56 protein-coding genes and 5 tRNA genes are annotated in these 55,379 nt (G+C 63.6%); 37 read left to right on the forward strand and 24 right to left on the reverse strand.

Annotated elements, in window-relative coordinates:
• Positions 1-211: 211 nt before the first annotated feature.
• From BUE39_RS27015 to fdxA, 5 genes are all read right to left on the reverse strand, one after another.
• The gene (locus BUE39_RS27015; protein WP_073431772.1) at positions 212-1,042 is read right to left on the reverse strand and encodes a helix-turn-helix transcriptional regulator; all 831 of its coding nucleotides are present in this window, start codon (positions 1,040-1,042) and stop codon (positions 212-214) included.
• A 100-nt stretch (positions 1,043-1,142) separates the two neighbouring features.
• Positions 1,143-1,622: a CreA family protein gene (locus tag BUE39_RS27020; RefSeq protein ID WP_073431773.1), complete on the reverse strand. Its 480-nt coding sequence runs from the start codon at positions 1,620-1,622 to the stop codon at positions 1,143-1,145.
• Positions 1,623-1,807: 185 nt separating this feature from the next.
• A tRNA-Asn gene (locus BUE39_RS27025) sits at positions 1,808-1,883 on the reverse strand.
• Positions 1,884-1,945: 62 nt separating this feature from the next.
• A tRNA-Asn gene (locus tag BUE39_RS27030) sits at positions 1,946-2,021 on the reverse strand.
• An 82-nt stretch (positions 2,022-2,103) separates the two neighbouring features.
• Entirely contained in the window at positions 2,104-2,427 is a 324-nt protein-coding gene (gene fdxA, locus BUE39_RS27035; protein ID WP_006052862.1) for a ferredoxin FdxA, read from the reverse strand.
• A gap of 281 nt (positions 2,428-2,708) precedes the next feature.
• On the opposite strand from fdxA, the gene pncB reads away from it, so the two are divergent.
• The 5 genes from pncB to BUE39_RS27060 all read left to right on the forward strand — a co-directional run bounded on the left by pncB (position 2,709) and on the right by BUE39_RS27060 (position 8,667).
• Positions 2,709-3,905, forward strand: coding sequence for a nicotinate phosphoribosyltransferase (pncB, locus tag BUE39_RS27040; protein ID WP_073431812.1), 1,197 nt, complete (start codon positions 2,709-2,711; stop codon positions 3,903-3,905).
• 117 nt (positions 3,906-4,022) lie between these two features.
• A complete protein-coding gene (locus BUE39_RS27045; RefSeq protein ID WP_073431774.1) occupies positions 4,023-4,685 on the forward strand; it encodes a LutC/YkgG family protein in 663 nt (220 codons plus the stop codon).
• Between the two features lie 63 nt (positions 4,686-4,748).
• On the forward strand, positions 4,749-6,179 hold the full coding sequence (locus tag BUE39_RS27050) for a sodium:proton antiporter (RefSeq protein WP_073431813.1): 1,431 nt from the start codon (positions 4,749-4,751) through the stop codon (positions 6,177-6,179).
• A gap of 53 nt (positions 6,180-6,232) precedes the next feature.
• Complete coding sequence (locus tag BUE39_RS27055; RefSeq protein ID WP_073431775.1) at positions 6,233-7,222, forward strand: 2-hydroxyacid dehydrogenase; 990 nt, start codon at positions 6,233-6,235, stop codon at positions 7,220-7,222.
• The gene (locus tag BUE39_RS27060) at positions 7,219-8,667 is read left to right on the forward strand and encodes a DNA recombination protein RmuC (RefSeq protein WP_073431776.1); all 1,449 of its coding nucleotides are present in this window, start codon (positions 7,219-7,221) and stop codon (positions 8,665-8,667) included. The genes BUE39_RS27055 and BUE39_RS27060 overlap by 4 nt, the downstream gene beginning before the upstream one ends.
• Before the next feature lie 41 nt (positions 8,668-8,708).
• Here BUE39_RS27060 and BUE39_RS27065 read toward each other — a convergent pair whose 3' ends face one another.
• The 6 genes from BUE39_RS27065 to BUE39_RS27090 all read right to left on the reverse strand — a co-directional run bounded on the left by BUE39_RS27065 (position 8,709) and on the right by BUE39_RS27090 (position 16,158).
• Positions 8,709-9,197 carry a GNAT family N-acetyltransferase gene (locus BUE39_RS27065; protein WP_073431777.1) on the reverse strand — a complete coding sequence of 163 codons (489 nt, stop codon included), beginning with the start codon at positions 9,195-9,197 and terminating at the stop codon, positions 8,709-8,711.
• Positions 9,197-9,472, reverse strand: a complete 276-nt coding sequence (locus BUE39_RS27070) for a hypothetical protein (protein ID WP_073431778.1) — start codon at positions 9,470-9,472, stop codon at positions 9,197-9,199. The genes BUE39_RS27065 and BUE39_RS27070 overlap by 1 nt, the downstream gene beginning before the upstream one ends.
• An 82-nt stretch (positions 9,473-9,554) precedes the next feature.
• The gene (moeA, locus tag BUE39_RS27075) at positions 9,555-10,859 is read right to left on the reverse strand and encodes a molybdopterin molybdotransferase MoeA (protein WP_073431814.1); all 1,305 of its coding nucleotides are present in this window, start codon (positions 10,857-10,859) and stop codon (positions 9,555-9,557) included.
• Positions 10,860-10,933: 74 nt separating this feature from the next.
• A complete protein-coding gene (gene mobA, locus BUE39_RS27080; RefSeq protein WP_073431779.1) occupies positions 10,934-11,548 on the reverse strand; it encodes a molybdenum cofactor guanylyltransferase MobA in 615 nt (204 codons plus the stop codon).
• Between the two features lie 10 nt (positions 11,549-11,558).
• Positions 11,559-12,668: a GTP 3',8-cyclase MoaA gene (gene moaA / locus BUE39_RS27085; protein WP_073431780.1), complete on the reverse strand. Its 1,110-nt coding sequence runs from the start codon at positions 12,666-12,668 to the stop codon at positions 11,559-11,561.
• 193 nt (positions 12,669-12,861) lie between these two features.
• Positions 12,862-16,158, reverse strand: coding sequence for an Rne/Rng family ribonuclease (locus BUE39_RS27090; protein ID WP_073431781.1), 3,297 nt, complete (start codon positions 16,156-16,158; stop codon positions 12,862-12,864).
• Between the two features lie 732 nt (positions 16,159-16,890).
• Here BUE39_RS27090 and BUE39_RS27095 point away from each other — a divergent pair.
• Genes BUE39_RS27095 through BUE39_RS27110 form a run of 4 tightly spaced genes read left to right on the forward strand, consistent with a single transcriptional unit; the run spans position 16,891 to position 19,996 of the window.
• A complete protein-coding gene (locus BUE39_RS27095; RefSeq protein WP_073431782.1) occupies positions 16,891-17,916 on the forward strand; it encodes an RluA family pseudouridine synthase in 1,026 nt (341 codons plus the stop codon).
• The gene (locus tag BUE39_RS27100; protein ID WP_073431783.1) at positions 17,909-18,568 is read left to right on the forward strand and encodes an HAD-IA family hydrolase; all 660 of its coding nucleotides are present in this window, start codon (positions 17,909-17,911) and stop codon (positions 18,566-18,568) included. The genes BUE39_RS27095 and BUE39_RS27100 overlap by 8 nt, the downstream gene beginning before the upstream one ends.
• On the forward strand, positions 18,565-18,966 hold the full coding sequence (locus BUE39_RS27105; protein WP_073431784.1) for a Rieske (2Fe-2S) protein: 402 nt from the start codon (positions 18,565-18,567) through the stop codon (positions 18,964-18,966). Before BUE39_RS27100 ends, BUE39_RS27105 begins: the two co-directional genes overlap by 4 nt.
• Before the next feature lie 25 nt (positions 18,967-18,991).
• Positions 18,992-19,996: a S49 family peptidase gene (locus BUE39_RS27110; RefSeq protein WP_073431785.1), complete on the forward strand. Its 1,005-nt coding sequence runs from the start codon at positions 18,992-18,994 to the stop codon at positions 19,994-19,996.
• 56 nt (positions 19,997-20,052) lie between these two features.
• Here the strand turns inward: BUE39_RS27110 and BUE39_RS27115 are convergent, their stop codons facing one another.
• Both BUE39_RS27115 and BUE39_RS27120 read right to left on the reverse strand, forming a co-directional pair.
• Positions 20,053-20,772 (reverse strand): SAM-dependent methyltransferase, encoded by a 720-nt coding sequence (locus tag BUE39_RS27115; RefSeq protein WP_073431786.1) that lies wholly within the window; start codon positions 20,770-20,772, stop codon positions 20,053-20,055.
• Positions 20,769-21,386, reverse strand: a complete 618-nt coding sequence (locus tag BUE39_RS27120) for a Maf-like protein (protein ID WP_073431787.1) — start codon at positions 21,384-21,386, stop codon at positions 20,769-20,771. Before BUE39_RS27120 ends, BUE39_RS27115 begins: the two co-directional genes overlap by 4 nt.
• A gap of 212 nt (positions 21,387-21,598) precedes the next feature.
• Here BUE39_RS27120 and BUE39_RS27125 point away from each other — a divergent pair, with 212 nt between their 5' ends.
• The 22 genes from BUE39_RS27125 (at position 21,599) to nagZ (ending at position 41,797) form a co-directional block, all read left to right on the forward strand.
• Positions 21,599-22,243, forward strand: coding sequence for a DUF177 domain-containing protein (locus BUE39_RS27125; RefSeq protein WP_073431788.1), 645 nt, complete (start codon positions 21,599-21,601; stop codon positions 22,241-22,243).
• A gap of 101 nt (positions 22,244-22,344) precedes the next feature.
• On the forward strand, positions 22,345-22,524 hold the full coding sequence (gene rpmF / locus BUE39_RS27130) for a 50S ribosomal protein L32 (RefSeq protein WP_006051932.1): 180 nt from the start codon (positions 22,345-22,347) through the stop codon (positions 22,522-22,524).
• A 172-nt stretch (positions 22,525-22,696) separates the two neighbouring features.
• Entirely contained in the window at positions 22,697-23,803 is a 1,107-nt protein-coding gene (gene plsX / locus BUE39_RS27140) for a phosphate acyltransferase PlsX (protein ID WP_073431789.1), read from the forward strand.
• On the forward strand, positions 23,803-24,792 hold the full coding sequence (locus BUE39_RS27145) for a beta-ketoacyl-ACP synthase III (RefSeq protein WP_073431790.1): 990 nt from the start codon (positions 23,803-23,805) through the stop codon (positions 24,790-24,792). Before plsX ends, BUE39_RS27145 begins: the two co-directional genes overlap by 1 nt.
• Positions 24,793-24,871: 79 nt before the next feature.
• The gene (gene fabD, locus BUE39_RS27150) at positions 24,872-25,807 is read left to right on the forward strand and encodes an ACP S-malonyltransferase (protein ID WP_073431791.1); all 936 of its coding nucleotides are present in this window, start codon (positions 24,872-24,874) and stop codon (positions 25,805-25,807) included.
• Positions 25,808-25,880: 73 nt separating this feature from the next.
• A complete protein-coding gene (gene fabG / locus BUE39_RS27155; protein ID WP_073431792.1) occupies positions 25,881-26,630 on the forward strand; it encodes a 3-oxoacyl-ACP reductase FabG in 750 nt (249 codons plus the stop codon).
• A gap of 151 nt (positions 26,631-26,781) precedes the next feature.
• Complete coding sequence (gene acpP / locus BUE39_RS27160) at positions 26,782-27,021, forward strand: acyl carrier protein (protein WP_004197638.1); 240 nt, start codon at positions 26,782-26,784, stop codon at positions 27,019-27,021.
• Positions 27,022-27,239: 218 nt separating this feature from the next.
• Positions 27,240-28,478 carry a beta-ketoacyl-ACP synthase II gene (fabF, locus tag BUE39_RS27165; protein ID WP_073431793.1) on the forward strand — a complete coding sequence of 413 codons (1,239 nt, stop codon included), beginning with the start codon at positions 27,240-27,242 and terminating at the stop codon, positions 28,476-28,478.
• A gap of 144 nt (positions 28,479-28,622) precedes the next feature.
• Positions 28,623-28,982 (forward strand): hypothetical protein, encoded by a 360-nt coding sequence (locus BUE39_RS27170; RefSeq protein WP_235004979.1) that lies wholly within the window; start codon positions 28,623-28,625, stop codon positions 28,980-28,982.
• A gap of 100 nt (positions 28,983-29,082) precedes the next feature.
• The gene (rpoE, locus tag BUE39_RS27175) at positions 29,083-29,682 is read left to right on the forward strand and encodes an RNA polymerase sigma factor RpoE (RefSeq protein ID WP_073431795.1); all 600 of its coding nucleotides are present in this window, start codon (positions 29,083-29,085) and stop codon (positions 29,680-29,682) included.
• Between the two features lie 82 nt (positions 29,683-29,764).
• Positions 29,765-30,391: a sigma-E factor negative regulatory protein gene (locus BUE39_RS27180; RefSeq protein WP_073431816.1), complete on the forward strand. Its 627-nt coding sequence runs from the start codon at positions 29,765-29,767 to the stop codon at positions 30,389-30,391.
• Positions 30,392-30,395: 4 nt separating this feature from the next.
• On the forward strand, positions 30,396-31,439 hold the full coding sequence (locus tag BUE39_RS27185; protein ID WP_073431817.1) for a MucB/RseB C-terminal domain-containing protein: 1,044 nt from the start codon (positions 30,396-30,398) through the stop codon (positions 31,437-31,439).
• Between the two features lie 34 nt (positions 31,440-31,473).
• Positions 31,474-33,000, forward strand: coding sequence for a DegQ family serine endoprotease (locus BUE39_RS27190; protein ID WP_073431796.1), 1,527 nt, complete (start codon positions 31,474-31,476; stop codon positions 32,998-33,000).
• A gap of 2 nt (positions 33,001-33,002) precedes the next feature.
• Positions 33,003-33,245, forward strand: coding sequence for a glutaredoxin family protein (locus BUE39_RS27195; protein WP_073431797.1), 243 nt, complete (start codon positions 33,003-33,005; stop codon positions 33,243-33,245).
• Between the two features lie 229 nt (positions 33,246-33,474).
• Positions 33,475-35,268, forward strand: coding sequence for a translation elongation factor 4 (gene lepA / locus BUE39_RS27200; protein WP_073431798.1), 1,794 nt, complete (start codon positions 33,475-33,477; stop codon positions 35,266-35,268).
• Positions 35,269-35,286: 18 nt separating this feature from the next.
• Positions 35,287-36,180: a signal peptidase I gene (gene lepB / locus BUE39_RS27205; RefSeq protein ID WP_073431799.1), complete on the forward strand. Its 894-nt coding sequence runs from the start codon at positions 35,287-35,289 to the stop codon at positions 36,178-36,180.
• 173 nt (positions 36,181-36,353) lie between these two features.
• Positions 36,354-37,625 (forward strand): ribonuclease III, encoded by a 1,272-nt coding sequence (rnc, locus tag BUE39_RS27210; RefSeq protein WP_073431800.1) that lies wholly within the window; start codon positions 36,354-36,356, stop codon positions 37,623-37,625.
• A 54-nt stretch (positions 37,626-37,679) separates the two neighbouring features.
• Positions 37,680-38,579 (forward strand): GTPase Era, encoded by a 900-nt coding sequence (gene era / locus BUE39_RS27215; protein WP_073431801.1) that lies wholly within the window; start codon positions 37,680-37,682, stop codon positions 38,577-38,579.
• A complete protein-coding gene (gene recO, locus BUE39_RS27220; RefSeq protein WP_073431802.1) occupies positions 38,566-39,477 on the forward strand; it encodes a DNA repair protein RecO in 912 nt (303 codons plus the stop codon). Before era ends, recO begins: the two co-directional genes overlap by 14 nt.
• Positions 39,474-40,238 (forward strand): pyridoxine 5'-phosphate synthase, encoded by a 765-nt coding sequence (gene pdxJ / locus BUE39_RS27225; RefSeq protein ID WP_073431803.1) that lies wholly within the window; start codon positions 39,474-39,476, stop codon positions 40,236-40,238. The genes recO and pdxJ overlap by 4 nt, the downstream gene beginning before the upstream one ends.
• A 23-nt stretch (positions 40,239-40,261) precedes the next feature.
• Positions 40,262-40,705 (forward strand): holo-ACP synthase, encoded by a 444-nt coding sequence (gene acpS, locus BUE39_RS27230; RefSeq protein ID WP_073431818.1) that lies wholly within the window; start codon positions 40,262-40,264, stop codon positions 40,703-40,705.
• Positions 40,706-40,768: 63 nt separating this feature from the next.
• The gene (nagZ, locus tag BUE39_RS27235) at positions 40,769-41,797 is read left to right on the forward strand and encodes a beta-N-acetylhexosaminidase (protein ID WP_073431804.1); all 1,029 of its coding nucleotides are present in this window, start codon (positions 40,769-40,771) and stop codon (positions 41,795-41,797) included.
• A 123-nt stretch (positions 41,798-41,920) separates the two neighbouring features.
• Here nagZ and BUE39_RS27240 read toward each other — a convergent pair whose 3' ends face one another.
• The 4 genes from BUE39_RS27240 to earP form a co-directional block, all read right to left on the reverse strand.
• Positions 41,921-43,303, reverse strand: a complete 1,383-nt coding sequence (locus BUE39_RS27240; protein WP_073431805.1) for a sigma-54-dependent transcriptional regulator — start codon at positions 43,301-43,303, stop codon at positions 41,921-41,923.
• 314 nt (positions 43,304-43,617) lie between these two features.
• The gene (locus tag BUE39_RS27245; RefSeq protein ID WP_073431806.1) at positions 43,618-43,824 is read right to left on the reverse strand and encodes a CsbD family protein; all 207 of its coding nucleotides are present in this window, start codon (positions 43,822-43,824) and stop codon (positions 43,618-43,620) included.
• Between the two features lie 275 nt (positions 43,825-44,099).
• The gene (efp, locus tag BUE39_RS27250; protein WP_012433870.1) at positions 44,100-44,657 is read right to left on the reverse strand and encodes an elongation factor P; all 558 of its coding nucleotides are present in this window, start codon (positions 44,655-44,657) and stop codon (positions 44,100-44,102) included.
• 413 nt (positions 44,658-45,070) lie between these two features.
• Positions 45,071-46,264, reverse strand: coding sequence for an elongation factor P maturation arginine rhamnosyltransferase EarP (gene earP / locus BUE39_RS27255; protein ID WP_073431819.1), 1,194 nt, complete (start codon positions 46,262-46,264; stop codon positions 45,071-45,073).
• A 158-nt stretch (positions 46,265-46,422) separates the two neighbouring features.
• Here earP and uvrC point away from each other — a divergent pair, with 158 nt between their 5' ends.
• From uvrC to BUE39_RS27285, 6 genes are all read left to right on the forward strand, one after another.
• The gene (uvrC, locus tag BUE39_RS27260; RefSeq protein ID WP_073431807.1) at positions 46,423-48,630 is read left to right on the forward strand and encodes an excinuclease ABC subunit UvrC; all 2,208 of its coding nucleotides are present in this window, start codon (positions 46,423-46,425) and stop codon (positions 48,628-48,630) included.
• 187 nt (positions 48,631-48,817) lie between these two features.
• Positions 48,818-49,411 (forward strand): CDP-diacylglycerol--glycerol-3-phosphate 3-phosphatidyltransferase, encoded by a 594-nt coding sequence (gene pgsA / locus BUE39_RS27265; RefSeq protein WP_073431808.1) that lies wholly within the window; start codon positions 48,818-48,820, stop codon positions 49,409-49,411.
• 267 nt (positions 49,412-49,678) lie between these two features.
• Positions 49,679-49,754, forward strand: a tRNA-Gly gene (locus BUE39_RS27270).
• Positions 49,755-49,816: 62 nt separating this feature from the next.
• Positions 49,817-49,892 (forward strand) — tRNA-Gly (locus tag BUE39_RS27275).
• A gap of 103 nt (positions 49,893-49,995) precedes the next feature.
• Positions 49,996-50,069, forward strand: a tRNA-Cys gene (locus tag BUE39_RS27280).
• 165 nt (positions 50,070-50,234) lie between these two features.
• Entirely contained in the window at positions 50,235-51,395 is a 1,161-nt protein-coding gene (locus BUE39_RS27285) for a site-specific integrase (protein ID WP_073431809.1), read from the forward strand.
• Between the two features lie 29 nt (positions 51,396-51,424).
• On the opposite strand, the gene BUE39_RS27290 is transcribed toward BUE39_RS27285, so the two are convergent.
• From BUE39_RS27290 to BUE39_RS27320, 7 genes are all read right to left on the reverse strand, one after another.
• Entirely contained in the window at positions 51,425-52,348 is a 924-nt protein-coding gene (locus tag BUE39_RS27290) for a phosphoribosyltransferase (protein ID WP_235004980.1), read from the reverse strand.
• A gap of 49 nt (positions 52,349-52,397) precedes the next feature.
• Complete coding sequence (locus BUE39_RS27295) at positions 52,398-52,721, reverse strand: helix-turn-helix domain-containing protein (protein ID WP_073431810.1); 324 nt, start codon at positions 52,719-52,721, stop codon at positions 52,398-52,400.
• An 8-nt stretch (positions 52,722-52,729) separates the two neighbouring features.
• Positions 52,730-53,185: a hypothetical protein gene (locus tag BUE39_RS27300; protein ID WP_084561498.1), complete on the reverse strand. Its 456-nt coding sequence runs from the start codon at positions 53,183-53,185 to the stop codon at positions 52,730-52,732.
• Positions 53,182-54,465 carry a ParB/RepB/Spo0J family partition protein gene (locus BUE39_RS27305; RefSeq protein ID WP_073431811.1) on the reverse strand — a complete coding sequence of 428 codons (1,284 nt, stop codon included), beginning with the start codon at positions 54,463-54,465 and terminating at the stop codon, positions 53,182-53,184. The genes BUE39_RS27300 and BUE39_RS27305 overlap by 4 nt, the downstream gene beginning before the upstream one ends.
• Positions 54,458-54,772, reverse strand: a complete 315-nt coding sequence (locus BUE39_RS27310) for a hypothetical protein (protein WP_073430026.1) — start codon at positions 54,770-54,772, stop codon at positions 54,458-54,460. Before BUE39_RS27310 ends, BUE39_RS27305 begins: the two co-directional genes overlap by 8 nt.
• Positions 54,762-55,007 (reverse strand): hypothetical protein, encoded by a 246-nt coding sequence (locus BUE39_RS27315; protein ID WP_073430025.1) that lies wholly within the window; start codon positions 55,005-55,007, stop codon positions 54,762-54,764. Before BUE39_RS27315 ends, BUE39_RS27310 begins: the two co-directional genes overlap by 11 nt.
• On the reverse strand, positions 55,004-55,379 hold a 376-nt coding region (locus BUE39_RS27320; RefSeq protein WP_073430024.1), incomplete at its 5' end, for a hypothetical protein. The genes BUE39_RS27320 and BUE39_RS27315, both read right to left, overlap by 4 nt.

Here is a 55,379-nt window from a genome sequence, read left to right on the forward strand (position 1 = left end):
GAGGGCGAGGGCGAGGGGCGGAGAGCGAAGGGCGGAGGGCGGAGGGCGGAGGGCGGAGGGCGGAGGGCGGAGGGCGGAGGGCGGAGGGCGAAGAGGACGGCAGAGCGCAACGGGCAACGGGCAGAAGGCGGGGGCAGCAAGCAGTGGGCGAAGAGCGGCTGCGTTGTTGCCCCGAAGGGGGTCAACGCCCACGCCGCTCGCCCGCGCCGCTTCAGCGCCCTTGCCAGCGCCCAGGCGGCACCCCGAACATGCGCCGGAAATGCCGCGTGAAATGGCTTTGATCGGTGAAGCCGCTGACGGCGGCGACCTCCGTCACCGAAACGCCGGCGCGCAGCGGCGCAAGCGCGCGTTGCAGACGCACCTGATTGCGCCACGCGTGGGGCGGCAGGCCGGTGGCCCGCGTGAAAAGGCGCGCCGCGTGAAACGGCGAGAGGCCCGCCGCACGCGCGACATCCGTCAGCGTGACGGGCGCGACGAGGTCGCCCGCGAGACGCTCTTTCATGATCGCCACGCGGACGTCGTCGGTAGCGAGGCGCGCAGGCTCCGGCTGCGTTTGCGCGTAGCGGACCAATAGCGTGGACAACGCGTCGAACATGGCGGCCTCGGCGGCGAGCGCGTCGTCGCCCGCCTCCAGCAGACGATGCGCTCGCGCCAACCGTCGTGCGAGATCGGCGTCGCGGATCACGCCGGGTGCGAACCACGGCAGCGCCTCTCGCTTGCCGGCGACTTCATCGGCGAGCGCGTGAATGAAATGCACCGGCGCATACATCACCCGATAGCGCCAGCCGGCCTCGACGGCTCTCGAGCCCGTGTGCAATTCGCCCGGATTGATGATCGGGACGCTGCCGGCCTCGGCAACATAATCCGTTCCGCGATAGCGATAGCCCTCGGCGCCCGCCACGATCACGGGAATCGTGTATGCGTCGTGCCAATGCGGCGTGAACTCGTGGTCGTGGTATTCGGCCGTGAGCAGGTCCGCGCCGGGCAGAAGCGGCGTGCGCCAGTAACGGGCGGAGTCCTGAAAGCGATGGGCGGCGGTCATGGTGAAGGTCCGGCAAGACTGCCCAGTGTAGCGCGCCGTGACCTGCCGGCGCGTGGGCCGATACGCGTATCTTGCGTGCGGTTTGCCGTAGGTGCGGCGCTTACCTGACCGGGATCGTCGTGCCGGCCGGCATCGGCACCGCGCTCACGCTGTTCTTCGCGCTGCCGCTGACGACCCGGTCGCTGTAGGTCAGATACACCAGCGCGTTGCGCTTCGCGTCGACCACCCGCACCACGTGCAGCGACTTGAAGATCAGCGACATGCTCACGGAGAACACGTCGGCTTGCTGCTTGAGCGGGCCGGTGAAATGGATGGCGCCGACTTGCCGGCAGGCGATGGACGCCTCCGTCGGATCTTCCGCGATGCCGAGCGTGCCTTTGACGCCGCCGGTGCGCGCTCGCGACACGTAGCAGGTCACGCCTTGAACCGCGGGATCGTCGTAAGCCTCGACGACCACGCGGTCCGAACCGGTGATGCGGAAGTTGGTATTGACGCTGGCGACTTCCTCGCTGTGTGCCGTCGGTATGAGGACTAGTGCGGCGGCAACTGCGAGCGCGAGGAGCGACGAGATCGGTTTCATGAGAGGGTCGTGAATGAGCGTCGGGATTGGACGCATGGACGGGATGCCGGGACCGAGCGTGACATGCACGCCGGGAAACCGCCATCGTATAACGGCGTGCCGGTCACGGGGGCGAGTGCGATCGACGCAGGCGAGCGCCACGCCAAAACAAAAAGGCCCGCACGGATGCGGGCCTTCCAGAATTTTGGCTCCTCGACCTGGGCTCGAACCAGGGACCTACGGATTAACAGTCCGGCGCTCTACCGACTGAGCTATCGAGGAACAGCAGTACAACCTGATCTACATAAAAAAGCCCGTCTTGGTTAACGGGCCTTTGCAATTCTTGGCTCCTCGACCTGGGCTCGAACCAGGGACCTACGGATTAACAGTCCGGCGCTCTACCGACTGAGCTATCGAGGAACAGAACAACAACAGCAGAGAAACGAAATTGTAGGAGCAGCTTACGCGCCTGTCAATACCTTGTGCTTACGCGCCGCAACGCTCAGCGGACGAGCAGCGCGAGCTTTTCCTTCACGTCCTTGAACTCGTCGGCTTCCGGCAGCGGCGCTTTTGTCTTGGTGATGCTCGGCCAGTTCTTCGCCAGATCGGCATTCAGTTCGATGAAGTTCTGCTGGTCGCCCGGCACGTCTTCTTCGGCGTAAATGGCGTTCACCGGGCATTCGGCCACGCACACGGCGCAGTCGATACATTCGTCGGGGTCGATCGCGAGGAAGTTGGGACCTTCGCGAAAGCAGTCCACCGGGCACACATCGACGCAGTCGGTATAGCGGCACTTGATGCAGCTTTCGGTCACAACGTGAGTCATTCAGGCAGCTCCTGCATGCGGATCAGAGAACGGCGCCAAGCGCCAAAAGGGTTATTGTAACGTAACGTCAAGAGCCGCATGCAGCATCGGATAGCGCCTTTTATACGTTTTCGTGATTAGTTTATGGGCTCCGGCAAGAGCCGCCCGGCGGCGCGCTGAATGGGGGCGCATTCGGGTAACATGCATCAGTCGGCGCGCTCGGGGCGCGTCGCATGCGCATGGGCAAGTCGGGCCTTCCATGTCAGGCCTTCCGTTTCTATCGCGGTCCAGTTCGCACCATCATGATTATTACTTCGCTGCTCGACACCGATCTGTACAAGTTCACGATGATGCAAGTGGTGTTGCATCACTTTCCCGCGGCGAACGTGGAGTATCGCTTCCGCTGCCGTACGCCGAATGTCGATCTCGTGCCGTACATCGGCGAGATTCACGCCGAGATGCGCAAGCTGTGCCAACTGCGTTTCACCGACGACGAACTCGACTACCTGCGGCGCATGCGCTTCATCAAGGGCGATTTCATCGAGTTTCTCGCGCTGTTCCATCTGAACGAGAAATACATATCGATTGAACCGTCGCCCAAGGGCAATGGCGAAATCGACATCGAGATCAAGGGGCCGTGGCTGCACACGATCCTGTTCGAGATCCCGATGCTGGCGATCGTCAATGAGGTGTACTTCCGCAATACGCAGCAGGAGCCGGCTTACGGCGAAGGGCGCGGGCGTCTCGTCGACAAGATGAAACTGCTAGGCGCGCGCCCGGAATTCGCCGACTGCAAGATCGCCGACTACGGCACCCGCCGCCGTTTCTCGAAGCAGTGGCACGAAGAGGTGATCCTCACGCTGAAAGACGGTCTGGGCGAACAGTTCGCCGGCACCAGCAACGTCTTCTACGCAATGAAACACGGCCTCACGCCGCTCGGCACGATGGCGCATGAGTATTTGCAGGCATGCCAGGCGCTCGGGCCGCGGCTGCGCGACTCGCAAACCTTCGGCTTTGAAATGTGGGCGAAGGAATATCGCGGCGACCTGGGTATCGCGCTGTCCGACGTGTACGGCATGCAGGCGTTTCTGCGCGACTTCGACATGTACTTCTGCAAGCTGTTCGACGGCGCGCGTCATGATTCCGGCGACCCGTTCGACTGGGGCGAGCGTCTGCTCAAGCACTACGAGGCAAACCGCTGCGACCCGCGCACCAAGATCCTCGTGTTCTCCGACGCGCTCGACATTCCGAAGGTGCTGCAACTGTACGAGCGTTTCCGCGGGCGCTGCAAGCTGGCGTTCGGTGTAGGCACCAATCTGACCAACGACCTGGGTTATAACCCGCTGCAGATCGTCATCAAGATGGTTCGCTGCAACGGTCAGCCGGTGGCGAAGCTGTCCGATTCGCCGGGCAAGAACATGTGCGACGACAAAGCCTATCTCGCCTATCTGCGGCAGGTGTTCGGCATCGCGCAGCCGGTGGAAGAAGACGTGAATTAACGCGGTTCATACGCGGCTCCCACGCGCAGCCTGGCCGTTCGGCCAAGGTGTTCGCGCGCGGGGTGGCCGGTATAATTCTCGTCACATCGCACGGCTGTCGACACGAGGATCTCGCATATGGACACATCGATTGCCCGCCGCAACATCCTGGCGCGCATCCGCGCGGCGCAAGGGCGCGAGCCCGAGCCGTCCGCTTCCGAGCGCGAGGCAGCGGCGGACTATCTCGCGCGTCATCCGTCAGGCCCGCGCCCGGAGATGCCGGCCGATCTGAGCGCGCGCTTCATCGAGGAAGCGCAGAAAATGGCGACCACGGTCGACACGGTTCAGGCATTGAGCGAAGCGCCGGCCGCGGCGCATCGCTACCTCACGCAACATGCGTTGCCGCTGCAGGCGATCGCATGGCAAACGCTGCAAGACCTGCCGTGGGACGAAGCCGGTCTTGCCGTCGAGTTCCGCAAGCCGCGAGACGGCGACGTGGTCGGTCTCACCGGCTGCTTCTGCGCGACCGCCGAGACCGGCACGCTGGTCTTGCTGTCTGGGCCGCAGACCTATGCATCGGCGGGCCTGCTGCCGGAAACGCACATTGCGATCGTGCCGGCTTCGCGCATCGTCGCGGGACACGAAGAGGCATTCGCCTTGATCCGCAGCGAGCGCGGCGAACTTCCGCGCGCCGTCAATTTCATCTCCGGGCCTTCGCGCACCGGCGATATCGAACAGACCATCGTGCTGGGCGCGCATGGACCTTACCGGGTTCATGTGATCGTCGTGCAGGGCGCCTGAGTGGGCGAGCGGCTGGCTTTCACGGCACCAGTCGCCGTCGGTCATGACAAGGACTTCAAGAATATGAAACGGCATGCCGTGTCGGCGAGCATGATGTTCGCCGCCGTACTGACGCTCGCGGGTTGGCCTCGACTCGCCAGCGCCGCGACGCTCGAGGGCGCGACCTTGTCGGCGCTATGGGGTCTGCCGTTCGCCGGCGTGTTGCTGTCGATCGCGGCGTTTCCACTGCTCGCCCCAAGGTTCTGGCATCACCATTTCGGCAAGATCACGGCAGCGTGGGCGCTTGTGTTTCTCGTGCCGTTCGCGCTCACGTTCGGCGCGGGCGTCGCGCTCGGCACGCTGGTGCATCAGTTGCTCGAGGAATACATTCCGTTCATCGTGTTGCTGAGCGCGCTCTACACGGTGGCGGGCGGCATCTGCGTGCGCGGCAATCTGCATGGCACGCCGCGCCTGAACACGGCGATTCTTGCGCTCGGCACCGTCCTCGCCAGCATCATGGGCACCACCGGCGCCGCGATGCTGCTGATCCGTCCATTGCTGCGCGCCAACGACAACCGCAAGCACGTCGTTCACGTGGTGGTGTTCTTCATCTTCCTGGTGGCGAACGCGGGCGGTTCGCTCTCGCCGTTGGGCGACCCGCCGCTCTTTCTCGGTTTCCTGCAAGGCGTGAGTTTCTTCTGGACCACCACGCATCTCGCGCTGCCCATGCTGTTCGTTTGCAGCGTGTTGCTCGCCGGATTTTATGCACTGGACTCGTACTATTTTCATCGGCGCGAGGAAGAGCGTTCGCGCTTTCTCGATCCCACACCGGACTCGCCGTCGCTCGGCATGGACGGCAAGATCAACTTTCTGTTTCTGGCCGCGGTGATCGCGCTGGTGCTGATGAGCGGGCTGTGGAAACCGGGCGTGACGTTCGACGTGTTCGGCACGCACGTCGCCTTGCAAAATGCGGTGCGCGACATCGCGCTAATCGGCGTCACGCTGCTCTCGCTGGCATTCACGCCGCGTGCGGCTCGCGCGGGCAATGATTTCAACTGGGCGCCGATCGAAGAGGTCGCCAAGCTGTTCGCCGGTATCTTCCTGACCATCGCGCCGGTCATCACGATCCTGCGCGCGGGTGAGGCGGGCGCCTTCGCGGGCATCGTCCATCTGGTCAACGACTCGAGCGGTCAGCCGCACGACGCGATGTATTTCTGGGCGACGGGTCTGTTGTCTTCGTTTCTCGACAATGCGCCGACCTACCTGGTGTTCTTCAACCTGGCCGGCGGCGATGCGCAAACGCTCATGACCACCGGCGCCACCACGCTCGCCGCGATTTCGGCCGGCGCGGTGTTCATGGGTGCGAACACGTATATCGGCAATGCGCCGAACTTCATGGTGAAAGCGATCGCGGAGTCGCGCGGCGTTCGCATGCCGGGTTTCTTTGCGTATCTGGGCTGGTCCGGCGCGGTGTTGTTGCCGCTCTTCGTCGTGACCGGATGGCTCTTTTTTTGACGCAGGCTTTGACGCCGAGACAGTGGACTCGACGCGCTATTCGGAGAATTGCAATGCAGAAGATCCTCGTCGCCCGTCCGATCTTTCCCGATGTGATCGAACGGCTCAAGCAGTATTTCGACGTCGACTGGAATCAGGGCGACGTATTGCCCGCCGATGAATTCACGCGCCGTCTCGCTGATAGGGACGGCGCGCTGACCGCGGGCGATCCGGTCGGCGCGGCCGTGCTCGCGGCGGCGCCGCGTTTGCGCGTGGTGTCGAACATGGCGGTGGGCTACAACAACTTCGATATGGCGGCGTTCAACGCGGCGAACGTGCTCGGCACCAATACGCCGGACGTGCTGAACGAATCCACCGCCGATTTCGGCTGGGCGCTGATGATGGCGGCGGCACGCCGCATCGCCGAATCGGAGCATTGGCTGCGCGCGGGCAAATGGGAGAAGTGGGCGTATGACGCGTTTCTCGGCGGCGATCTGTACGGTTCCACGCTCGGCGTGATCGGCATGGGCCGGATCGGCCAGGCGCTGGCGCGGCGCGCGAAAGGCTTCAACATGCAGGTGATCTATCACAACCGTTCGCGCGTCGCGCCGGAGATCGAAGCCGAGTTGAATGCCGAATACGTGTCGAAGCAGGACTTGCTGCGGCGTGCCGATCACGTCGTACTCGTGTTGCCGTACACGCAGGAAAATCATCACACGATCGGCGCGGCCGAACTCGCGCTCATGAAGCCGAGCGCGACGCTCACCAACATCGCGCGCGGCGGGATCGTCGACGACGCGGCGCTGGTCGAGGCGCTGCGCTCGAAACAGATCGCGGCGGCCGGTCTCGATGTATTCGAAGGCGAGCCGAAGCTGAATCCCGACCTGCTGACGGTGCCGAATGTCGTGCTGACGCCGCACATCGCCAGCGCGACAGAAGCCACGCGCCGCGCGATGGCGAATCTCGCCGCGGACAATTTGATCGCGGCGCTGGGCGAAGGCCCGCGCGCCGGCCGGCCGCCGAACCCGATCAATCCCGAGGTCATCGGCCGGGCGCGCTCATGACAATGCTTCTGGTGGCGGCCGTCGCGGTGCTGGCGATCGCCTTGGTGATCGCATTGGCGTTGTTGATGCGCGGGCAAGGCCGCGTCGACGAGCGCGAGCAATTCGAGTTGCTTGGCGAACGTATCGACGCCGCCGCCGATGCGCAGGCGCACGCTTACGAGCGGCTCGAACGGCAACTGCGCAACGACATCACCGAGACGGCGCGCGTGTCGCGTGCCGAGCAGAGCGGCGGCTTCGCGCACTTTCAACAAACGCTGGCCTCGCAGTTCAGCAGTATGACGACGGTGCAGGGCGGCAAGATCGACGGTTTCGCGCAGCAACTCGACGCGGTGCGTCACAGCCTGCAGCAGCAGGCGCAACAGGCGCGCGACGAACAGGCTCGAACGCTCAGGCAGTTCGGCGAGACGCTGAGCTTGCAACTCGGGCAAGTCACCGAGGCGAACGATCGCCGCTTCGCCGAGGTGCGCGCGACCATCGAACAGCGGCTGAAGGATATCGAAGCGAACAACTCGACCAAGCTCGAGGAAATGCGCCGCACCGTCGACGAAAAATTGCACGCCACGCTGGAACAGCGCCTCGGGGAGTCGTTCAAGCTGGTGTCCGACCGGCTCGAACAGGTGCATCGCGGGCTGGGTGAAATGCAAACGCTGGCTGCCGGCGTCGGCGATCTGAAGAAGGTGCTCACCAACGTCAAGACGCGCGGCACATGGGGCGAGGTGCAGCTCGAGGCCCTGCTCGAACAGATGCTCACCGTGGACCAGTACGCGAAAAATGTCGCGACCGTGCCGAAGAGCGCCGAGCGCGTCGAATTTGCGATCAAGCTGCCGGGGCGGGCCGAGCAGGGGGATTCGGCTACGCCGGTCTGGTTGCCGGTCGACGCCAAGTTTCCGCGCGAAGACTACGAGCGCCTGATCGAAGCGCAGGAGCGCGCCGATCCGATCGCGGTGGAAGAGGCGTCGCGCGCGCTCGAAGCGCGCATTCGCGCCGAGGCGCGCAGCATCGCGGAGAAATACGTGTCGCCGCCGTACACCACCGATTTCGCGCTGCTGTTCCTGCCGACCGAAGGCCTGTACGCGGAGGTGTTGCGTCGGCCGGGTCTCACCGATCTGCTGCAGCGCGACTATCGCGTGACGATCGCCGGTCCGACCACGCTCACCGCATTGCTCAATAGTTTACAGATGGGTTTTCGCACGCTCGCAATCGAGCGGCGTTCGAGCGAGGTGTGGCAGGTGCTCGGCGCGGTAAAAACGGAGTTCGGCAAATTCGGCGACGTGCTGGCGAGGACCAAGGCGCAGTTGGAAACCGTCACGCGTTCGATCGAAGCCGCGGAAACGCGCACTCGCGTCATGACCCGCAAGCTGCGCGATGTCGAGGCGCTGCCGGGCGAAGAGGCGAGCGGTTTGCTCGGTGATGCGTTATCGGGCGTGGAGTCCGAGGAGCACTGAGGTGGTTGGGGTGCTCCTTCGGCTTGGGACGTGGCGCTGAGTCAGGCCGCCACTCCTTGGGCCAGCCGTTCGAGCGCATCCCCCGTCAGCCGCACGACACGCCAATCCGGCATGACCGTCGCGCCCATTTTTTCGTAGAAGCTGATGGCCGGCTGGTTCCAGTCCAGCACGGTCCATTCGAATCGCCCGCACCGCCGTTCCACGGCCAATGCCGCGAGACGCCGCAACAGCGCCGTGCCCAGACCGCTGCCGCGTTGGCTCGGTTGCACGTAAACGTCTTCGAGATACAGCCCGCGCTTGCCGACGAAACTCGAGTAATTGTGGAAGAACAGCGCATAGCCGACGATGCGGCCTTCGTTTTCGGCCACCAGCGCCTCGATCGAGGGCCGCGCGCCGAACAGCGCGTCACGCAAACCGTCTTCCGTCGCGGCAAAGATGTGCGTGAGCTTTTCGAATTCCGCCAGTTCGTACGCCAGCGCGAAGATCGCGCCGGTGTCCGCCGGCGTGGCGGGGCGGATCGTCGCGGACATCAGGCTTCTTCCGGCACGTCGGTCAATTGGATTTCGATGCCGCCGAAGCGCGAAGCCACCCAGTTATACGCGTGGCATGCGATCCACAACAAGATGAAACCGAGGATCGCATTGAGCAGCAGCGCGCTGAACACCGTGCTCAGTTCCACCGAGCCGTACCGGATGAACGCGACGAGGACGCCCAGCAGCACGATCGGCACCGAGAAGGTCAGGTAAACAAGGATGAGCGCTTTGGCCGTTTGTCCCGGTGCGATGAACGAGATCTGTTTTTTCATATAAGTCAAACCCGTATATGTCGTAGTGGTAATGGGTACAGCTGCAAATGACCGGTAATGGACGCCTTCGGCGGGCGAGGCGTCAGATGAGGCCGTCGAACAACATGATAGCGACGCGCTCTCCCTCGGCAATGTCGCCTTCATCGTGCCCGAGCACGATGAAACAATTCGCCTCGCTCATCGAACTCAGCACGCCGGAGCTTTGCGAACCGGTTGGCGTGACGTGCCATTGCCCCTGCGCGTCTCGTGCGGCGACGCCGCGCTGGAATTCGGTGCGCCCGGCGCGCTTGCGGATCGCCTGGCGGCTGGCGGCGTGAATGACCGGCAGCGGCTGCGGCGTCGCGCCCGACATCAGCAACAGCGCCTCGCGCACGATCTGATAGAACGTCACCATCACCGCGACCGGGTTGCCCGGCAAACCGAAGAATAGCGCGGGAAGCCCGAGCCCCGGTCGCTCGCCGGACCAGACGCGGCCGAAAGCGAGCGGCCGGCCGGGTCGCATTGCCAGGTTCCAGAAGGCGACGTCGCCGAATGTCTGCAGCAGTTGTTTGGTGAAATCCGCCTCGCCGACCGAGACGCCGCCCGAGGTCAACACCACGTCGGCGCTGGCCGCGGCGCTGCGCAGCGCGGCCTTTAGCGCGGCGGGCTCGTCGCGCACCACGCCGAGATCGAGCGTGTCCATGTTCAGGCGCCGGAGCATCGCGAACAGCGTGTAGCGGTTGCTGTCGTAGACGGAACCCGGGTCGAGCGGTTCGCCGAGCGAGCGCAATTCGTCGCCGGTCGAGAAGAAGGCGACGCGCAAGCGCCGCCGCACGTTGACTTCCCCGATGCCAAGCGACGCCAGCAGGCCGAGGTCCGACGCCCGCATGATGCGCCCGGCGCGCAGTGCCGCATGACCGCGCGCGAGGTCTTCACCGGCGCGGCGCCGGTTGGCGCCGGCGGCGACGGCATTCGCCGCGAAGTGGATCGAGGCGGCGTCGGCGGCCCGTTCGACGAGCTCCTGCGGCACCACCGTGTCGCAGTCCGCCGGCATCGAGGCGCCCGTCATGACGCGCACGCATTGCGTCGCCGCCTCCACGCGGCCCGCGAACGGATGCCCGGCCAGCGCCTTGCCGACGATCGCCAACTCGACGGCGGACGCATTGCTTGCCAGCGCCGCGCGGTTGAACGCGTAGCCGTCCATCGCGGAGTTGTCGTGCGAGGGGACGTCGATCGGCGACACGATATCGGCGGCCAGCACGCGGTCGAGCGCGTCGCGCAACGGCACGCGTTCGATTGCCGTGACCGGCGTCGCCCACTGCCGGACGATCGCCTGGGCGGCCGAAACCGGTAGCGCGTGGGGATCGTACTGCGCGACGCAGCGGGAAAATTCGTTAAGCGTGGTCATGAAGAGCTGGACGTCGCGGCCGAAGGCGGGAGCGGCTGTTGCCGTGCGGCCGGAGCGGGATTTCAACCGGGGCCTCAATGACGCTCGAGGTCGGCGAGTTCTTGTAACGAATTGATATTGTAAAACGCGCGCTCGTCGGTAAAGGCGACTTCCACCGTCTTGTGGCGCGCGTACCACGCGCGCACCTTGCGCTCACCGGCGTCCAGAAAGGCGGACAGGTCGTCCGCGAGATCGGTGCGCAGCAACGCGAACACCGGATGAAGGGAGACTTGACCTTGCGCGTCGCAGGTCGTGACCGTGGCGATGTCGGCCTCGCTCGAATCGAGCGCGTGCGCGAGGCGGGTGCCGAGGTCGTCGGGCAGGCCAGGCGTGTCGCACGGCGCGCTGAGCACGTAAGCGCTGCCGGCCGCGCGCAGCCCCGCGAGCAGCCCGGCCAGCGGGCCGGGAAAGCCGGGCAGGGTATCGGCCACTACCGTGGCGCCGAACGGCGCGCCAAGCGCGGCGTACGCCTCGGGATGACGATTGGCGCTGATCAGCAGCGCGCCGGCTTGCGGTGCGAGGCGCTTCAGCACATGCGCGGCGAGCGGTTCGCCATGCAGCGCCTGCAGACCCTTGTCGGCACCGCCCATGCGCATGCCGCGGCCGCCGGCGAGCACCAGCCCCGTGATGTGTTCGCGGCCTGGCTTCATGCGCCGCGGCTCAACCGCCGATGTACGACATTTCCACGCGGCGGCCTTCCTGCGCGTGGGGTTCGGCTGCGCTGCTGCCGCGCAGTTGCGAATAACGATCGCCGCGGCTTTGCCAGATTTCGGCGACGGCGGTGGCGATCTCGACGTCGCTCGCCCCGGCGCGCAGCAACGCACGCAGATCGTGACCGGACGATGCAAACAGGCACAGATACAGCTTGCCCTCAGTCGATAGACGCGCTCGCGTGCAACTGCCGCAAAAGGCGCGCGTCACACTCGAAATCACGCCGATCTCGCCGCTGCCGTCGGCATAACCCCAGCGCTGGGCGGTCTCGGCAGCGCTGTGCGCTTCGAGCGGCACGAGCGGGAAATGCTCGGCAATGCGCGCGACCACGTCGGCGGACGGCAGCACCTCGGTCATGTTCCAGCCGTTCGAACTGCCGACATCCATGTATTCGATGAAGCGCAGCACCGCGCCGGAGCCTTTGAAATGGCGCGCCATCGGCAGGATCTCGCTGTCGTTGGTGCCGCGCTTGACCACCATGTTGACCTTGACCGGCGCGAGGCCGACCGCTTGCGCCGCGGCGATGCCCTCCAGCACGTCCGCCGCGGCGAAGTCGGCGTCGTTCATGCGGCGAAACAGCGTGTCGTCGAGCGCGTCGAGACTCACGGTCACGCGGCTCAGGCCGGCGTCTTTCAGGCTTTGCGCTTTGCGCGCGAGCAGCGAGCCGTTGGTGGTCAGCGTCAGATCGAGCGGGCGGCCTGCCGGCGTGGAGAGCCGCGCGAGCCGTTCGATCAGGAATTCGAGGTTTTTACGCAGTAGCGGCTCGCCGCCCGTGAGCCGGATTTTCTCGACGCCATGCGCGACGAAGAGCCGCGCGAGGCGCTCGATTTCCTCGAAGCTCAGCAACGCGCTGTGCGGCAGGAACGCGTAGTCCTTATCGAACACGGCGCGAGGCATGCAGTAGACGCAGCGGAAATTGCAGCGGTCCGTCACCGAAATGCGCAGGTCGCGCAGCGGCCGGGCGAGCGTGTCGTGCAACGCGCCGCTGGGCGCCTGCGCCGGGCCGGAGATGACCGGCACCGCGCTGAGATCGGCAACAGGGATGATGCGTCGGGACATGAATGGCCTGGCTCGGTGCTGGAATGAAAAGCGGCCTGTTCATTCTATCGGAAATGCATTGCGCGACTGATGGAGCCCTGGCGCCTCTGCGGGTATACGGGGAGCCGCGTCCGGCGCGGTGTCCAGCCTGCTTTCCTCGCGCATAAAAAAAGCCCGCCGATGAAGGCGGGCTTTTCGAGGACGACGGGGCGGCTTACTGCGTGTGCTTGCCCGTTTCCACTTGTTGCATCGGCGCGCTATCGAGCGGCGGCAACGGCTTGCGCTCGCGCACCACGCGGGCCGGCTTGGCCGCCTGCGCAGCGGCTTCCTGCGCTGCGCGCAGCTTCTCGGCGTCGGTGTTCACCCAGACGAGACCGGCTTGTTCCAGCACCGGTTTCAGGGCTTCCGCCGACACGGCGCCATTGCGTACCGCGTGCGGAGCCTGTGTCGCCAGCGGTGCGGCGGCGACAGGCGCCTCGGCCGCCGCGGGTTTCGCAGGTTCCGCCGGTTCCGCCGCCGGCGTAACCGCTGCTACGATCGGCTGCGGTTCGACGATCTCGGCTTGCGGCGCCGGCTCGGCGGCCGGCGTCTCGACCACTGCGGCCGGAGCCACGGTTTCCACCGGAGCCGGCGCGGCTTGCGCCTCGACAGCCGGAGCCGGTGCGGGCGTTTCAGCCTGCGCCTGAACCGGAGCTTCGGCACGTGCGACCGGTTCGACCAGCGAAACGGTTTCACTTGCGGCGGGTGTCGCTTGCGCGGCTTCAACGGGTGCCGCGGCGGCTTGCGCAACCGGCGTTTCCGTTGCCGGTTCGATTGCCGCCGGTGCCGCCGGCGCCTCTGCGACCGGAACGACCGTTTCGGTCCTGGCGGCCTTCTCGGCGGCCAGAGCCGGCGTCTCGGTTGCCGCGTGCAGTTCGCTCACCACAGCCGACTCAGTGGCGACAGCTGCGACCACGACTTCCACCGGCGTCACCTGCTTCGCTTCGCCGGCTTCGGCGCTGACTTCGGCCTTATGCTCGACTGGCTGATGCGTCGTGCGCACCGGCGCTTCGTCGGTCACGCTGACGTTTTGGCCTTCAGCTTCCGCGACATCGGCGGCTAGATTGCCGTTCACGTCTTCTTCACGCTCACGACGGCCACCGCGACGGCCGCGACGGCGGCGGCGACGCTCTTCACCTTCACGCGCCACCGCTTCCTGATCGGCCGGCGCACCGCTTTCGCCCAGTGCGACCTGCTTTTGCGCCAGTTCTTCCGCCGCTTGCGCGTCCGGCTGCGTCGTTAGCGCATCCGTGGTTTCCGCTTGCTGCTTGCGGCGCTCGCCGCGTTCGACACGCTCGCCCCGTTCACGGCGTTCGCCGCGTTCCGGACGCTCGCCCCGCGGTGCGCCTTCGACGGTTTCCGTGCGCTCGGCGCCGCGATTGTCGCGATCACGGTTTTCACGGCCCTCGCGACCTTCGCGCGGCTCACGGCCTTCGCGGCCGGCACGCGGTTCACGCGGCTCACGTGCTTCACGCGGCTCGCGGCCCTCGCGTGCCTCGCGGCCTTCACGCGGTTCGCGTTCCTCGCGACGCGCCGACGGCTGTTGCCCTTGAGCCTGACGGCCGCCGCCCGTGCCTTCGCCACGGCTCGCCGCATCGCGGCCGGCTGCGCCGCCACGGCGATTGCGGTTGCGATCGCCGCCGCGTTCGCCGGTGCGCTCACCGCGCTCCGTGCGCTCGCCGCGTTGCGGACGCGCTTGCTTCTCGGCGGTGGCCGGCGCTGCGGGCGCCGGGGCTGCCGGCTGCATGCCGAACAGATTTTTCAGCCAGCCGATAAAGCCGCCGCCAGCGGGCGTCACCGCGACCGGAGCCGGGGCTGTCGCCACCGGGCGAACCGGCGCGCTCGGCGCGGGCTTCTCCGGCGTGATGCCCTTGACCGCCGCTTCCTGCTTCGGCTTCACTTCCTCGGTGCGCTTGCTGTAACCGGTTTCCGATTCCAGTTCGCGGGCCGCTTCCTCGGCCATCTTCCACGAAGCGCGCGGTTCGTCGAGGCGTGCATCGTCGTGACGCAGACGCTCCAGCTTGTAGTGCGGCGTGTCGAGGTGCTTGTTCGGCACCAGCACGACGTTGACCTTGAAGCGCGACTCGATCTTGTTGATTTCCGAGCGCTTTTCGTTCAACAGGAAGGCGGTGACCTCGACCGGCACCTGGCAGTGGATCGCCGCGGTGTTCTCCTTCATCGCTTCTTCCTGAATGATCCGCAGCACTTGCAGCGCGGACGATTCGGTATCGCGGATGTGGCCCGTGCCGTTACAGCGCGGGCAGGTCACGTGGCTGCCTTCCGACAAGGCCGGGCGCAGACGCTGGCGCGACAGTTCCATCAGGCCGAAGCGCGAGATCTTGCCCATCTGGACGCGCGCGCGGTCGTGCTTCAAGGCGTCTTTCAGGCGCTGCTCGACTTCGCGCTGGCTCTTGGCCGATTCCATGTCGATGAAGTCGATCACGATCAGGCCGCCCAGGTCGCGCAGGCGCAACTGGCGGGCCACTTCGTCGGCGGCTTCGAGGTTGGTGCGCGCGGCGGTTTCCTCGATGTCGGCGCCCTTGGTGGCGCGCGCCGAGTTCACGTCGATCGCGACCAGTGCTTCCGTGTGGTCGATCACGATCGCGCCGCCCGAGGGCAGCGGCACCGTGCGCGAGTACGCCGTTTCGATCTGGTGTTCGATCTGGAAGCGCGAGAAGAGCGGCACGTCGTCGTGATACCGCTTCACCTTGCTGACATTGTCGGGCATCACGATGTCCATGAAGGCGCGGGCCTGGTCATGGATTTCGGTGGTGTCGATCAGGATTTCGCCGATATCGGGCTGGAAGTAGTCGCGAATCGCGCGGATCACGAGGCTCGATTCGAGATAAATCAGCATCGGCTGGCCGGCCGAACCGCTTTGCGACGCGGCTTCGATCGCGCGCCACAATTGCATCAGGTAGTTCAGGTCCCACTGCAGTTCTTCGGCGGAACGGCCGATGCCGGCCGTGCGCGCGATGATGCTCATGCCTTCCGGCAACTGCAACTGCGCCATGGTTTCGCGCAGTTCCTGACGGTCGTCGCCTTCGATACGGCGCGATACGCCGCCGCCGCGCGGGTTGTTCGGCATCAAAACGAGATACCGCCCGGCGAGCGAGATGAACGTGGTGAGGGCCGCGCCCTTGTTGCCGCGCTCTTCCTTTTCGACCTGAACGATCAGTTCCTGGCCTTCTTTCAGGGCGTCCTGGATGCGCGCGGAGCGCATGTCGACGCCGTCGCGGAAGTACTGGCGGGCGACTTCCTTGAACGGCAGAAAACCGTGGCGGTCTTCGCCGTAGTTGACGAAACAGGCTTCGAGCGACGGCTCGATGCGGGTAATGATGCCCTTGTAAATATTGCCTTTGCGCTGTTCGCGGCCGGCGGTTTCGATGTCGATGTCGATGAGTTTTTGCCCATCGACGATGGCGACGCGCAGTTCTTCCTGCTGCGTCGCATTGAACAACATGCGTTTCATTGAACGGCTCCAGAGCGGCTTAGCCTGGCCCCTGGCCGCGCGGTTGTCAGTCGCGAGAGCGCAGGGGGCAACGGCATGCCGCGCCTTATTGTGTTTTCACAAGCACGCTGGAGCGGGAAAATTGGCGGGAGAATTGCCTGAGAGGGCCCGGCCCATTGAACATGGGCGCGGTGCCGCAGGGCACATGCGAACACGGCTTCAAATAACGACCCGACACGCCGCGGGTTCTGCCAGCAGACCTTCATAAGCCATTCGTCCACTCGCGCCGGTGCGCCGACTGGGCGCGTGACCGGAGGGTCGAAGGCTGCGGTCATGCCGCAACGGGAAGTTCGCGCAAGCGGCGCGTCTTTTCCTGCTGGGGGTGTCTCGCCTCATTTTGACGTCGCCATGTCTTGTACTTTCTACAAGACGCCTTGGGCGCACGCCGTATTTTCGCAACCGGCAGCTTCGTACAGCAGGGCGTCAGACCGCCCGATACCGAAGCTGAAAGTTAAATTCTTTTTTACCAAAATTCCGTTACCGTCGAAGCCGACCTTGACCGAACGCGCCTGTGGGCGCCGTCCCTGCCGGGCACTGACTTCGTGCGTGCAACTTGTTGCATCTCATTTTGAGGGTGAGCAACCAGACCCCGGCGCAAGTAAAATAACGGTTTATCGCTTGCACCCGCGCAATCCGCCCGAATTCCGGACACTGCGCCGGCCGCCGCAGACTGCTGGGCAAATTATATTCAGAATGAAAGAGTTAGGCAAAATATCCCAGAAATCGGTCGCAAGCGACCAGGTCTCGATGATCGAGATCGACGACAGTGCGGCCGGACAGCGCATCGACAATTTTCTGTTGCGCGTCTGTAAAGGCGTGCCGAAAAGCCATATTTACCGCATCCTGCGCAGCGGGGAAGTGCGGGTCAACAAGGGCCGGATCGACGCGCAGTACCGTCTCGAGCTTGGCGACCTGGTGCGCGTGCCGCCCATTCGGGTCGCCCAGCACAATGAGCAGATCACGCAAGCGGCGGTGCCGTCGGCGCAGTTCAGGATCATTTTCGAGGACGAGCATCTGCTGGTCATCGACAAACCGGCCGGCGTGGCGGTGCATGGCGGCAGCGGTGTCGCCTTCGGCGTGATCGAACAGATGCGCGAGGCGCGGCCGCAGGCGAGATTTCTCGAACTGGTGCATCGGCTGGATCGCGAGACCTCCGGCATCCTCATGCTCGCGAAGAAGCGCGCCGCGCTCGTCGATCTGCACGAGCAGATTCGCGAGAACCGGATGGATAAGCGCTACTATGCGTGCGTTCACGGCGATTGGGCGAGCGATTGGGGCCGCCGCCGCGCGGTCAAGGAACCGCTGCACAAGTACCTGACAGCAGACGGGGAGCGGCGCGTGCGGGTGCAGGCGGATGGCCTCGCGTCGCACACGGTCTTCAATCTGATCGACCGCTGGCCGGAGTACGCGCTGCTCGAGGCGGAACTGAAAACCGGCCGCACGCACCAGATTCGCGTGCATTTGCAGCATCTGGAGCTGCCGATCGTCGGCGACGCCAAATACGGCGACTTCGCGCTGAACAAGGCGCTGGCGCGCGCCAACGCCAGGCCGGGCTTGAAGCGCATGTTCCTGCATGCCTACCGGCTCAAGCTCACGCACCCGGCAACCGGCGCGCCGCTGCAACTGGAGGCGCCGTTGCCAGCCGAGTGTCGCAGCTTCATCGCGCAGCTCAACGAATTACGAAATGGGTCACACCCGGAGACGTCCACGCATGGCTAGAGAGCAATTTGACCTGATCGTCTTCGACTGGGACGGGACGCTGATGGATTCGACCGCTCACATTACGCGCAGCATCCAGGCGGCGTGCCGCGACCTGGGCTTGCCCGTGCCGGCCGACGAGGCCGCGAGCTACGTCATCGGTCTCGGACTGCGCGACGCGCTGCAAATCGCCGCGCCCACGCTCGATCCGGTGGAGTATCCGCGTCTCGCCGAGCGCTACCGCTTCCATTATCTGGTCAAGGATCAGACCACCGAGCTGTTCGTCGGCGTGCGCGAGATGCTGCAGGAATTGCGCGACCAAGGTTATCTGCTGGCCGTGGCGACGGGCAAGAGCCGCGTCGGGCTGAACCGCGCGCTCGACCAGTCGCGCCTGACCAGCCTGTTCGACGGTACGCGCTGCGCGGACGAAACCTTTTCGAAGCCGCATCCGGCCATGCTGCACGAACTCACGCGCGAACTGGGGCAGGACCCGCTGCGCACAGTGATGGTCGGCGATACCACGCACGATCTGCAAATGGCGATCAATGCGGGCGTCGCCGGCATCGGCGTGACTTACGGCGCGCATCCGGCGGGCTCCTTGAGCGCTTTGTCGCCGAAATTCGTCGCCTCCAGCGTCAGTGTGCTGTCCGGTTGGCTGCGAGAGAACGCATGAGTGCGGGCGTGGCTGAGGCGGCGCAAGCTGTCCGCGTGTGCGCCGCTGACGAACTGTTGGACGGCGGCGCTGGCGTGCGCCGCGCCGCGCGGCTCGCGAACGACGAGGTCGTGGTGTTTTTTGTTCGCTACGACGGCCGCGCCTACGGTTATCTGAACCGCTGCGCCCACGTGCCGATGGAGCTCGACTGGGCCGAGGGACAGTTCTTCGAATCGTCAGGTTTATACTTGATGTGCGCTACACATGGCGCGATTTACGCGCCCGATACGGGCAAATGCGTCGGTGGCCCCTGCCGCGGCGGCAGATTACGCCCCGTCCAAGTGGAAGAACGCGATACGCCCGAAGGCCGTGCCGTATTCTGGCTGCCGGACGGCGAACTGCGCCCCCTCATGCCCTGATTCCCTTCTCTTTCCATTGCACCGCATGTCCGACAATTTGACTCCCGAGCCGAAGGAACCCTCCCTGACTGGCCGCCCCCGTACCTCCGCCGATGAGCCGGGCTGGGAGCGCGCCGCGCTCGAACGCATTGCGCTCGCGGCGATCCACGAACAGCGCGCGGCGCGCCGCTGGAAGATCTTCTTCCGTTTCATCTTTCTGGCCGTCGTGCTGCTTGCCGTCTGGGGTCTGTTCGATTTTTCCGGCGACAAGGTTGCCGTCGCGGGACGCCACACGGCGATGATCGCACTCGACGGCGAAATCTCCGCCGATACCACCGCGAACGCCGAAGACGTTGCAACCGCCTTGCGAAGCGCGTTCAACGACTCCGGCACGGCCGGCGTGATCCTGCGCTGCAACAGTCCGGGCGGAAGTCCGGTGCAGGCGGGCATCATTTATAGCGAGATTCGCCGGTTGCGCGCCAAGCATCCGTCCACTCCGCTGTACGTCGTGGTGGGAGATATGTGCGCGTCCGGCGGTTACTACGCGGCCGCGGCGGCCGACAAGATCTACGTGGACAAGGCGAGCATCGTCGGCTCGATCGGCGTGCTGATGGATAGCTTTGGCTTCACCGGCCTGATGGACAAGCTGGGGGTCCAGCGGCGACTGCGCACGTCCGGTGAGAACAAGGGCTTTTTCGATCCGTTCTCGCCGGAAACGCCGAAGATGGATCAGCATGCGCAGGAGTTGCTCGACCAGATTCACGCGCAGTTCATCGAGGCGGTGCGCGAGGGCCGCGGCAAGCGCCTTCATGAAACGCCGGACATGTTCTCTGGCCTGTTCTGGACGGGTCAGAAAAGCGTCGAACTGGGTCTTGCCGACGGTTTTGGCGATGCCAATTTCGTCGCACGCGACATCATCAAGGCGCCGGATATCGTCGACTACACGGTGAAGGAAAGCATCACGGACCGCGTCGCGCGGAAGTTCGGCGCGGCGGTCGGCAGCGGCGCCGTGCATGCGATGGCGTTGGGCGGGAAGTTCAACCTGCGGTGATCCGTTGTGAAAAAAGCCCTGCGCAATGCGATTGCGCAGGGCTTTTGCGTGTGAGCTTAGACGGCCAGAATGAGGAAGATTGCCGGCCGCTTGTGCAGATCGAGCGCTGACTTCTTCTTCCAGTCGGCCACGCTGTGGCTGGCGATGGTTTCCGTCTCCAACGTCAGATCGACTGCGACGCAAACGAGCGTCGACGGCGCGCACGTCGCCAGCACGGTGTCTAGCAGCGCACGATTCCGATATGGCGTTTCGATAAAAATCTGCGTTTGCTTACCCTTGCGCGATTGCAGTTCGAGTTCCCTCAGGCGCTTGGCGCGCTCGGTGGGCTCGACCGGCAAGTAGCCGTGAAACGCAAAACTCTGGCCGTTCAGGCCGGAAGCCATCAAGGCCAGCAGAATCGAACTGGGTCCGACAAACGGCACGACTTTCACGCCGCGCTCATGCGCGCGGCGCACCAGCAGCGCGCCAGGGTCCGCGACCGCCGGACAGCCGGCTTCGGAGACGAGGCCCGCGTCGGTGCCCGCCAGGAGCGGCGCGAGCAGCTTGTCGATCTCGCCAGCCGGCGTGTTGACGTTCAGTTCGCGAATTTCGATTTCCTGAATCGGCCGTTCGGTGCCGACTTTCTTCAGGAAAGCGCGGGTGGTTTTCGCGTTTTCGCCAATGTAGTAGTGCAGCGACGCCGCGCGGGCGCGCACCGGCGCCGGCAGGACGGCGTCGAGCGCGTCGGCGTCGCCTTCGCCGAGCGTGTTCGGGATCAGATAAAGGGTGCCGGTCATTGCGCCCCCAGGAGTGGAAAGTCCACCGCGAGCAGCATGCGCGACAGTGCGATCAACGGCAGGCCGACGAGTGCCGTCGGGTCGTCGGAATGAATGGCCTCGAGCAACGCGATGCCGAGTCCCTCGGATTTTGCGCTGCCCGCGACGTCGTAAGGCGTTTCCGCCCGCAGATAGGCGTCCAGCGCGGCGTCCGGCAGATCGCGGAACCGCACGCGGGTCATCACGTCGGCCGTCTGCGCTGCTGCCGAGCGGCTATCGAATAGGCACAGCGCGCTGTGGAACAGCACTTCGCGGCCGCGCATCGCCCGCAACTGCGCGAGCGCGTTTTCGTGCGTGCCGGGTTTGCCGATCTGCAAGCCGTCGTAGGTGGCGACCTGGTCCGAGCCGATCACGAGCGCGGCCTCGCCGGCGGGGAGTCCCGCCGCCACCGCGCGAGCCTTCGCCTCGGCGAGCCGCAGCGCAGTGATGTCGGGTGTTTCGCCAGCGAAGGCTGTTTCGTCGATTGCGGGCACGGCGACGTCGAACGGCACGCGCAGGCGTTCCAGCAGTTCGCGGCGATACGGCGAACTGGACGCCAGAATCAGGCGCGGCGGGCGATTGGGGGAATCTGGCATGGTCAACCAACGGCTAGAGAGGCGGGACGTACGGGCTTGCGCGGAACTCGCGCGTGTACGGGCTTAAGTGTTTGACTCAAAAAGACAAAACGGATATGATTTTGGGCTTTTCATCGGTATGCTATTGCGCGGGCGGGCTTTTTTACAGAGTTCGCGGGCTGCAATATAAACCCGGTTATCCCGGCGAAATCCTTGCCGACGCAGGAGCGCACATGACTCAACATCCTGGCAACCCTGCTGGTCTGTCCGACCCGCATGAGCTCGATCTGTTCGAATTTGCGCGGAGTGGGCGGCAGGCCGCAGGTGTCGTGCGCGTCTCGCAACTGCCGCGCATGTTAAACGAAGTCCCGGCAGAAGCGCCAGATCGCGATACCGCGTTCACCTGGCAAGCCGAAGGGGCGACGCAGCCGGAATTGCAGGATGACGGCACCGAGGGTCCCCAGCCTTATTTGAGGATGGCGGTTCACGGCGCGGCATGGCTCGAATGTCAGCGGTGCATGACACCGTATTCGCAGGCGTTCAATGTCGATGCAACTTACCGGATCGTCAGCACCGAGGCGGAAGCCGAAGAGTTTCCGCTCGACGAGGATGAAGTCGAGGTGATCGTCGGCTCGCGCCAGTTCGATCTCATCGACTTGATCGAAGAAGAGTTGCTGCTTTCCTTGCCGCTCGTGCCCAAGCACGAGGTCTGCCCCGAAGTGCACGAGAGCCTCGTCTCTGGTGTGGCCGGTGCGGAAGGCGAGGGCGACGAGAGCGCGCAGGACGAGGCTGATGCGGGCGGCGAACCCGAACGGCCCAATCCGTTCGCGGCGCTCAAGGATCTCAAGCGCGGCGAGCCGGACGACAAGAAGCACTGATCAGTTGCATGGGAGCGCGATGCGGGCGCCTTGGCCATTTGGCCAGTGGCGGAGACCGGATCGGGCTGTGTTAGAATTCGGAAAATTTTTAGGAGTTAGTCATGGCAGTTCAACAAAATAAGAAGTCGCCGTCGAAGCGCGGCATGCACCGTTCGCACGATTTCCTGACGGCAGCGCCGTTGGCAGTGGAGCCGAGCACGGGCGAAGTGCATCTGCGTCACCACGTTAGCCCGAACGGCTACTATCGCGGCAAGAAAGTCGTCAAGACGAAGAACGACTAATCGTTTCACTGCGTTGCGCCCCTTGGCGTTTCGCGTGGCGATCGGCTCGCTTGACATTTTCCCGGCTCGGCAAAAAGGCGGCATTCAACTGCCGCTTTTTTGTGTCGATCGCAGTTGGCGCTTTGGCACCTGCCGCGATCCCAAGCAGGGTGCCTGAAATTCGTCGCACTCCATGACAGTAAAGCTCACGATAGATTGCATGGGAGGCGACCACGGCCCGTCCGTGACCGTTCCCGCTGCCGTCAGCTTCGTTCGTTCGCATCCCGACGCGCAACTGCTGCTCGTCGGCATTGAAACTGCGATTCGTGCGCAGCTCAAGAAGCTGAAGGCTCAGGACCTGCCGGCGCTGACCGTCGTGCCCGCTTCCGAGATCGTCGCCATGGACGATCCGGTCGAAGTCGCGCTGCGCAAGAAAAAAGACTCGTCCATGCGCGTGGCGCTCAATCGCGTCAAGGAAGGCGAGGCGCAAGCCTGTATTTCCGCTGGCAACACCGGCGCGCTGATGGCGGTCTCGCGTTACGTGCTGAAAACGCTCTCGGGCATCGAACGCCCGGCGATCGCGTCGGCATTGCCCAATCCCAATGGCTACACGATGATGCTCGACCTGGGCGCCAACGTCGACTGCGAGCCGCAGCATCTGCTGCAGTTCGCGGAGATGGGGCACGCGCTCGTGTCGGCGCTCGAGGGCCGCGACCGGCCCACCATCGGCCTGCTCAACATCGGTGAAGAAGTCATCAAGGGCAACGACACCATCAAACGTGCCGGCGAATTGCTGCGCGCGAGTACACTTAACTTTCACGGCAACGTTGAAGGCAACGACATCTTCAAGGGCACGGTCGACGTGATCGTCTGCGACGGTTTTGTCGGCAACGTCGCGCTCAAGACGTCGGAAGGCCTCGCGCAGATGCTCTCCAACATCATCAAGGAAGAGTTCGGCCGTTCGTGGCTCACGAAGGTGATGGCGGTGCTCGCATTGCCGGTGTTGATGCGCTTCAAGAAGCGCGTCGATCATCGGCAATACAATGGGGCCGCGCTGCTCGGCTTGCGCGGGCTGGTCATCAAAAGCCACGGTTCGGCGGACGCCTATGCGTTTGAGTGGGCTATCAAACGCGGGTATGATGCCGTCAAAAACGGCGTGCTGGAACGCCTTGCGCGAGCAATGGAGGAGAACGCGGGTTCTCTGGAACAGGCCGCGCGCGAAGCAAGCGGTGCGGGTCACGCAAGCCCGATCGCAGGCCAGCCGGCCGAGCCCTACGCTGCGCAATCCTCGAAGGCATAATGGCTCAATCGACAATTTATTCCCGCGTGCTGGGCACCGGCAGCTACCTGCCACCCGCGCGCGTCACCAATCAGGATCTGGCGGACCGTCTCGCCAGGCAGGGCGTCGAGACGAGCGACGAATGGATCGTTGCCCGCACGGGCATCCACGCGCGCCACTTCGCGGAGCCTGACGTCGCCACCAGCGATCTGGCGTTGTTCGCCTCGCAGCGCGCGATCGAGGCGGCCGACATCGATCCGCAGTCCATCGATCTGATCATTGTTGCAACGTCCACGCCCGACTTCGTGTTTCCGAGTACCGCGTGTCTGTTGCAAAACAAGCTCGGCATCAAGAACCACGGCGCCGCGTTCGACGTACAGGCGGTCTGTTCCGGCTTCGCCTATGCGGTCGCGATGGCGGACAGCCTGATTCGCGGCGGCCAGCATCACACGGCACTGGTGGTCGGCGCGGAGACCTTCTCGCGCATTCTCGATTTCAACGACCGCACGACCTGCGTGCTGTTCGGCGACGGCGCGGGCGCGGTGATTCTGCAAGCGTCCGAAGAACCGGGCGTACTCGCTAGCGCATTGCATGCGGACGGCAGCTATTCGAACATTCTTTGCACGCCGGGTAACGTGAACGGCGGCATAGTGGCCGGCAGCGCGTTTCTTCATATGGACGGTCAGGCGGTATTCAAGCTCGCCGTCAACGTGCTCGAAAAGGTCGCGGTCGAGGCGCTCGAGAAAGCCAATCTGTCGGCCGAGCAGATCGATTGGCTGATTCCGCATCAGGCCAATATCCGCATCATGCAAAGCACCTGCCGCAAGCTCCACTTGCCGCAGGAACGCATGGTCGTCACGGTGGGCGAGCACGGCAACACGTCGGCTGCGTCCATTCCGCTCGCATTCGACGTCGCGGTGCGCGACGGCCGCATCAAGCGCGGCCAGAACGTGCTGATCGAAGGCGTCGGCGGCGGCTTCACCTGGGCCGCGTCGGTTATCCGCTACTGATAGCGACGACGAACCACGGGCGCCGTTTGCGGCGCCGTCGCGGCTACCCACATCTGATCAAACCGATTTTGGGGACGATATGAAATTTGCGTTCGTTTTTCCTGGGCAAGGTTCGCAGTCGGTCGGCATGCTCAATGCATTCGCCGATCACGCGGTCGTGCGTGAAACGGTTCAGGAAGCATCCGACGCGCTCAATCAGGACATCGGCAAACTGATCGCCGAGGGTCCCGCCGAAGATCTCAATCTCACCACCAACACGCAACCCGTCATGCTCATCGCGGCATACGCGATTTATCGCGCATGGCAGGCGGCGGGCGGTCCCAAACCCGCGATCGTCGCTGGTCACAGCCTCGGCGAATACACGGCGCTGGTCGCGGCCGGCGCGCTCGCGTTTCGCGATGCCGTGCCGCTCGTGCGTTTTCGCGCGCAAGCCATGCAAACGGCGGTGCCCGTCGGTGAGGGCGGCATGGCCGCGATTCTCGGCCTCGACGACGACGCGGTGCGCGCGGTGTGCGCGGAAGCGTCGGTGGCGGGCGTCGTCGAGGCGGTCAATTTCAATGCGCCGGCGCAAGTCGTGATCGCCGGTCACAAGGCCGCGATCGAAAAAGCTTGTGAGATCGCGAAGGCGAAGGGCGCAAAGCGCGCATTGCCGCTGGCGGTGTCGGCGCCGTTCCACTCGTCGCTGCTCAAGCCGGCGTCGGATCAATTGCGGGAATATCTGGCAAGCGTCAATGTGCAAGTGCCGTCGATTCCCGTAATCAACAACGTCGACGTCGCGGTGGTCAACGAACCGGCCAAAATCAAGGATGCGCTGGTGCGTCAGGCGGCCGGCGCGGTGCGTTGGGTCGAAAGCGTTCAGGCGATGGCGGCGCAGGGCGTCACGCATGTGATCGAATGCGGGCCGGGCAAGGTCCTTGCGGGATTGACCAAGCGAATCGACGGCAACCTGGTCGGCGCGTCGGTGTTCGATCCGGCCTCGCTCGACGAGACGCTCAAGCTGGTGACGGCGGGCTGATCGCCGCGTCATCACCGCCAGAACTCCACATCAAGAACCAATCAGCCCTTCGAAAGGGTATCCGGACCGACAGATGGACAAGACTCTCGACAAGCAGATCGCAATCGTGACGGGCGCCTCGCGCGGCATCGGCCGTGCGATCGCGCTGGAACTGGCGCGCCAGGGCGCGACCGTGATCGGCACGGCGACCAGCGAAAGCGGCGCGACCGCCATCACCGAAGCCTTCAAGGCAGCCGGCGTGAACGGCCGCGGCGCGGTGCTCAACGTGAACGACGCGGCCGCAGCCGAGGCGTTGATCGACGGCACGGTGAAGGAATTCGGCGCGCTGCACGTGCTGGTGAACAACGCCGGCATCACGCAGGACCAACTTGCAATGCGCATGAAGGACGACGACTGGGACGCGGTGATCGACACCAATCTCAAGTCGGTGTTCCGCCTGTCGCGGGCGGTGCTGCGTCCGATGATGAAGGCGAAGGGCGGCCGCATCATCAACATCACGTCCGTGGTCGGGTCGGCCGGCAACCCGGGGCAGGTCAACTACGCTGCCGCGAAAGCGGGCGTCGCGGGCATGGCACGCGCGCTCGCGCGCGAGATCGGCAGCCGCGGCATCACCGTGAATTGCGTGGCGCCGGGCTTCATCGACACCGACATGACCAAGAGTCTGCCGGAAGAGCAGCAAACCGTGCTGAAGACGCAGATTCCGCTCGGCCGCCTCGGTAGTCCCGAAGACATCGCGCACGCGGTCGCATTCCTCGCGTCGCCGCAAGCCGGCTACATCACCGGCACGACATTGCATGTGAACGGCGGAATGTACATGTCGTAACCAAATTCGGTTACTATCCGCGCCTTGATGCGTTTGCAAAAGCGTAAGGCGCATGCCTTGACAGGAACCCGATGCGCCGCTTTTTTGCCGGGTCAAACCTGATAAAATGCGCGCACCTGTATTTTTGAACTTCTTTTCCCTTGGAGGGGTAATGGACAATATCGAACAGCGCGTCAAGAAGATCGTCGCAGAACAACTGGGCGTTGCAGAAGCTGAAATCAAGAACGAAGCTTCGTTCGTGAACGACCTCGGCGCCGACTCGCTCGACACCGTTGAACTCGTGATGGCCCTCGAAGACGAATTCGGCATGGAAATTCCGGATGAAGAAGCCGAGAAGATCACCACCGTTCAGCAAGCGATCGACTACGCTCGCGCGAACGTCAAGGCCTAAGGTCATTCGCGCCTGCGTTTCTGCGTTGGCGGCGTGTGACGCCCTGCCGTGTCGGTTGCCGACGTCAGCGGGGTTAGGGCTTTTTGCCGTGCAGGAGCCAGCGATGTTGACAGCGCAACTTTCGCGCGATTGCCGACTTAACAGCCACAGGGCATACAGGGCAGGTTCCTGTGGTCGCTGTGGCTTTTGCTTTTGTCATCTATGAAAAAGGGGTTACCGTGAGCCGCCGTCGTGTTGTTGTTACAGGCCTGGGGCTGATTTCGCCTGTTGGCAATAATGTTGCCGACGGCTGGGCCAATCTGGTCGCCGGCAAGTCGGGTATTGCCAATATCACGAAGTTCGACGCGTCGAACTTTTCCACTCGTTTCGCCGGCGAGGTGAAGGGCTTTAATATCGAGGACTACATCCCCGGTAAAGAGGCGCGCCACATGGATACGTTCATCCACTACGGCGTGGCTGCAGGCATCCAGGCGATGCAGGACAGCGGGCTCGAAGTCACCGACGAGAATTCGGAGCGCATCGGCGTGGTGGTGGGTTCGGGTATCGGCGGCCTGCCGATGATCGAAGTGACGCAAACCGAACTGCTCAATCGCGGCCCGCGCCGCATTTCGCCGTTCTTCGTGCCGGCGTCGATCATCAACATGATTTCGGGCCATCTGTCGATCAAGTTCGGCATCAAGGGTCCGAATCTCGCGATCGTCACCGCGTGTACCACGGGCCTGCACTGTATCGGCGAGGCTTCGCGCCTGATCGAATACGGCGACGCCGACGTGATGATCGCCGGCGGTGCGGAATCCACCGTGTCGCCGCTCGGCATTGGCGGCTTTGCCGCGGCGCGCGCGCTGTCGCAACGCAATGACGATCCGGCCACGGCGAGCCGTCCGTGGGACAAGGACCGCGACGGCTTCGTGCTGGGCGAGGGCGCGGGCGTCATGGTGCTGGAGGAGTACGAGCACGCCAAGGCGCGCGGCGCGAAGATCTACGCCGAAATCAGCGGTTATGGCATGAGCGGCGACGCCTACCACATGACCGCGCCGCTCGAAGATGGCGACGGCGCACGCCGCTGCATGTTGGCCGCGCTGAAGAACGCGGGCATCAACTCGGATCAGGTGAATTATCTGAACGCGCACGGCACGTCCACGCCGCTCGGCGACCTGGCCGAAACTACCGGCATCAAGCGCGCATTCGGCGATCACGCCAAGGACATGGTCGTGAACTCTACCAAGTCGATGACGGGTCACCTGTTGGGCGGCGCCGGCGGTCTCGAGTCCGTGTTCACCGTGCTGGCCGTGCATCACCAGGTGTCTCCGCCGACGATCAACATCTTCAACCAGGACCCGGCCTGCGATCTCGACTACTGCGCCAACACCGCGCGCGAGATGAAGATCGACGTCGCGCTGAAGAACTCGTTCGGGTTCGGCGGCACGAACGGCACGCTGGTCTTCAAGCGCGCCTGATCGCCCGATCGTTTGGTGACGACACGCCAGTCCGCGACGCCGGCTCCGCCGGCGGCTCCCCTTGAATCGGCAACGCCCGACGGAGCGTCGCAACGGATCGCGTTGCGTCGCTCCGTTACGCTACGCACTGCGGCGGCGGTTTTCGTGCTGATCGCGACACTGGCCGTCTACACATGTCTCGCCGCGCGCCTGGGCGCGTGGTCGGCGGTTCCGTTGACGCTCGCCGCATGCGCGCTGCTCGTGCTGGGCGCGGCCAGACATGAGCTTGCGCGGCCCATCACGCTCAAACTTGGGCCGGACGGCTTGTCCGCATGGGATGGCGCTGGAAATCTGCTCGCCCAAGGGCGCATTGCCGGTTGTTCGCAGCGGACCGGTCGTTTGCTGGTTCTGGCCCTCGCGCCGGATCATGGGCGGCCATGCACGCTGATGGTCCCCGTCGATGCGATTCCCGCGTCTGCCTTCCGGGAACTGGCGGTGCTGGGCCGGCTTGGCGCCGGCGCGTGACTGTAACGACTGTAACCGTGTTACCGGCGTAACTTGCCGCAATGTCTGGGGCGCTACAATGGTGCCCCTCCATGCGCCCTATAGTTAACGGATTTATCAGGTGAGCGAAAAAGAAATTGATCAGGTGCTGGTCGAGCGCGTCCAGAAGGGCGACAAGGCCGCGTTCGAGCTTCTGGTCTCCAAATACCACCGCAAGATCCTCCGGCTCATCTCGCGCCTCGTGCGCGACCCCGCCGAAGTGGAAGACGTTGCCCAGGACGCCTTCATCAAGGCATACCGGGCCTTGCCGCAGTTTCGCGGGGACTCGGCCTTTTACACGTGGTTGTACCGGATTGCGGTCAACACGGCAAAGAACTACCTTGCGACCCAGGGCCGGCGCGCTCCGACCTCGACCGAAGCGGATGCTGAAGAAGCTGAAACTTTCTCGGATGCCGACCAACTAAGGGATATCAACACGCCTGAGTCGATGTTGATGAGCAAGCAGATCGCAGAGACGGTCAATGCTGCGATGGCGGTTTTACCGGAAGAACTGCGCACCGCCATTACTCTTCGTGAAATTGAAGGTTTGAGCTACGAGGAAATCGCCGAGATGATGGGTTGCCCGATTGGCACCGTCAGATCGCGAATTTTCCGCGCTCGCGAAGCCATTGCGGCAAAATTGCGTCCGTTGCTTGACACACCTGAAGGCAAGCGCTGGTAAGTTACCGGCTCGCCGAATGGGCGCGGGTGCAATCTCTGGATTAGTGGTGTCACTACGGGGTATTTGTAAGATGGGGAGCATCATGGGGTCGGTCTCGATGCAATCGCAAGCCAGTTCGCGCGGCGAGCGTCTGTCCGCTTTTGTCGACGGTGAATTCGGCGAAGAGCATCTGAATCTCAACAAGTTTCTTTCCGAGCTGGACGGCGAGGATCGTGCCGGCTGGTCGAGCTATCACCTGATCGGCGACGCGTTGCGTTCCGACGATCTGGCGGTTAGCCCGGCGGTGAGCCGCGCGTTTCTGAGCGGTTTCGCCGCGCGCTTCGAAAACGAACCGCATGTGCTCGCGCCTGAGGCGATGCCGATCGCGCGCCGCTTATTGGCGCTGCGTCGCCGTGTGGTGCCGGCCTTTGCCGTGGCTGCCGCCGCCGCGACGCTCACTTGGATCGTCGTGCCGCAACTACAAGGTGTACCGGGCGGGCCGGGCGCGGCGCAGGTCGCGTCGGTTCAGTCGCAGGGTGCGCTGCAGCGGGTGGCGATGGCGTCCGCGCCGGCGGCTGCCGTTCAGGCCGTCGCACAAGACGCCAACATCATTCGCGACGCCAGTCTGGATCAGTATCTGGAAGCGCACCAGCAATTCGCGCAACAACCGGCCATGCCGGGCTCGATGCCGCTGATTCGTGCCGCGGCGGTCACTACGCAAGGCCAATAGTTTGATGCAGACTCCGCGGTTGAATAAAACGACTATTTGGGGGCGGCTGCCGGCATTTTTATTCTGCGCAGCCGTGTTGTTGTCCGCTACACCGCGGGTTTTTGCACAAACCGACGATCCGCTCGCCGTTCGTCGCACGGCCGCGGATATGCTCGATCGCATCCATCAGGCCGCGCAACAGCAAAACTACGAGGGCGCGTTCGTTTATCAACGCGGCAATTTCGTTCAGACATCGCGGATATCGCATTATGCGACCCGCGCAGACGGCGAATACGAGCAACTCGAAAGCCTCGACGGCAAGCCGCGCAGGATGCTTCGTCATAACGACGAGCTCTACACGTTTGTGCCGGAGCGGCGTCTGTGCGTAGTCGAAAAGCGCCAAAACAAGGACTCGTTTCCGGCGCTGCTCGCGGTAAGCGGCGAGCAGGTGCTGTCGGTCTACGAGCCGAAACTGCTCGGCGACGACCGCGTCGCCGGCATCGACAGCCAGGTGATCGAACTCGATCCGAAAGATGCGTATCGCTTTGCCTACAAACTGTGGGCCGACAAAAAGACCGGCTTGCTGCTGCGGGCGCAGACACTCGACCCAAACGGCCAGGTGCTCGAACAGTTGTCGTTTTCTCAGATTCGCATCGGCGTGCCGGTCGACAAGGCCGCAATCGTCAACGGAATTCGTAATACGGCAGGCTGGACGGTGGTGCGTCCTCCAGTTGAGCCGGTTGATATGGCTGCGCAAGGCTGGCAGATCTCGCCGACGGTTCCCGGATTCCGCAAGATTCGCGAGTTGCGTCGTCCGATGGCCGCGCGGGAAGCCGGCCAGCCGACCATTCCCGTGGACCAGGCCGTGTTCTCCGACGGCCTCGCGGCGATTTCCGTGTTCGTTGAACCGGTCGAGAACAATACGCGCAAAGAGGGCGCGGGCAGCAGCGGCGCGACGCATGTGCTCGTCAAGCGGCGTGGCGACTTCTGGATTACCCTGCTCGGTGAAGTGCCCCAGAGCACATTGCAGCAATTTGCGTCTGCCATAGAATACAAGGCTCCGAAGTAACCCCCGAATCCTGAATCCCTCGGCTTTCTACGATATGACGACTTTCTCGGTGCGCAATTTCCTCGCGGCCGCGGTGGTAGCGGCGTGTTTGCCGCTCGTACCGCATACGGCGTCTGCGGCTCCAGCAGCCAATCTGCCCGATTTCACCGACCTCGTCGACAAAGTCGGCCCGGCGGTCGTCAACATTCGCACGACCACGCGCGTATCGAGCAGCGGTCTGCGTGGCGGTCTACCGCCCGGCATGGACGACGGCGACATGTCGGAGTTCTTCCGCCGCTTTTTCGGCATTCCGATGCCGCAATCACCGCAATCCCCCGGCTCACCTCAAACGCCCGGAGCGCCGCGCGGCGGCGACAACGGCGGCAGCGGCGGCACGCCGGACTCACCGGACGGCAGCGATCCGGAACAGAACAGCGGTGTGGGCTCGGGCTTCATTCTGTCGGCGGACGGTTACGTGATGACGAACGCGCACGTCGTCGATGACGCGGACACCATTTACGTCACGCTTACCGATAAGCGCGAATTCAAGGCCAAGCTGGTGGGCGTGGACGATCGAACCGACGTCGCCGTCGTGAAGATCAGCGCCGGCAACTTGCCCACCATTACGATCGGCGACTCGAACAAGGTTCGCGTGGGCGAATGGGTGGTCGCGATCGGCTCGCCGTTCGGTCTTGAGAACACGGTGACGGCTGGCATCGTCAGTGCGAAGGGGCGCGACACGGGCGATTACCTGCCATTCATCCAGACCGACGTGGCTGTCAATCCGGGGAACTCGGGCGGGCCGCTGATCAACATGCAGGGCGAGGTGATCGGCATCAACTCGCAGATCTACAGCCGCACCGGCGGTTTCATGGGCATTTCGTTCGCGATTCCGATCGACGAGGCTATGCGCGTGGCCGATCAACTCAAGGCATCGGGCAAGGTCGTACGCGGCCGGATCGCGGTCGCGATCGGCGAGGTCACCAAGGACGTGGCCGATTCGCTCGGCCTGCCAAAGGCGCAGGGCGCGCTGGTCAGCAGCGTCGAACCGGGCGGTCCGGCGGACAAGGCGGGCGTGCAGCCGGGCGATATCATCCTGAAGTTCAACGGTCATTCGGTCGATACCGCAACGGATCTGCCGCGCATGGTGGGCGACACCAAGCCGGGTACCAAGTCGACGATCACGATCTGGCGCAAGGGCCAGACGCGCGATCTGCCGGTCACGATCGCCGAGATGCAGCCTGACAAGAGCGCGAAGGCGGACCAGAAGAAGCCGCAGCCGCCGAAGCAACGCGCCACGAACGTGCTGGGTGTCGCCGTCAGCGACATCCCCGCGGATCAGTTGAAGGCGCTCAAGCTGCGCAACGGCGTGCAGATCGACGCGGTGGACGGACCGGCCGCGCGCGTCGGGCTGCAAAAGGGCGACATCATCTTGCGTGTGGGCGATACCGACATCACGAGCGCGAAGCAGTTCGACGAAATCAGCTCGCATCTCGATTCGCAGAAGATGGTCGCGCTGCTGGTTCGCCGCGGCGAGACCACGCAGTTCGTGCCGATTCGCCCGCGCAGCGGCACCAAGTAAGCATGGCGGCACCGCTCACGCTTTACGGGCGCGCGTGGTGCCACCTGTGCGAAGACATGCGCGCCGCGCTCGAGCCGTTGTTGGCCGAGTTCGGCGCGCAGCTAGAAGTTGTCGACGTCGACGCCGATCCCTCGCTGGAAGCGCGTTACAACGAGTTGGTGCCCGTCCTGGTCTGCGACGGCATCGAGTTGTGCCACTATCACCTCGACATCGCACGAGTTCGCGCCGCGCTTGCAATGCGTTGAGGTGCGCTGAGTTCAAAAGATGTTGCAGCACGCGCAACAGGATCAAGCGCGCGCTTTATGAAAATGTTCGCGCCAAGTTCCACGTCTCTCCTGAGCCGTCTTTCCGCCGCGGCCTCGCAAGATGCGCCGGGCGATAGCCTTTTCGGCTAAAATAGATAGGTTTTTCACCTACTTACAAGGCGTGCTCCGCTATTGTCCGAGCGCGCCTTTTTCGCTTGATCGGTACTGAATGGATCATATTCGTAACTTCTCGATCATTGCGCACATCGACCATGGCAAGTCGACGCTCGCGGATCGCATCATCCAGATCTGCGGCGGCTTGTCCGACCGCGAGATGGAAGCCCAGGTGCTCGACTCGATGGATCTCGAGCGCGAGCGCGGCATCACCATCAAGGCACAAACCGCCGCACTGACGTATCGCGCCCGTGACGGGCAGGTTTACAACCTGAACATGATCGACACGCCGGGCCACGTCGACTTCTCGTATGAAGTCAGCCGCTCGCTGTCCGCCTGCGAAGGCGCGCTGCTGGTCGTCGACGCGAGCCAGGGCGTGGAGGCGCAAACCGTCGCCAACTGCTACACGGCGATCGAACTCGGCGTCGACGTGATTCCGGTGCTCAACAAGATCGACTTGCCGGCGGCAAACCCCGAAAACGCGATCTCCGAAATCGAGGACGTGATCGGCATCGACGCAACGGATGCCACGCATTGCAGCGCGAAAACCGGCCAAGGCGTCGAAGACGTGCTGGAAGCGCTGATCGCAAAAGTGCCGCCGCCCAAGGGCAATCCTGAAGCGCCGCTGCAAGCGCTGATCATCGACTCCTGGTTCGACAATTACGTCGGCGTCGTCATGCTGGTGCGTATCGTCAACGGCACGCTGCGTCCGAAAGACAAGATTCGCATGATGGCGACCGGCGCGCAGTATCCGGTCGAGCATATCGGCGTGTTCACGCCGAAGTCGAAGAATCTCGAATCGTTATCGGCGGGGCAGGTGGGCTTCATCATCGCCGGCATCAAGGAGCTGGCCGCGGCGAAGGTGGGCGACACTGTCACGCTGCTGAACCGTCCAGCCGCCGAGCCGCTGCCGGGCTTCAAGGAAGTGAAGCCGCAGGTGTTCGCGGGGCTCTATCCGGTCGAGGCGAACCAGTACGACGCGCTGCGCGACTCCCTCGAGAAGCTGAAGCTGAACGACGCGTCGCTGCAGTACGAGCCGGAAGTGTCCCAGGCGCTCGGTTTCGGTTTCCGTTGCGGGTTCCTCGGTCTGCTGCATATGGAGATCGTGCAGGAACGTCTCGAGCGCGAGTTCGACATGGACCTCATCACCACGGCTCCGACCGTGGTGTACGAAGTCCTGCAACGCGACGGCACGACCATCATGGTCGAAAATCCGGCCAAGATGCCCGAGCCGTCGAAGATCGAGGAGGTGCGCGAGCCGATCGTCACCGTGAATCTGTACATGCCGCAAGACTACGTCGGCGCGGTGATCACGCTGTGCACGCAGAAGCGCGGCAACCAGATCAACATGCAGTATCACGGCCGTCAGGTGCAGCTCACGTATGAAATTCCGATGGGCGAAGTCGTGCTCGACTTCTTCGATCGTCTGAAGTCGATTTCGCGCGGTTATGCGTCGATGGATTACGAGTTCAAGGAATATCGCGCCTCCGACGTCGTGAAGGTCGACATGCTCATCAACGGCGACAAGGTGGATGCGCTGTCGGTCATCGTGCACCGTTCGCAAAGCCAGTATCGCGGCCGCGAAGTCGCGGCAAAAATGCGCGAACTGATTCCGCGCCAGATGTACGACGTCGCGATTCAAGCCACCATCGGTTCGAACATTATTGCGCGCGAAAACATTAAAGCGTTGCGTAAGAACGTGCTGGCAAAATGCTACGGCGGTGACATTTCACGCAAGAAGAAATTGCTCGAAAAGCAAAAGGCAGGCAAGAAGCGAATGAAGCAGGTCGGGTCCGTCGAGATTCCGCAAGAGGCTTTCCTCGCGATTCTGCGTGTCGAAGACAAATAAGACGAACAACGGAACTCTATGAATTTTGCGCTGATTCTTTTTGTGCTCGTCGTTTTGACGGGTATCGCATGGGTGGCGGACAAACTGGTTTTCATGCCGCAACGGCGCCGCGCGGCGGAAGCCGCGGTCGCCGAATTCGACCGTCAGCAGGCACGCATCGGCGAGCGTTTCGCCGACGAAAATGCGGCGCAAACGCGCGCCCGTCTGCGTGACGACAAGCTGCGTCAACCGTGGTGGCTCGAGTATTCGGCGAGCTTCTTCCCGGTGATTCTCGTGGTGTTCGTGGTGCGCTCCTTCGTGGTCGAGCCATTCAAGATTCCGTCGGGTTCGATGGTGCCGACACTGCTGGTGGGCGACTTTATCCTCGTCAATAAATTCGATTACGGCCTGCGCTTGCCGATCATCAATACGAAGATCACCGAAGGCCGTCCGCTGCAACGCGGCGACGTCGTCGTGTTCCGCTACCCGAAAGACGAATCCGTCGACTACATCAAGCGCGTGATCGGTGTGCCGGGCGACACAGTCGCCTATCAGGACAAGAAACTGACGATCAACGGCAAGCCGGTTCCTGAAACGCCGCTGCCGGACTATCTCGACGAAGAGCGCCTCGGTTACGCGAAGCAGTTCGAGGAAAATATCGAAGGACGCAAGAACGCGATCCTGAATAATCCCGCCGTGCCGCCGTTCATCATCGGCGCCGAGGATTATCCGTATCGCGACAACTGCACGTACAACGCACGCGGCGTGATCTGCAAAGTGCCGCCGGGCAATTACTTCATGATGGGCGACAACCGCGACAACAGCGCGGATAGTCGTTACTGGGGTTTTGCGCCGGATAAGAATATCGTCGGCCGCGCGTTTTTCATCTGGATGAACTTCAGCAATCTGAAACGCATCGGCTCGTTCAACTGAGTTCGCGTGCACCGATTGCACGACACGTCGCGCGATGACCAACGCATGGTCAATTAAGTCGCGGCGTGTTGTTACACCACTTTAAGAAGCTGCGGTAACGTCGCTTCAGCACGCTTTTTCCGCTGGCCGTCCCGCCTTTTCGCGGGGTAAGGCACCCGCGTTATACTCTGCCCATGCCCCTATCTCCGTTGGAAAGCCGTTTGCGCTACGAATTTCGCAATGCGGAATTGTTGCGCCAGGCTTTAACGCACCGCAGTCATAGTTCCACGCACAACGAACGGCTCGAGTTTCTCGGCGATTCCGTTCTGAACTGCGCGGTGGCTGCGCTTTTGTTCCAACGCTTCGGCAAACTGGACGAAGGCGATCTGTCGCGCGTCCGCGCCAATCTGGTCAAACAGCAGTCGCTTTACGAGATCGCTCAGGCCCTCAATATCTCGGAAGGTTTGAGGCTCGGTGAAGGCGAGTTGCGCAGCGGCGGCTTTCGCCGGCCCTCCATCCTCGCCGACACGCTGGAGGCGGTGCTGGGCGCGGTATTTCTCGACGGCGGTTTCGACGCCGCCCAAACGGTCATCAAGCGCCTTTACGTGCCGATCCTCGATCACATCGATCCGCGCACGCTGGGCAAGGACTCCAAGACGCTGCTGCAGGAGTATCTGCAGGGCCACAAGATCGCGCTGCCTACTTACACGGTGGTTGCGACTCATGGCGCAGCGCACAATCAGCAATTCGAAGTCGAATGCACGGTGCCGAAGCTGGACGTGAAAGTGTCGGGTTCCGGTGCGAGCCGCCGGGCGGCGGAGCAGGCTGCGGCCAAGAAGGCGCTCGACGAGGTGATGGCGGCGGCGCCCGCCGTGGTCGCCAAGCCGAAGCGCTCGAAGGGCGCCCGCGCGGCGAAGCACGCCGAGCCTGAGATCGTGCCCGGCGTGACCGGCGTGCAGGCCGCGCTCGATCTGCGCAGTCCGGATCGCAAGGGCGAACGCGGCACTGGGCGGACCGAGGCCCGAGCGGTAGCCGCGGCAGCAATGGAGCCGTCCGCCGAACGGCCGTTGCCGACAGCCGCTGCCGCGCCGCTGGCCGTGATTCGCGCCGCGCACGTCGAATATAGCGGGCAAGAGAAGTCCGAGCGCGCCGAGAAGGCGGATAAAGCGTCGGCTCACGGAGCCGACAAGTCGTCTGAGAAGGCGACTGAACAGGCGGCAGCGGACAAGCCAGCCGAGAAGTCCGATACGAAACCGACGGAGGCGAAGTCAGCCGACGCGAAACCCGTCGAAGCCGCCAGCGTCCGCAGCGCCGAAAAACAAACCGAAAAACACGCCGACAAACACCGCAGCCGCGACCCCGCAGCCGGCGCAGCCGTGCCCGCGCCCGGCATGCCGGCGTCCACCGAACACGAACCCGGCGTAGCCGACGCGGTGCAAACCCGCGTCGCCGATGCGGGCCATTGATTGCCATCGGCGCGTCCATTCCGCGCGCCGAGTTGAACTTGCCGTAGCCCGAATATGAACGCTCCCACTCCCACTGGTTTCCGCTGCGGCATGGTCGCGATCGTCGGCCGCCCGAACGTCGGCAAATCCACGCTGATGAACGCGCTGGTCGGCCAGAAAGTCAGTATCACGTCGCGCAAGGCGCAGACCACGCGCCACCGCATCACCGGCATTCATACGCTCGAAGACGCGCAGTACATCTTCGTCGACACGCCGGGTTTCCAGACCAAGCACAGCGGCGCGCTGAACCGTTCGCTCAATCGCGCGGTCACGTCCACGCTGACTTCGGTCGATGCCATTCTGTTCGTGATCGAAGCCGGCCGTTTCGGCCCGGACGACCAGAAGGTGCTCGACCTGATTCCGCCGTCGGTGCCCACGCTGCTGATCGCGAACAAGCTCGACCGCGTGTCCGATAAGGATTCGCTGTTCCCGTTCATGCAGCAGGTAAGCGCGCTGCGCGAGTTCAACGAAATCGTGCCGCTGTCGGCGAAAAATCCCGACGACATCAAGCGTCTGATGGCGACCGTCAAGCCGTTCCTGCCGGAAGGCGCGCCGATCTATGGCGAAGACGACCTGACCGATCGCAGCGAGCGTTTCCTCGCCGCTGAAATCCTGCGCGAAAAAGTGTTCCGCTGGACCGGCGACGAATTGCCGTACACGAGCACCGTGCTGATCGACAAGTTCGAAACCGAAGGGCGCCTGCGCCGCATTTTCGCGACCATCATGGTCGAGCGCGATACGCACAAGGCGATGATCATCGGCCAGAAGGGCGCCAAGCTGAAGCAGATCAGCACCGAAGCACGTCTCGACATGGAAAAGCTCTTCGACGGTCCGGTGTATCTGGAAACCTTCATCAAGGTAAAGAGCGGTTGGGCCGACAACGAGGCAGGACTCCGCGCGTATGGGTACGAATGACGCGTCGATGACGCTGAATTCCGACGCTGACCCGGACGACTCCCAGCCGGCCGCGCCGGCGCGCGAGCCGTCCAGACGAACCGCCAAAAAATCCTCCCCGAGCGCCGGAAGCGCGCAGGGCGCCGAGGGCGAGCCGCGCAAAGCGCCGGCGCGCCGCGCGCCCAGAAGCGCTGCGTCCGCATCCGAATACCGGATCGCGGAACAGCCCGCCTTTGTCCTGCATAGTTACCCGTATCGCGAGACCAGTCTGATCATCGACGTGCTCTCGCGCGATCACGGCCGTCTCGCGCTCGTCGCCAAGGGCGCGAAGCGTCCGCACTCCGCACTGCGCGGCGTGTTGCAAACGTTCCAGCCGCTCGCGTTGTCGTGGTCGGGCAAATCCGAAGTGCGCACGTTGACCGGCGCCGAATGGGTCGGCGGAATGTTGCCATTGACCGGCGGCGCGTTGCTCTGCGGCTTCTACGTGAACGAACTGCTGGTTAAATTCTGCGCGCGCGAAGATCCGCATCCGCAACTGTTCCATCATTACGTCGTCACGATGACGCGTCTCGCGCACGACGAACCGCCCGTGCAGGTGCTGCGTTCGTTCGAGCGCGTGCTGCTGCGCGAAACAGGCTATGCAATGGCGCTGGATCGCACCGTCGCGCGCAAGGCGGTGCAGGCCGAGGGCCGCTACGTGTTCGACCCCGAGCGCGGCGTGCGCGAGGCGTCCGACGATCTGCCCGCGCAATGGCCGGTGGTCGCGGGACAAACCTTGCTCGATATGGAACAGGACGATTACCATCGAGCGCAGACCGTGGCGCAAAGCAAAACGCTGATGCGCTTTCTGCTCAACACTTATCTAGGCGGCACGCCGCTCGCGACGCGCCAGATCCTGATCGACTTGCAGAATCTATGAGCTTCTTTCTTACGTCGCCGACCGTGATCGACCTGGGCGTGAACATCGATCACGTCGCCACGCTGCGCAACGCGCGCGGCACGACTTACCCCGACCCGATCCGCGCCGCGTTGCTCGCCGAAGAGGCCGGCGCCGACGCGATCACGCTGCACTTGCGCGAAGATCGCCGCCATATCGTCGACGCCGACGTCCACAAGCTGCGGCCGCTCCTGAAAACGCGCATGAACCTGGAATGCGCGGTCACGCAGGAGATGCTCGACATTGCCTGTGAAGTGCAGCCGCACGACGTTTGCCTCGTGCCGGAAAAACGTCAGGAGCTGACGACCGAAGGCGGCCTCGATGTCGCCGGCCAGTTCGAAGCCGTGCGCGCCGCATGCAGGCAACTCGCCGACGCGAACTCCCGCGTGTCGCTCTTCATCGACCCGGATGAGACCCAGATTCGCGCCGCGCATGAAGCCGGCGCGCCGGTGATCGAACTGCACACCGGCCGTTACGCGGAAGCGCACGATCCCGCCGAGCAGCAGCGCGAATACGAGCGCGTGGTTCGCGCGGTCGAGTTCGGCGCGACGCTCGGCATCAAGGTGAATGCGGGCCACGGTCTGCATTACACGAACGTCCAGCAGATCGCCGCGATCGAGGGCATCGTCGAGTTGAATATCGGCCATGCGATCGTCGCGCACGCGATCTTCGCCGGCTGGGACAACGCGGTGCGCGAGATGAAGGCGATCATGGTCGCAGCGCGTCTCGGCGCTCGCGCCTGATGCGGCCCGAGGCGGCGTCGCACATGGCGATCTACGGCATCGGCACGGACATCGTTCAGGTCAGCCGCGTGGCCGCGGTCATGACGCGCACCAAGGGCCGTTTCGCGGAAAAGGTGCTCGGGCCTGACGAGCTGCGCGTCTATCACGCGCGCCAGGCGCGTTCGGCGGCGCGCGGTCTCGCGTTTCTCGCCACGCGGTTTTCGGCGAAAGAAGCCTTCTCGAAAGCGATCGGCCTCGGCATGCACTGGCCGATGACCTGGCGCGCGCTGCAAACGCTCAACAAGCCGAGCGGCGAGCCGATGGTGGTCGCCTCGGGCGAACTGGCCGCGTGGCTCGACGCCCGCGGCATCACGGCGCGCGTGACGATCAGCGACGAGCATGATTACGCGGTGTCGTTCGTCATAGCGGAAACGGGGGCTGTGGCGCGAGAGCCCGTCGCTCCGCACGCGCCCGCCAGCGACGAATAAAACTCGAAGGCGGCCGCCCTGGCCGCGTCTTTTTTGCCCTGAGCTTCCTTCTAGCGGAATTCGATGAAAACAACTCCCGGACCGGTCATGCTCGACGTGGTCGGCAAAACGCTGAACCACGACGACAAGCGCCGCCTTGCCCATCCGATGACCGGCGGCGTGATCCTGTTCGCGCGCCACTATGAGAGCCGCGCGCAATTGATTGCGCTGACTGATTCGATCCGCGCGGTCCGCGAGGATCTGCTGATCGCGGTCGACCACGAGGGCGGGCGCGTACAGCGTTTTCGCACCGACGGCTTCACGGTCTTGCCGTCCATGGGCAAGCTCGGCGCACTGTGGGACAGCGACGTTCTGCACGCGACCAAGGTGACGACCGCGATCGGCTACATCCTCGCCTCGGAGTTGCGCGCGTGCGGCGTCGACATGAGCTTTACGCCCGTACTCGACTTGAACTACGGGCAGTCGCAAGTGATCGGCGATCGCTCGTTTCACCGCGATCCGCGCGTGGTGGCGCTGCTGGCGAAGAGCCTCAACCACGGCCTCGCGCTGGCCGGCATGAGCAATTGCGGCAAGCACTTTCCGGGGCACGGTTTCGCGCACGCGGACTCGCACGTCGCCATGCCGGTCGACGACCGCTCGCTCGACGAAATCCTGCGCGACGACGTGGCGCCGTATGACTGGCTCGGTTTGTCGTTGGGATCGGTGCTTCCCGCCCATGTGGTCTATCCGAAGGTCGATTCGAAGCCGGCGGGTTTCTCGCGCATCTGGTTGCAGGACGTTCTGCGCAACAAGCTGCGTTTCGAAGGCGCGATTTTCAGCGACGATCTTTCGATGGAAGCCGCGCGCCAGGGCGGCACGCTGACCGAAGGCGCGAGCGCCGCGCTGGAGGCCGGTTGCGACATGGTCTTGATCTGCAATCAGCCGGATGAAGCGGAGAAGGTGCTGGACGCGCTGCGCTTCACGCCGTCGAAGGAATCGCGGCAGCGCCTCAAACGTATGCGGCCGCGCGGCAAGGCGCTGAAGTGGAGCAAGCTGGTTGCCGACCCGCAGTATCTGCAAGCGCAGGCGTTGCTGCGCAGCGCGTTCGCATAAGCCACGCGGTAGCCACGCAGCAATCATGCAGTGGCATTTAAGCGGACAAAAAAACGGCGCATCGAATCAATCGAGGCGCCGTTTTTATTCAGGCCGGTTCGCCGGCCCGCAAGATCGCACGACTCAGTTCAAACGCATCCGCTGCAACTTGTTGTACAGCGTCTTCGGGCTGATCCCCAGCAGCGACGCCGCGCGATGACGCGTGCCACCCACCGCATCGAGCGTCGCGCGAATCAGCATTTCCTCGACGTCCGCGAGCGGCGTGCCGACAGTGACCTGCACGCGGCTGCCGTTCAGATCGCGGCCGTTCGCCGAAGCCGTCTCGTCGGCGCGCAACGATTCCAGCACATCGCCCGACGCGTGATACGCACGCCGCACGCGATCCTGGAGTTCCCGCACGTTGCCCGGCCATTCGTAGGCGAGACATTCGCGCAGGAAGTTCGGGCCGATCTGCTTGGCGGCTTCCGAGGTGCCGCGCGCGGCCGCTTCGAGATTCAATTCGTCGACGGTCGCCTGAGCGATCAGCGCCGCATCCTCGCCACGTTCGCGCAGCGGCGGCAGCGTCACGGCGGCGGCTTCCAGCCGCAGCGCGAGATCTTCGTGCAGGCTGCCGTCGGCGACCGCCGCGCGCGGCATTTTGCGCGTGGAGGCGATCAGCCGGAAGTCCGTCACCACCTGATTGCTGCCGCCGACCCGCATGAAGGTCTGCGAATCGAGCGCGCGCAGCAGCGCTTCCTGCTGGACCCGCGGCAATTCGGCGATTTCGTCGATGAAGAGCGTGCCGCCGCTTGCCTGCTCGAACAGACCCGGTTCGCGCTGCTCCGCGCCGCTGAACGCACCGCGTTCGTGGCCGAACAGCAGGCTGTCGAGCGAGCGCTGCGCGGCGAGGCTGCCCGCGCTGCGGCAATCGAACGTGACGAACGGACCCTTGCGGCGCCGGCTCATGTCGTGCAGCGTGCGCGCCGCAACGTGCTTGCCGGTGCCGGCCTCGCCGGAGATCAGCACGGCGGCTTCAGTCGGGGCGATATGCTCGATCGTGTCGTAGACGTGCTGGATCGCCCCGTCGCGGCCCAGCATCGCGCCGAAACGGCCGAGCTGGCGCAGTGACGCGCGCAGCGTCTGGACTTCCTCGGTGAGTTCATACGGGCGTGGAATACGCGCGAGCAGACTGCGCAAACGCGGTATGTTGACCGGCTTGAGCAGATAGTCCCAGATGCCGTGCCGCAAGCCTTCGATCGCGCTCTCGACCGTCGCGTTGCCGGTCATCACGATCACGGGCAAGGCGCCGCCCGGCGGATGCGCCGGCAAATGCTGCAGCAAATCGAGGCCGCTGCCATCCGGCAGATTCAGGTCGACCAGCACGACGTCGGGGATGAAGCGTGTCAGCGCGGCCCGTGCCTCGGCGATCGTGGTCGCGGTATCGACGGAAAAGCCGTCGGCGGCGAGGATGGCGGACAGACCCGACAGGCTATTGGGATCGTCTTCAACAATCAGGGCGTGTGGCATGGCGAGCGCAATTTTTTAATGGGCGGAATACCGTGTGGGTCGCACCAGACAGTCTCTGGCGCGACCCGCGGGCGCGATGGCTGGCCGTTACTGCCGGTCGAATGCGAGGCCACCCGGGCAGCGTTTGCCAATGCGGCGCGGGCGCGGCGACTCGGCCGGCATGAACGCGGCGCACGGCGTGTCCCTCTCCATGCAGGCGAGGCGGCGGCGATTCGACTCATGTAGTTCTGGTCCTTTTTGCTTCTCAGCGGATGCGGTGCCCGGCCTGACGTTTATGACGCGGCCAGATACGGGCACTTTCTTCACAGGGTCGGTCAGAAATCCCGGTTGCTATCGAAGAAGCGGCGTACTTCGAGTTCGGCCTCGTCCCGGGTTTTACCGTAACGCTCCTGGATCAGGCCGGCGAGTTTGTCGGCGCGGCCTTCGGCCCGGGTCAGTTCGTCGTCCGTCAATTCGCCCCATGCCGTCTTGGCCTTGCCGATCAACTGCTTCCACTTGCCTTCAGCGATGTCGTTATTCATCTCGCACCTCCCGAGTTGAGAAAAAAATAAAGCCATGCTGGCGTTCTTCGATGGTAAGCAGTGACTGTGCCAGACGCGTTTATCCAAACGAATCAGCGGCTTGGGGCAGGGAGCTGGACGGCGGACGGGCAATTTTGGGAAGGTTCCCGGTAAAGTTTTCCTCAACGATACACGGCGGCGCCAAAAAGAAAAAGCGCCCAGGACGGGCGCTTTTTTTTGCCATTTTTTTCCGGTGCCGGTGTTGCCCCGGCGCCAGAGTCAGGCTTGCAGCGCGCTTAAGCGCGGCTGCGGTATTCGTGCGTACGCGTGTCGATTTCGATCTTGTCGCCGATATTGCAGAAAAGCGGCACTTGCAGTTCGAAACCGGTGTTGAGCTTGGCGTTCTTCAGCACCTTGCCCGACGACGTATCGCCCTTCACAGCCGGTTCCGTATAGATGATCTCGCGGACCAGCGTAGTCGGCAGTTCGACCGAGATCGCCTTCTCGTTGTAGAACACGACTTCGCAAGCCATGCCGTCTTCGAGGTAATGAAGCGCGTCGCCCATCATCTCGCCTTCGACTTCGAACTGGTTGTAGTCGGCGTCCATGAACACGTACATCGGGTCGGCGAAGTACGAGTACGTGACTTCCTTGCGCTCGAGCACGACGACGTCGAACTTGTCGTCCGCCTTGTAGACGCTTTCCATGCCTGCGCCGGTCAGCAGGTTCTTGAACTTCATCTTCACGACGGCGGAGTTGCGGCCCGATTTGTTGTATTCGGCCTTTTGCACGACCATGGCGTCTGCGCCGATCATGACGACGTTGCCGGTGCGGAGTTCCTGTGCGGTCTTCATAAAACTGTCCTGTACGAAATAAGTAGCTTCAACTATTGCTCAACGGCATACGGCGCAAGCGGCTTCGGCGCTTCTCGCATTGCGCGCGGCGCGCCGCTTGAAGCGGGCGCGCCGGCAGCGATGCGGGAAACAAGGCCGGCTCGCTGTCGGAATCCACGATGGCGCCGCCTATGCGCGGCTCATGCAAACCCTGCAATCCGTTACCTGCTTTTTACCCTGTGCGGGCGTGTACACGAGTGGCGCCGATGCGCTGAACACGTCCTTGCCGATTTTCTTGCCGTTCGCCGCTGCTTACCGGGAATGATGAGAGCGGGTCGTGCCTCTTTCGAGGCACGTTGATCAGGCAGGTCGATCTGGGTAGGTTCGCTGTTGCGATCGGGCCGCGCTTGCGTCGTCGGCCGTTGGATAACCGCTTATTTTAGCTGAGTTTTTGCGAATAAGGCCAGATTTCCCGCGAGGTCGCCCACTTGCGCCAGTTCGCCCGCCCAATCGGCCGCGCGCTGCATGAGCACCGCCCGGTGGCGCTGGAATTCCGCCCAGTCCGGCCGGCCGGCGCCGTTCCACGCATGCCAGAAGCGCGCGAGGGCGTGTCGAGCGTCGGCGGGCAGCGTGCGGGCGTAGTGGGCGAGGGCGGCGTCGAGCTTGGGCAAATGGGAGTCGTCGGCTTGCGGGTAGATGTGCCAGACGAAGGGCTTCGCGGCCCATTGGGCGCGCACGAACGAGTCTTCGCCGCGCACGAAGTTGACGTCGCTTGCCCAAAGCAGCGCGTCGTAGGCGGGTTGCCGGGTAAAGGCGAGGGCGTGGGCGGTCAGGCTGCCGAGTTCGGCCCGCGCGCCCGCGGCGAACGAAGGCAAGCCGAAAAAGCGCGCGATCGCACCCGAGATGCGGCCTTCCGGCACCAGCAGCACGACCGGCTCGGCGCTGTCGCGCCACTGTTCGAGCAGACTGTCGACAGCGGGGTTTTCATAGGCGAACAGCGAAACCACGGTGGCCGCGGCGGGCGGCGGCGCGCGGCCGGTGGTTTCCAGCCACCATGCCTCGCGCGCGGACGGCGACGTCTCGAACGCCGTGCGCGCGGCGTCGAGATGCCGTTCTTTCAGCACGCCGCCCGTGCCGGGACCGAGCCCCGGAAAGAAGAACGTCTTGGTGAGCGGGTAGCGCGGGTGCGGCGACGGCCGCAGGTGAAAATCCGCGACCCAGTCCTCGGCGCTCAGATATTCGAGGTTGACCCACACCGGCGCGCGCTCGCGCCGCGCCATCGCGGCGACGTAGATCGGCGGCAGTTCGCAGGCGAACGCCTCGATCACGACGTCGGCCACTTCGAGCGTAGCGCCCGCATGCGCGGGCTCGTGCCAATGTTCGATGACGATGCCGCTCAACGTCTGGCGGGCGCGTTCGAGCGCCAGCGATGGGCACAGCTTCTGGAACGCGTGCAGGTCGTCGACGAACACGCGCACCTGCCAGCCGTGTTCGCTCGCGAGCTGGCGCGCGAGGCGCCAGCACACGCCGATGTCGCCGAAGTTGTCGATCACCGCGCAGAAGATATCGCAGGCGATGGCCGTGGACGCGGCGGGCGGTGCTTCGGAATGGGGCGTGGCGGCGGACATGATGGCGTGGGTCGCGGAGTCGAACGGATTCGAAGCCACGCGGAATGTTCTAAACTGGCGATTCTAAAGCACTCGTTCGCGGTGCGCGCGCCGGTTCATCGGAGCGCGCGACACACGGAACAAGGCTTCGCGAGACCGTCCCATCCTACCGATTCTGCATGACCGAACCCGAAGCAACCGACGTTTTCGAGCCGAAACAAGTGCTCGCCCAATTGCCGCATCTGCCGGGCGTCTATCGCTATTACGACACGCACGGCGCGGTGCTTTACGTGGGCAAGGCGCGCGACCTCAAAAAGCGTGTCTCGAGCTACTTCACGAAGACGCTGCTGTCGCCGCGTATCGCGATGATGGTGACGCGCATCGCGCGCGTCGAGACGACCGTCACGCGTTCCGAGGCCGAGGCGCTGCTGCTCGAAAACAATCTGATCAAGGCGCTGGCGCCGCGTTACAACATCCTGTTTCGCGACGACAAGTCATACCCCTACCTCAAGCTCACGGGTCACAAGTTTCCGCGCATGGCGTACTACCGCGGCGCCGTGGATCGCAAGAATCAGTACTTCGGTCCGTTTCCGAGCGCATGGGCGGTGCGCGAAAGCATCCAGATCCTGCAGCGCGTGTTCCAGTTGCGCACCTGCGAAGACTCCGTGTTCAACAATCGCACGCGGCCCTGTCTGCTGCATCAGATCGGCCGCTGCACGGCGCCATGCGTCGCGGCCATCAGCGAGGAGGACTACGCGCGCGATGTCGCCAACGCGTCGCGCTTTCTGCTGGGCCGCCAAGGCGAGGTGATGAAGGAGCTCGAGCAGAAGATGCACGCGTTCGCGAGCGAGTTGAAGTTCGAGCAGGCCGCGGCGGTGCGCAATCAGATGAGTTCGTTGTCGACGGTGCTGCATCAGCAGGCAATCGAAGTCGGCAGCGATAGCGACGTCGACATTCTCGCGGTGGTGGCGCTCGGCGGCCGGGTCTGCGTGAATCTGGCGATGGTGCGCGGCGGCCGGCATCTCGGCGACAAGGCGTATTTCCCGGCGCATGTGGAAAGCGCGTTGACGGTGGACGAGGGCGGCCTCGAGGAAGGCCGCGGCGAGGCGCTGGTGGACGTCGCGGCCAATGCAGGTTTGGTCGCGCAACCAGGCACGGGCGGCGAAACCGGCTCGCCGGACGCCGCCGACGCGCTCGCGATCGCGCAAGACATGCCATCGGAAGAAGAGGAAGACGAAGACGCCGGGCTCGAAACCGAGGCAGATGATCTCGGCGAAGCGGATGCCGAAGCCGGGTCGGAATCCGAACCGTCGAAGCCGCGCAAACGCCGCGCGGCCGGCGGCATCGAGTCCGAAGTGCTCGAAGCGTTCATCGCGCAGCATTACCTGGGCAATCGCGTGCCGCCGGTGCTGGTGGTGAGCCACGCACCGTCCACCCGCGAACTCGTCGACGTGCTGATCGAGCAGGCCGGCCACAAGGTGACGGTGCTGCGTCAGCCGCAAGGCCAACGGCGCGCCTGGCTCGCGATGGCCGAACAGAACGCGCGGCTCGCGCTCGCACGCCTGCTGTCGGAGCAAGGCTCGCAGCAGGCCCGCACGCGCGCGCTCACCGATACGCTCGGCATGGAATGCGACGACCTCGCGCATCTGCGAATCGAATGTTTCGACATCAGCCACACGATGGGCGAGGCGACCCAGGCGTCGTGCGTGGTGTATCACCATCACAAGATGCAGTCGTCCGAATATCGCCGCTACAACATCACCGGCATCACGCCCGGCGACGACTACGCGGCGATGCGCCAGGTGCTCACGCGCCGCTACGAGAAGATGGTCGCGCAAGCCGCCGCGAATGCCGCCGACGAAGCCGCCGAGTTGCAAAGCGATGCGGCCGCCGATCCGTCGCTCGCGTCGGATGCCGCCGAGCCGTCGGCGGCGGGCGGCATCTTGCCGACCATCGTGCTGATCGACGGCGGCAAGGGCCAGGTCGAAATCGCGCGCCAGGTGTTCACGGAACTGGGTCTCGATACCGGCATGCTGGTCGGCGTCGCGAAGGGCGAAGGGCGCAAGGTCGGCCTCGAGACCCTGATTTTCGCCGACGGCCGCGCGCCGCTCGAACTCGGCAAGGAAAGCGCGGCCTTGATGCTGGTCGCGCAGATTCGCGACGAAGCGCACCGCTTCGCGATCACCGGCATGCGCGCGAAGCGCGGCAAAACGCGCCAGACCTCGCGGCTCGAGGAACTTGAGGGCGTGGGCGCGAAGCGGCGCCAGCGGCTGCTCGCCCGCTTTGGCGGACTGCGCGGCGTGGTGGCGGCCAGCGTCGAGGATCTGGCCAGCGTCGAAGGAATTTCACAGGCGCTCGCGGAGCAGATTTATCGGCAATTGCACTGATCCTTTGCGGCCAGATGCGCGGTGGTTGGTGCATGCGTGGGTGAAAAGCGGGTAATAGGCGGACGAACAGGCGACGAACAGGCGACGAATAAGCGGCGCGCGGGCCCTGTCCGCGCGCCGCTTTGCTTGTGGCAGGCCTTGTGACGCGGCACAATTGCATCTCCCTTGTCAGACGCTGCGCCTGCCCATGCCGTTTAATTTCCCGATTTTCCTGACTTGGTTGCGGATCATCCTGATTCCGCTCGTCGTCGGCGTGTTCTATTTGCCTGACATGATGATGAGCCCGGCGCACCGCAATGTGGCTGCCGCGACCATCTTCGTCCTGGCGGCGCTCACCGACTGGTTCGACGGCTTCCTCGCCCGCAAGTGGAATCAGACCTCGGCGTTCGGCGCCTTTCTCGACCCCGTCGCCGACAAGCTGATGGTGACCGCGGCGTTGCTCGTGCTGGTGCAGCTCGCGCGGATCGATTCGGCGATCGCGCTCGTGATCGTCGGGCGGGAGATCGCGATTTCGGCGCTGCGCGAGTGGATGGCGCAGATCGGCGCGTCGAAGAGCGTGGCGGTGAATTCGCTCGGCAAGTTCAAAACCGCTTGCCAGATGGTCGCGATTCCAATGCTGTTGTACTACGGGCCGTTGCCGTTCGGCGGCGGCATCGTGGTCGACACGCGCGTGTGGGGCCTGTGGCTCATCTATCTGGCCGCGTTCCTGACCATCTGGTCGATGCTCTACTACATGAAGCTCGCATGGCCGCAGATCCGCGAGCGCGGCGGTGCTGTTTGAGGGCTCGTTCACGGCGCGGTTTGTCGCGGGCTCTCGCGTGTGTCGCGTCGTGCATTTCGTCCCGGTAAGGGCAAGAAGGACGGGCGTGAAGACCGCGCGTTGCGACGAGACGGTGAGTGAAATCTTTTCGGTTAAAGACATTCGCAAAAGGGGTTGACACGTTTCAGCCGTTTCTCCATAATCTCGTTTCTCCGATGTGAGCAGTTCGAAACGTCGGAGGCAGTAGCAGCAAGAACGCAACAGTAAGCAGCACAAAAGCAGTAATACGCGGGAGTAGCTCAGTTGGTAGAGCGCAACCTTGCCAAGGTTGAGGTCGCGAGTTCGAGCCTCGTCTCCCGCTCCAGTTTTCGAAGCAGCGCGTTGTTTGGCGAAGTAAAAGTGCAAGGCGTTGTGAAGCAGTGCAATGCGGGAGTAGCTCAGTTGGTAGAGCGCAACCTTGCCAAGGTTGAGGTCGCGAGTTCGAGCCTCGTCTCCCGCTCCATACCAAGGGGAAGCAACGCTTCCCTTTTTGTTTGGTAGGCCGGTCCCAGAGGTTGGCAGCCAGATAAACCTGCGAATCTGCAGCTAGATTCCAGTCCGCTTGCGGCGCGATAGCAAAGCGGTTATGCAGCGGCCTGCAAAGCCGTTTAGGCCGGTTCGACTCCGGCTCGCGCCTCCACCTTAAAGCCCTGATTCGTCAGGGCTTTTCTTTTTTCTGCATCTTTCCATCTATGGAAATGTGCTGTCTAAAGTGGTACAAAGCCCTCTCTAACCACTCGAAAAAAACGCGAAACCACTCGCATACCGGCTCATTGGCCGTTTGCGTCAGTTTTGCGGCGGGGCTATGTCCACTAAAAGAATGCGTCCGTCCGGGACGTGGGAATACATCATTCGGCGCAAAGGCGTTTTGCCAAAGCCACTTTCCCTGACCTTCGACACAGAGGAGGAGGGCGACGCATACGTCAGGCGTCTCGAGCAGATGCTCGACGCTGGCATACTCCCTGAGGATCTTGTCGCTCGCCGTAGTGATCTGGTGACCGTCGAGGATGCGATTCGCTCGTACATGACCAAGGTGTCGCTGCCGGCGTCGGATGTCTCGTTACTCAATGCGCTTATCGGTCGGTGGATGGGTCAACCGCTGACGGGCGTCGATTATCAATGGGTCGAAAGCTGGGTCAAGAGCATGAAGCGCAAAGACGTGATGGCGCCGTCGACCATTCGTCATTACGTTGGTGCACTGGCTCGATGCTTTGATTGGGTCGTGCGTTCCGGCACACCGTCGCTGGCGACCAATCCATTGCGACTCCTGCCGAAGCGTTACGCAACGTACACCGACGAAGACTCCGCGGCCGTGCGGGCGCAGGACCGAGTGCCGAAGGAAGATGAGTCGCGGGATCGGCGGCTGCTCGCGAGCGAAGAGGCCTCCGTACGGCGAATCCTCGATGGAGAGAAGCCCGAAAACCGTCAGCGCGGACCTGATCTGAATTTCCGTCCAGCGATGGTCTTTCTGTTCGAGCTCGGCCTTGAGTCGGCCATGCGCATGCGCGAGATGTACACGATTGACCTCAGTCAGTTCGATGTCGCGCGAGCGACGGTGTTTCTGGACAAGACGAAGAACGGAAGCAAGCGTCAGGTGCCGCTGACGACCGTGGCGATCGCCGCCTTCGAGCGGTATCGCAAGCTCGTGATGGCTCGTGATGCGGAAATGCAGGGATTTGCTTTTGACGGCGGCCGGCTGTTTCCGTGGTGGGACGGCTCGCGAGATAAAAAGGTGCTGGCCGGAATATCGGTGCGGCTGTCCGGTCAGTTCGGACGCATCTTCGATGCGGCGGGGTGCGGTGACTTCAAATTTCACGACTTGCGACACGAGGCTACTTCACGGCTTTATGAGCGCACTTCGCTATCCGACGTACAGATCGCGAAGATCACCGGGCACTCTGACACGAAGGTGCTGATGCGCTATTCGAATTTGCGGGGCAGCGACCTCGCCGTGCGATTGTGGTGAGGCAAAGAAAAACCGCCCCGTAGGGCGGTTTAGCTGCGTTTCTTGCCGATCCAATGGAACCCACTGCGAAAGAGGGTACGGTGTCGGATCACCCGCTTTTCAGCGACGCCTTCAGTGACGAAAACGCCCTTTGAGCGGAGTCGGAGATCTGTTTTTTGCTTCGCTTGAGCACTGCGACCTCGGATTTCCTCAGCAGTACGGAACCCGATGAGGTACTGCGCTTCGTCGGCCGTGAGCGCGCGTGGGACAATGTTGAAGATTTCACGGATTTCGTTGCCATACCTTGCCTCCAGTGATGCCACGGTTTTCTGTGCTGGATACAGTCTACCAGACCGGCTTGCGTTGACCAGAACAGCCGCCGCGATTGGTATGCCGCCGCCCCGGTGGATAAAATCAGCCAGATCGCAAAGCGTTCCGCCGAGAGTGGTGACATCGTCGACCAGAACGTAGTGACCGCCGCGCAGTATCTTGCCGTGAAACGACGGCCGGCGATTTAGGCGCTCCATCGGATCCGCGCCGGTGTGATACACCTTCGAGGTCTGGACGATCTCGGCGTCGAGCTGGCCACCGGCGATCGAGAGCAAGGCGGCCAAGGTTTGCGGGATGGCATTGTCGCCGGTCACCTCCCGTGCATGCGGTGCCACGAAGATGCAGTCGTTAGGCAACACGCCATGCAGGAAGAGGTGGGCGACATCGTTAAGCAATGGGATGCCAAGATCTTTCACCAAGTCAAGAGCAGCGATCCTGTCGCCTTTCTTTGCATCGGCGTAGAGCCGATGTGCTTTCAGCTCCCGATCATCCCGAAAGACATACAACGGATGCGTCATCGCGGGAGTGAAGCCGAATTCTCTCATCGGCGCGGGGCCCGGTGAGACTTGTCCGACAAGGGATTCTTTTTTTGAAGGCAACTTCGGCTCTTCATCGAGAGCGCTGCCCGGCGCGCGATTGACCATGATTAAAGTATAGCGCGCCGGGTTTCGCGGAGGAGTTGTGGTTCATCGCCTATACGGCGTCCGCTGCAAACTCGGGAAGAGCTGGCAACGTCCGCGCTCGTCGACCAGGCCTGCGTCGATCAGGCGTCTCGATCTGCCTTGCGATGGCTCGAGCAGTTCGATCGTCAGTCTCCGGCTCATGCGCGCCTTGCAATCGAGCCAGCGATTGTTCCTGCGTTTTTTTCCTAAGAAACGCGACGACGTCGTCTTCGAGGAATACCCACGCTCGGCCGATCTTGGCGCCGGGCAGCTCGCCTGTGCCGGCGAGTTTCATTGCCGTGTTACGGTCGACCTTCAAAAATTCCGCGCACTCAATTAGATCAAACGTTCTCATGTCGGTCCTTACATCGACGTAGACTGCAATGCGCGGTCCAACATCATTAATCCGGTTTCGAGCTGGACACCGGCCGCGCCCGCCCAGGTGCGTGCTTCCTGCGCAGCCTTGTGCCGGCTGTAGCTGCCTACCTCGTCCCGCATAAGGTCGAGCAGTTCGATGTCCGCGCCAAGCGCGATGACTTCGACCAGCTTGCGGATCTCGAGGCGCAGGGCTTCGATCCGCGCGATCGTTGCGAGTCGGGAATCCGACTCGCTTTTCTTCGTCTGGATAGTCTTTCGCCGCGCAAGCGGCGCTTCGTCTATCTGGATCGCTTTGGCGGGCGTGAGCCCGCTGCTGTTGACGTCGTCGTTCGATGCCCGCGCCGGGTCGGCGCCAGCGAGGGAAAGCCGTGGGCGTCTGTGTGCCGCTTCCCGCTTTCGCGGCAGCGGACGTGGGGTAGAAGTGGCCGGGCGAGCCGTCATTTAGCCACCTCCGTTGCCATGTTCCCGGTCCAGTCGGGATCGGGCATCGCTGAAAGCCTGTCGAGCCATGCGCGCACCGCCGGTGCCTCTCTCGCCTTCGTCCTGTCTGCCCGGTCGAGCGCGCGCGTGAAGTCGCTAACGGCGGCTCTGACGGCCTGCATGCGGGTCGGATATATCGACGTGAAATCTCGCATCGAAGGCAGGCCCGATGTCGTGCCATTGCCTACGCGTAACGTAGTCGAGTAAATCCACTTGCCTTCCTCGGGCTGCGCAAGGTGGATCTCCGCAGGCGAGAGCCCTGTGCGCTTTGTCATGGGCGCGCGGATCGTCTCGCACTTCACGAACACGCCGTTCCCGTTCGGCACGTGCACAGGATGCTTGTGACGGCGGGCGGGAACTGCGTCGAGCAGATCTGCGTACGGCGTGAGCGCGGCATGTACGCCTGCGATCGTGCCGGGCGATAGTTTCCCGAAAACAGGGTCGTGCAACACGGACTGCAACGCCTGCAAAAGTTGCTTTGCCTGCGGTGCGACGGTGCTGCTGCTGGCCCGCTTCCCTAGTGCCTTCCTGGTTACCCTGGCCTTGCCGCCGGCCTTCGCCTTCTCTGCCGCACTGCGAAGGCGCTCAAGGGCTTTCTCGCCGCCGTGCGCCCGGATTTCTTCAATCGCCAGTGTCGACGAAACGATCTTGTTGCGAACCAGTTCCTGCAGGGTCAGTGGTGCGTTCGCAAGCAGCAGGACATCACGGATAGTCTGGTCGGTGATGTTGAGCCGCTTGCCGATCGTGGCGTTGGGCTCGCCGAACTCCAGCAGTTCCACGACTTTTTCCGCAAGCTGCAGCGGCGTCAGCTTCTCGCCGTCGTTGTTCGTGATGCCGGCGTAAATCAGGTTGACGCGATTCACCGACTTCGCTTCATCGATCACGACCGGCAGCCGGTCGATCTCCTTGTCCTTCGCGAACCCGCCTTCCTTGATGGCGAGCAGGGCGGCATGGTATCGGTGCTGGCCTTCATACACGAAGATCCTGTCCTGACCGTCGACCTTGCGCACGAAACATCCGAGCGGTTTCTTGCGGTCGTAGCCATTCGCCTTCATCAGTTCCGCGAGGTGCCGCACGCGGTCCTGATCCAGCGGGCGAACGTTGTCGCGCGGATCGTAGTGAATCTGATCGGGCGGTACCGTCCAGAGATCCGACGATCCACCGCCGGCGGCCTTGACCGCAGCCTTTGTGTTGCCGGTGACAATCGGTTCGGCTTCCAGTAACGAGCGCGCGTTAGCCATTGCTGACCTCCCGCCTCGGCGGGATACCGCCGACGTCGGCAAAGGTCGCGTCCGGCGCGTAGTGAAACAGCGTGCCGTCGAAAGGAGCGATCGCAATGCCTGCGAGCCAGTACACGAGGCGTTCGTCCGACCGCCGGATGGCCTGCCGCACAACAGTGGCGCACACCAGCAGGTGCAGCTCCAGGCGGAGCGCCTGCCGGTCGGCGTGCGGCAACGCCGCTTCAATGTCGTCGATCGTGAGCGGGTCACGCTGGCCGGCGAAAAACGCGATCAGCGCCTTGCAGATCGGGGAGAGATTACTTGACATAGTGTCTCCGGATTCGCGCGTAGCGATAGCTGCGCAGGAATGGGCGGACGAAGCAGAGCGCGCAGAACGCGGCGATTCCGACGATGGCGAGCTTGGCGGCGGATACACCGGCAAGGAGCCAGAGGATGGCGTCGGCCAGACCGAACAGACAGCCGACATGGCGTTGATGTGCGGGGCCAGTGAGAAACCACGCCGTGCAGCACGTGGTAGCGGCGACGAGGAGGGCGAAGATCACGCGCCCCCCTTTGGCAGGATGCTGCCAACATATTCGGGGCCGCCGTGCAAATGAATGCGCGTTTGCGTCTTCGGCCTACGGAGCACTACAGAGCCGAAGTTTGCAGTGGTTCTACCTGATTCGACGATCCATCCGAGGCCGATAAAACCGGCTATCAACCTCTCTCCACTCGACGAGAACACGCCGGCGCTGATATGCAGTGCCCACTTTGCGCGATGATCCCCTGCGGTCGGATCGCTGACATCCTGGAGGCGCATCGAATACTCGCTGACGTCGTAGCCGATCTTTGCTTCGTCGAGCAGCGTGAGATCGCGCTCGATTGCGCGTATGTGTTTCTCGGCACGCTTCAGTTCAGCAAGACGGCGGGCATGT

It is taken from the genome of Paraburkholderia terricola, from assembly GCF_900142195.1.
GTDB classification, from domain to species: domain Bacteria; phylum Pseudomonadota; class Gammaproteobacteria; order Burkholderiales; family Burkholderiaceae; genus Paraburkholderia; species Paraburkholderia terricola.

Bases quoted from the DNA above. Each gene is read 5' to 3' on its own strand.
- BUE39_RS27015 (WP_073431772.1), bottom strand. From the start codon at position 1,042: ATGACCGCCGCCCATCGCTTTCAGGACTCCGCCCGTTACTGGCGCACG.
- BUE39_RS27020 (WP_073431773.1), bottom strand. From the start codon at position 1,622: ATGAAACCGATCTCGTCGCTCCTCGCGCTCGCAGTTGCCGCCGCACTA.
- fdxA (WP_006052862.1), bottom strand. From the start codon at position 2,427: ATGACTCACGTTGTGACCGAAAGCTGCATCAAGTGCCGCTATACCGAC.
- pncB (WP_073431812.1), top strand. From the start codon at position 2,709: ATGATTATTACTTCGCTGCTCGACACCGATCTGTACAAGTTCACGATG.
- BUE39_RS27045 (WP_073431774.1), top strand. From the start codon at position 4,023: ATGGACACATCGATTGCCCGCCGCAACATCCTGGCGCGCATCCGCGCG.
- BUE39_RS27050 (WP_073431813.1), top strand. From the start codon at position 4,749: ATGAAACGGCATGCCGTGTCGGCGAGCATGATGTTCGCCGCCGTACTG.
- BUE39_RS27055 (WP_073431775.1), top strand. From the start codon at position 6,233: ATGCAGAAGATCCTCGTCGCCCGTCCGATCTTTCCCGATGTGATCGAA.
- BUE39_RS27060 (WP_073431776.1), top strand. From the start codon at position 7,219: ATGACAATGCTTCTGGTGGCGGCCGTCGCGGTGCTGGCGATCGCCTTG.
- BUE39_RS27065 (WP_073431777.1), bottom strand. From the start codon at position 9,197: ATGTCCGCGACGATCCGCCCCGCCACGCCGGCGGACACCGGCGCGATC.
- BUE39_RS27070 (WP_073431778.1), bottom strand. From the start codon at position 9,472: ATGAAAAAACAGATCTCGTTCATCGCACCGGGACAAACGGCCAAAGCG.
- moeA (WP_073431814.1), bottom strand. From the start codon at position 10,859: ATGACCACGCTTAACGAATTTTCCCGCTGCGTCGCGCAGTACGATCCC.
- mobA (WP_073431779.1), bottom strand. From the start codon at position 11,548: ATGAAGCCAGGCCGCGAACACATCACGGGGCTGGTGCTCGCCGGCGGC.
- moaA (WP_073431780.1), bottom strand. From the start codon at position 12,668: ATGTCCCGACGCATCATCCCTGTTGCCGATCTCAGCGCGGTGCCGGTC.
- BUE39_RS27090 (WP_073431781.1), bottom strand. From the start codon at position 16,158: ATGAAACGCATGTTGTTCAATGCGACGCAGCAGGAAGAACTGCGCGTC.
- BUE39_RS27095 (WP_073431782.1), top strand. From the start codon at position 16,891: ATGAAAGAGTTAGGCAAAATATCCCAGAAATCGGTCGCAAGCGACCAG.
- BUE39_RS27100 (WP_073431783.1), top strand. From the start codon at position 17,909: ATGGCTAGAGAGCAATTTGACCTGATCGTCTTCGACTGGGACGGGACG.
- BUE39_RS27105 (WP_073431784.1), top strand. From the start codon at position 18,565: ATGAGTGCGGGCGTGGCTGAGGCGGCGCAAGCTGTCCGCGTGTGCGCC.
- BUE39_RS27110 (WP_073431785.1), top strand. From the start codon at position 18,992: ATGTCCGACAATTTGACTCCCGAGCCGAAGGAACCCTCCCTGACTGGC.
- BUE39_RS27115 (WP_073431786.1), bottom strand. From the start codon at position 20,772: ATGACCGGCACCCTTTATCTGATCCCGAACACGCTCGGCGAAGGCGAC.
- BUE39_RS27120 (WP_073431787.1), bottom strand. From the start codon at position 21,386: ATGCCAGATTCCCCCAATCGCCCGCCGCGCCTGATTCTGGCGTCCAGT.
- BUE39_RS27125 (WP_073431788.1), top strand. From the start codon at position 21,599: ATGACTCAACATCCTGGCAACCCTGCTGGTCTGTCCGACCCGCATGAG.
- rpmF (WP_006051932.1), top strand. From the start codon at position 22,345: ATGGCAGTTCAACAAAATAAGAAGTCGCCGTCGAAGCGCGGCATGCAC.
- plsX (WP_073431789.1), top strand. From the start codon at position 22,697: ATGACAGTAAAGCTCACGATAGATTGCATGGGAGGCGACCACGGCCCG.
- BUE39_RS27145 (WP_073431790.1), top strand. From the start codon at position 23,803: ATGGCTCAATCGACAATTTATTCCCGCGTGCTGGGCACCGGCAGCTAC.
- fabD (WP_073431791.1), top strand. From the start codon at position 24,872: ATGAAATTTGCGTTCGTTTTTCCTGGGCAAGGTTCGCAGTCGGTCGGC.
- fabG (WP_073431792.1), top strand. From the start codon at position 25,881: ATGGACAAGACTCTCGACAAGCAGATCGCAATCGTGACGGGCGCCTCG.
- acpP (WP_004197638.1), top strand. From the start codon at position 26,782: ATGGACAATATCGAACAGCGCGTCAAGAAGATCGTCGCAGAACAACTG.
- BUE39_RS27180 (WP_073431816.1), top strand. From the start codon at position 29,765: ATGGGGTCGGTCTCGATGCAATCGCAAGCCAGTTCGCGCGGCGAGCGT.
- BUE39_RS27185 (WP_073431817.1), top strand. From the start codon at position 30,396: ATGCAGACTCCGCGGTTGAATAAAACGACTATTTGGGGGCGGCTGCCG.
- BUE39_RS27190 (WP_073431796.1), top strand. From the start codon at position 31,474: ATGACGACTTTCTCGGTGCGCAATTTCCTCGCGGCCGCGGTGGTAGCG.
- BUE39_RS27195 (WP_073431797.1), top strand. From the start codon at position 33,003: ATGGCGGCACCGCTCACGCTTTACGGGCGCGCGTGGTGCCACCTGTGC.
- lepA (WP_073431798.1), top strand. From the start codon at position 33,475: ATGGATCATATTCGTAACTTCTCGATCATTGCGCACATCGACCATGGC.
- lepB (WP_073431799.1), top strand. From the start codon at position 35,287: ATGAATTTTGCGCTGATTCTTTTTGTGCTCGTCGTTTTGACGGGTATC.
- rnc (WP_073431800.1), top strand. From the start codon at position 36,354: ATGCCCCTATCTCCGTTGGAAAGCCGTTTGCGCTACGAATTTCGCAAT.
- era (WP_073431801.1), top strand. From the start codon at position 37,680: ATGAACGCTCCCACTCCCACTGGTTTCCGCTGCGGCATGGTCGCGATC.
- recO (WP_073431802.1), top strand. From the start codon at position 38,566: ATGGGTACGAATGACGCGTCGATGACGCTGAATTCCGACGCTGACCCG.
- pdxJ (WP_073431803.1), top strand. From the start codon at position 39,474: ATGAGCTTCTTTCTTACGTCGCCGACCGTGATCGACCTGGGCGTGAAC.
- acpS (WP_073431818.1), top strand. From the start codon at position 40,262: ATGGCGATCTACGGCATCGGCACGGACATCGTTCAGGTCAGCCGCGTG.
- nagZ (WP_073431804.1), top strand. From the start codon at position 40,769: ATGAAAACAACTCCCGGACCGGTCATGCTCGACGTGGTCGGCAAAACG.
- BUE39_RS27240 (WP_073431805.1), bottom strand. From the start codon at position 43,303: ATGCCACACGCCCTGATTGTTGAAGACGATCCCAATAGCCTGTCGGGT.
- BUE39_RS27245 (WP_073431806.1), bottom strand. From the start codon at position 43,824: ATGAATAACGACATCGCTGAAGGCAAGTGGAAGCAGTTGATCGGCAAG.
- efp (WP_012433870.1), bottom strand. From the start codon at position 44,657: ATGAAGACCGCACAGGAACTCCGCACCGGCAACGTCGTCATGATCGGC.
- earP (WP_073431819.1), bottom strand. From the start codon at position 46,264: ATGTCCGCCGCCACGCCCCATTCCGAAGCACCGCCCGCCGCGTCCACG.
- uvrC (WP_073431807.1), top strand. From the start codon at position 46,423: ATGACCGAACCCGAAGCAACCGACGTTTTCGAGCCGAAACAAGTGCTC.
- pgsA (WP_073431808.1), top strand. From the start codon at position 48,818: ATGCCGTTTAATTTCCCGATTTTCCTGACTTGGTTGCGGATCATCCTG.
- BUE39_RS27285 (WP_073431809.1), top strand. From the start codon at position 50,235: ATGTCCACTAAAAGAATGCGTCCGTCCGGGACGTGGGAATACATCATT.
- BUE39_RS27290 (WP_235004980.1), bottom strand. From the start codon at position 52,348: ATGGTCAATCGCGCGCCGGGCAGCGCTCTCGATGAAGAGCCGAAGTTG.
- BUE39_RS27295 (WP_073431810.1), bottom strand. From the start codon at position 52,721: ATGAGAACGTTTGATCTAATTGAGTGCGCGGAATTTTTGAAGGTCGAC.
- BUE39_RS27300 (WP_084561498.1), bottom strand. From the start codon at position 53,185: ATGACGGCTCGCCCGGCCACTTCTACCCCACGTCCGCTGCCGCGAAAG.
- BUE39_RS27305 (WP_073431811.1), bottom strand. From the start codon at position 54,465: ATGGCTAACGCGCGCTCGTTACTGGAAGCCGAACCGATTGTCACCGGC.
- BUE39_RS27310 (WP_073430026.1), bottom strand. From the start codon at position 54,772: ATGTCAAGTAATCTCTCCCCGATCTGCAAGGCGCTGATCGCGTTTTTC.